This window comes from Pseudoalteromonas sp. SANK 73390 (assembly GCF_054966645.1).
Map to the genome: position 1 here is coordinate 1 of NZ_ARPN01000007.1, position 57,671 is coordinate 57,671.

The 57,671-nt window shown below is 41.1% G+C and carries 53 protein-coding genes (1 of these 53 running past the window's edge); 15 read left to right on the plus strand and 38 right to left on the minus strand.

Translation table 11 applies throughout. The annotated features are described in order from the left end of the window. Positions 1-183: 183 nt before the first annotated feature. Positions 184-660 (plus strand): RNA recognition motif domain-containing protein, encoded by a 477-nt coding sequence (locus tag SANK73390_RS00265; RefSeq protein WP_462762138.1) that lies wholly within the window; start codon positions 184-186, stop codon positions 658-660. On the opposite strand, the gene murI is transcribed toward SANK73390_RS00265, so the two are convergent. Next, positions 644-1,423 carry a glutamate racemase gene (murI, locus tag SANK73390_RS00270; protein ID WP_462762139.1) on the minus strand — a complete coding sequence of 260 codons (780 nt, stop codon included), beginning with the start codon at positions 1,421-1,423 and terminating at the stop codon, positions 644-646. The genes SANK73390_RS00265 and murI overlap by 17 nt on opposite strands. 62 nt (positions 1,424-1,485) lie before the next feature. Next, positions 1,486-2,619 (minus strand): DUF5610 domain-containing protein, encoded by a 1,134-nt coding sequence (locus SANK73390_RS00275; protein WP_462762141.1) that lies wholly within the window; start codon positions 2,617-2,619, stop codon positions 1,486-1,488. 152 nt (positions 2,620-2,771) lie between these two features. Between SANK73390_RS00275 and trmA the strand changes: the two genes are divergently transcribed. Continuing rightward, the gene (trmA, locus tag SANK73390_RS00280; protein WP_462762142.1) at positions 2,772-3,869 is read left to right on the plus strand and encodes a tRNA (uridine(54)-C5)-methyltransferase TrmA; all 1,098 of its coding nucleotides are present in this window, start codon (positions 2,772-2,774) and stop codon (positions 3,867-3,869) included. 74 nt (positions 3,870-3,943) lie between these two features. Here the strand turns inward: trmA and SANK73390_RS00285 are convergent, their stop codons facing one another. From SANK73390_RS00285 to ccoG, 4 genes are all read right to left on the minus strand, one after another. Then, a complete protein-coding gene (locus SANK73390_RS00285; RefSeq protein ID WP_261595143.1) occupies positions 3,944-4,573 on the minus strand; it encodes a thiol:disulfide interchange protein DsbA/DsbL in 630 nt (209 codons plus the stop codon). A gap of 15 nt (positions 4,574-4,588) precedes the next feature. Then, positions 4,589-5,221 carry a thiol:disulfide interchange protein DsbA/DsbL gene (locus SANK73390_RS00290; protein WP_462762145.1) on the minus strand — a complete coding sequence of 211 codons (633 nt, stop codon included), beginning with the start codon at positions 5,219-5,221 and terminating at the stop codon, positions 4,589-4,591. A 16-nt stretch (positions 5,222-5,237) separates the two neighbouring features. Then, the gene (locus tag SANK73390_RS00295; RefSeq protein ID WP_462762147.1) at positions 5,238-6,212 is read right to left on the minus strand and encodes a serine/threonine protein kinase; all 975 of its coding nucleotides are present in this window, start codon (positions 6,210-6,212) and stop codon (positions 5,238-5,240) included. A gap of 64 nt (positions 6,213-6,276) precedes the next feature. Beyond that, on the minus strand, positions 6,277-7,704 hold the full coding sequence (gene ccoG, locus SANK73390_RS00300; RefSeq protein WP_462762149.1) for a cytochrome c oxidase accessory protein CcoG: 1,428 nt from the start codon (positions 7,702-7,704) through the stop codon (positions 6,277-6,279). A 254-nt stretch (positions 7,705-7,958) separates the two neighbouring features. Between ccoG and SANK73390_RS00305 the strand changes: the two genes are divergently transcribed. Together SANK73390_RS00305 and SANK73390_RS00310 are read left to right on the plus strand one after the other, a co-directional pair. Then, positions 7,959-8,315 (plus strand): hypothetical protein, encoded by a 357-nt coding sequence (locus SANK73390_RS00305; protein WP_261627093.1) that lies wholly within the window; start codon positions 7,959-7,961, stop codon positions 8,313-8,315. Further along, positions 8,315-8,518 carry a hypothetical protein gene (locus SANK73390_RS00310; RefSeq protein WP_462762150.1) on the plus strand — a complete coding sequence of 68 codons (204 nt, stop codon included), beginning with the start codon at positions 8,315-8,317 and terminating at the stop codon, positions 8,516-8,518. The genes SANK73390_RS00305 and SANK73390_RS00310 overlap by 1 nt, the downstream gene beginning before the upstream one ends. On the opposite strand, the gene SANK73390_RS00315 is transcribed toward SANK73390_RS00310, so the two are convergent. From SANK73390_RS00315 to gspC, 13 genes are all read right to left on the minus strand, one after another. Continuing rightward, positions 8,515-9,105, minus strand: coding sequence for a UPF0149 family protein (locus SANK73390_RS00315; protein WP_462762151.1), 591 nt, complete (start codon positions 9,103-9,105; stop codon positions 8,515-8,517). The two genes, SANK73390_RS00310 and SANK73390_RS00315, sit on opposite strands and share 4 nt — an antisense overlap. Before the next feature lie 5 nt (positions 9,106-9,110). Beyond that, complete coding sequence (locus tag SANK73390_RS00320; RefSeq protein ID WP_462762152.1) at positions 9,111-9,869, minus strand: type II secretion system protein N; 759 nt, start codon at positions 9,867-9,869, stop codon at positions 9,111-9,113. 2 nt (positions 9,870-9,871) lie between these two features. Beyond that, positions 9,872-10,348, minus strand: coding sequence for a type II secretion system protein M (gspM, locus tag SANK73390_RS00325; RefSeq protein WP_261595151.1), 477 nt, complete (start codon positions 10,346-10,348; stop codon positions 9,872-9,874). Beyond that, on the minus strand, positions 10,345-11,553 hold the full coding sequence (gene gspL / locus SANK73390_RS00330) for a type II secretion system protein GspL (protein ID WP_462762153.1): 1,209 nt from the start codon (positions 11,551-11,553) through the stop codon (positions 10,345-10,347). The genes gspM and gspL overlap by 4 nt, the downstream gene beginning before the upstream one ends. Then, positions 11,550-12,530 (minus strand): type II secretion system minor pseudopilin GspK, encoded by a 981-nt coding sequence (gene gspK, locus SANK73390_RS00335; protein WP_462762154.1) that lies wholly within the window; start codon positions 12,528-12,530, stop codon positions 11,550-11,552. The genes gspL and gspK overlap by 4 nt, the downstream gene beginning before the upstream one ends. Beyond that, a complete protein-coding gene (gene gspJ, locus SANK73390_RS00340; RefSeq protein WP_462762155.1) occupies positions 12,527-13,231 on the minus strand; it encodes a type II secretion system minor pseudopilin GspJ in 705 nt (234 codons plus the stop codon). The genes gspK and gspJ overlap by 4 nt, the downstream gene beginning before the upstream one ends. After that, the gene (gene gspI / locus SANK73390_RS00345) at positions 13,231-13,608 is read right to left on the minus strand and encodes a type II secretion system minor pseudopilin GspI (protein WP_462762157.1); all 378 of its coding nucleotides are present in this window, start codon (positions 13,606-13,608) and stop codon (positions 13,231-13,233) included. The genes gspJ and gspI overlap by 1 nt, the downstream gene beginning before the upstream one ends. Then, on the minus strand, positions 13,605-14,201 hold the full coding sequence (locus tag SANK73390_RS00350; RefSeq protein ID WP_462762159.1) for a prepilin-type N-terminal cleavage/methylation domain-containing protein: 597 nt from the start codon (positions 14,199-14,201) through the stop codon (positions 13,605-13,607). The genes gspI and SANK73390_RS00350 overlap by 4 nt, the downstream gene beginning before the upstream one ends. Positions 14,202-14,213: 12 nt before the next feature. Continuing rightward, a complete protein-coding gene (gspG, locus tag SANK73390_RS00355) occupies positions 14,214-14,633 on the minus strand; it encodes a type II secretion system major pseudopilin GspG (protein ID WP_462762161.1) in 420 nt (139 codons plus the stop codon). A 68-nt stretch (positions 14,634-14,701) separates the two neighbouring features. Next, entirely contained in the window at positions 14,702-15,928 is a 1,227-nt protein-coding gene (gene gspF, locus SANK73390_RS00360) for a type II secretion system inner membrane protein GspF (RefSeq protein WP_462762162.1), read from the minus strand. Positions 15,929-15,930: 2 nt separating this feature from the next. Continuing rightward, positions 15,931-17,442 carry a type II secretion system ATPase GspE gene (gene gspE / locus SANK73390_RS00365; RefSeq protein WP_462762211.1) on the minus strand — a complete coding sequence of 504 codons (1,512 nt, stop codon included), beginning with the start codon at positions 17,440-17,442 and terminating at the stop codon, positions 15,931-15,933. A 55-nt stretch (positions 17,443-17,497) separates the two neighbouring features. Beyond that, positions 17,498-19,564, minus strand: a complete 2,067-nt coding sequence (gene gspD, locus SANK73390_RS00370) for a type II secretion system secretin GspD (RefSeq protein WP_261595159.1) — start codon at positions 19,562-19,564, stop codon at positions 17,498-17,500. Between the two features lie 27 nt (positions 19,565-19,591). Next, on the minus strand, positions 19,592-20,476 hold the full coding sequence (gene gspC, locus SANK73390_RS00375) for a type II secretion system protein GspC (RefSeq protein WP_462762165.1): 885 nt from the start codon (positions 20,474-20,476) through the stop codon (positions 19,592-19,594). 208 nt (positions 20,477-20,684) lie between these two features. Here gspC and hslR point away from each other — a divergent pair, with 208 nt between their 5' ends. The 5 genes from hslR to hemN all read left to right on the plus strand — a co-directional run bounded on the left by hslR (position 20,685) and on the right by hemN (position 27,530). After that, complete coding sequence (hslR, locus tag SANK73390_RS00380) at positions 20,685-21,095, plus strand: ribosome-associated heat shock protein Hsp15 (protein WP_261595161.1); 411 nt, start codon at positions 20,685-20,687, stop codon at positions 21,093-21,095. Between the two features lie 14 nt (positions 21,096-21,109). Then, on the plus strand, positions 21,110-21,955 hold the full coding sequence (hslO, locus tag SANK73390_RS00385; RefSeq protein WP_261595162.1) for an Hsp33 family molecular chaperone HslO: 846 nt from the start codon (positions 21,110-21,112) through the stop codon (positions 21,953-21,955). 262 nt (positions 21,956-22,217) lie between these two features. Then, the gene (locus tag SANK73390_RS00390) at positions 22,218-23,756 is read left to right on the plus strand and encodes a phosphoenolpyruvate carboxykinase (RefSeq protein ID WP_462762166.1); all 1,539 of its coding nucleotides are present in this window, start codon (positions 22,218-22,220) and stop codon (positions 23,754-23,756) included. A gap of 255 nt (positions 23,757-24,011) precedes the next feature. Beyond that, positions 24,012-26,042, plus strand: coding sequence for a methyl-accepting chemotaxis protein (locus SANK73390_RS00395; protein ID WP_462762168.1), 2,031 nt, complete (start codon positions 24,012-24,014; stop codon positions 26,040-26,042). A 117-nt stretch (positions 26,043-26,159) separates the two neighbouring features. Continuing rightward, complete coding sequence (hemN, locus tag SANK73390_RS00400; protein WP_462762169.1) at positions 26,160-27,530, plus strand: oxygen-independent coproporphyrinogen III oxidase; 1,371 nt, start codon at positions 26,160-26,162, stop codon at positions 27,528-27,530. 113 nt (positions 27,531-27,643) lie between these two features. Here hemN and SANK73390_RS00405 read toward each other — a convergent pair whose 3' ends face one another. Continuing rightward, on the minus strand, positions 27,644-28,099 hold the full coding sequence (locus SANK73390_RS00405; RefSeq protein WP_462762171.1) for a tellurite resistance TerB family protein: 456 nt from the start codon (positions 28,097-28,099) through the stop codon (positions 27,644-27,646). A 56-nt stretch (positions 28,100-28,155) separates the two neighbouring features. Here SANK73390_RS00405 and SANK73390_RS00410 point away from each other — a divergent pair, with 56 nt between their 5' ends. Further along, a complete protein-coding gene (locus SANK73390_RS00410) occupies positions 28,156-28,536 on the plus strand; it encodes a hypothetical protein (RefSeq protein WP_462762172.1) in 381 nt (126 codons plus the stop codon). Positions 28,537-28,593: 57 nt separating this feature from the next. Here SANK73390_RS00410 and SANK73390_RS00415 read toward each other — a convergent pair whose 3' ends face one another. From SANK73390_RS00415 to fabR, 13 genes are all read right to left on the minus strand, one after another. Beyond that, on the minus strand, positions 28,594-29,010 hold the full coding sequence (locus tag SANK73390_RS00415; protein ID WP_462762174.1) for a globin family protein: 417 nt from the start codon (positions 29,008-29,010) through the stop codon (positions 28,594-28,596). Positions 29,011-29,260: 250 nt separating this feature from the next. Further along, a complete protein-coding gene (locus SANK73390_RS00420) occupies positions 29,261-29,854 on the minus strand; it encodes a hypothetical protein (protein ID WP_462762175.1) in 594 nt (197 codons plus the stop codon). A 106-nt stretch (positions 29,855-29,960) separates the two neighbouring features. Then, positions 29,961-30,560: a 3-isopropylmalate dehydratase small subunit gene (gene leuD, locus SANK73390_RS00425; RefSeq protein WP_462762177.1), complete on the minus strand. Its 600-nt coding sequence runs from the start codon at positions 30,558-30,560 to the stop codon at positions 29,961-29,963. Beyond that, positions 30,560-31,960: a 3-isopropylmalate dehydratase large subunit gene (gene leuC, locus SANK73390_RS00430; RefSeq protein WP_261595172.1), complete on the minus strand. Its 1,401-nt coding sequence runs from the start codon at positions 31,958-31,960 to the stop codon at positions 30,560-30,562. Before leuC ends, leuD begins: the two co-directional genes overlap by 1 nt. 54 nt (positions 31,961-32,014) lie before the next feature. Beyond that, on the minus strand, positions 32,015-33,091 hold the full coding sequence (gene leuB, locus SANK73390_RS00435; protein WP_261627105.1) for a 3-isopropylmalate dehydrogenase: 1,077 nt from the start codon (positions 33,089-33,091) through the stop codon (positions 32,015-32,017). Further along, positions 33,088-34,635 carry a 2-isopropylmalate synthase gene (gene leuA / locus SANK73390_RS00440; RefSeq protein WP_462762180.1) on the minus strand — a complete coding sequence of 516 codons (1,548 nt, stop codon included), beginning with the start codon at positions 34,633-34,635 and terminating at the stop codon, positions 33,088-33,090. The genes leuB and leuA overlap by 4 nt, the downstream gene beginning before the upstream one ends. 584 nt (positions 34,636-35,219) lie before the next feature. Next, a complete protein-coding gene (locus SANK73390_RS00445) occupies positions 35,220-36,272 on the minus strand; it encodes a hypothetical protein (protein WP_462762182.1) in 1,053 nt (350 codons plus the stop codon). Between the two features lie 64 nt (positions 36,273-36,336). Then, a complete protein-coding gene (locus tag SANK73390_RS00450) occupies positions 36,337-37,818 on the minus strand; it encodes an internalin (protein ID WP_261595176.1) in 1,482 nt (493 codons plus the stop codon). 10 nt (positions 37,819-37,828) lie between these two features. Further along, entirely contained in the window at positions 37,829-38,674 is an 846-nt protein-coding gene (locus SANK73390_RS00455) for a GEVED domain-containing protein (RefSeq protein ID WP_261595177.1), read from the minus strand. Positions 38,675-38,684: 10 nt separating this feature from the next. Further along, the gene (locus tag SANK73390_RS00460; protein ID WP_462762184.1) at positions 38,685-39,914 is read right to left on the minus strand and encodes a hypothetical protein; all 1,230 of its coding nucleotides are present in this window, start codon (positions 39,912-39,914) and stop codon (positions 38,685-38,687) included. A gap of 38 nt (positions 39,915-39,952) precedes the next feature. Beyond that, positions 39,953-41,935: a Hint domain-containing protein gene (locus tag SANK73390_RS00465; RefSeq protein ID WP_462762185.1), complete on the minus strand. Its 1,983-nt coding sequence runs from the start codon at positions 41,933-41,935 to the stop codon at positions 39,953-39,955. A gap of 105 nt (positions 41,936-42,040) precedes the next feature. Continuing rightward, positions 42,041-45,316 (minus strand): M4 family metallopeptidase, encoded by a 3,276-nt coding sequence (locus tag SANK73390_RS00470; protein WP_462762187.1) that lies wholly within the window; start codon positions 45,314-45,316, stop codon positions 42,041-42,043. A gap of 356 nt (positions 45,317-45,672) precedes the next feature. After that, on the minus strand, positions 45,673-46,281 hold the full coding sequence (gene fabR, locus SANK73390_RS00475) for an HTH-type transcriptional repressor FabR (protein ID WP_261595181.1): 609 nt from the start codon (positions 46,279-46,281) through the stop codon (positions 45,673-45,675). 109 nt (positions 46,282-46,390) lie between these two features. Between fabR and SANK73390_RS00480 the strand changes: the two genes are divergently transcribed. Then, positions 46,391-47,536 carry an acyl-CoA desaturase gene (locus SANK73390_RS00480; protein WP_462762189.1) on the plus strand — a complete coding sequence of 382 codons (1,146 nt, stop codon included), beginning with the start codon at positions 46,391-46,393 and terminating at the stop codon, positions 47,534-47,536. Positions 47,537-47,573: 37 nt separating this feature from the next. Further along, positions 47,574-49,019: a Si-specific NAD(P)(+) transhydrogenase gene (gene sthA / locus SANK73390_RS00485; RefSeq protein WP_462762190.1), complete on the plus strand. Its 1,446-nt coding sequence runs from the start codon at positions 47,574-47,576 to the stop codon at positions 49,017-49,019. A 29-nt stretch (positions 49,020-49,048) separates the two neighbouring features. Here sthA and SANK73390_RS00490 read toward each other — a convergent pair whose 3' ends face one another. Then, positions 49,049-50,296 carry a hypothetical protein gene (locus SANK73390_RS00490; RefSeq protein ID WP_462762192.1) on the minus strand — a complete coding sequence of 416 codons (1,248 nt, stop codon included), beginning with the start codon at positions 50,294-50,296 and terminating at the stop codon, positions 49,049-49,051. Beyond that, the gene (locus SANK73390_RS00495) at positions 50,274-50,912 is read right to left on the minus strand and encodes a cupredoxin domain-containing protein (protein ID WP_462762194.1); all 639 of its coding nucleotides are present in this window, start codon (positions 50,910-50,912) and stop codon (positions 50,274-50,276) included. Before SANK73390_RS00495 ends, SANK73390_RS00490 begins: the two co-directional genes overlap by 23 nt. A 178-nt stretch (positions 50,913-51,090) precedes the next feature. On the opposite strand from SANK73390_RS00495, the gene SANK73390_RS00500 reads away from it, so the two are divergent. Next, positions 51,091-53,133 carry a glycoside hydrolase family 97 protein gene (locus SANK73390_RS00500; RefSeq protein ID WP_462762196.1) on the plus strand — a complete coding sequence of 681 codons (2,043 nt, stop codon included), beginning with the start codon at positions 51,091-51,093 and terminating at the stop codon, positions 53,131-53,133. Positions 53,134-53,411: 278 nt separating this feature from the next. After that, positions 53,412-54,083, plus strand: coding sequence for a LiaF domain-containing protein (locus SANK73390_RS00505; protein WP_462762198.1), 672 nt, complete (start codon positions 53,412-53,414; stop codon positions 54,081-54,083). 36 nt (positions 54,084-54,119) lie between these two features. On the opposite strand, the gene SANK73390_RS00510 is transcribed toward SANK73390_RS00505, so the two are convergent. Continuing rightward, the gene (locus SANK73390_RS00510) at positions 54,120-54,641 is read right to left on the minus strand and encodes a GNAT family N-acetyltransferase (RefSeq protein ID WP_462762200.1); all 522 of its coding nucleotides are present in this window, start codon (positions 54,639-54,641) and stop codon (positions 54,120-54,122) included. 199 nt (positions 54,642-54,840) lie between these two features. Next, positions 54,841-56,022 carry an MFS transporter gene (locus tag SANK73390_RS00515; protein WP_462762202.1) on the minus strand — a complete coding sequence of 394 codons (1,182 nt, stop codon included), beginning with the start codon at positions 56,020-56,022 and terminating at the stop codon, positions 54,841-54,843. A gap of 76 nt (positions 56,023-56,098) precedes the next feature. Here SANK73390_RS00515 and SANK73390_RS00520 point away from each other — a divergent pair, with 76 nt between their 5' ends. Beyond that, positions 56,099-56,905, plus strand: a complete 807-nt coding sequence (locus SANK73390_RS00520; protein WP_261595190.1) for an AraC family transcriptional regulator — start codon at positions 56,099-56,101, stop codon at positions 56,903-56,905. Between the two features lie 71 nt (positions 56,906-56,976). On the opposite strand, the gene SANK73390_RS00525 is transcribed toward SANK73390_RS00520, so the two are convergent. Further along, on the minus strand, positions 56,977-57,671 hold the 3' portion of the coding sequence (locus SANK73390_RS00525; RefSeq protein ID WP_261595191.1) for a bifunctional GNAT family N-acetyltransferase/hotdog fold thioesterase. The gene runs 199 nt beyond the window's last position; 695 of the gene's 894 nt are visible here — the last part of the coding sequence; its start codon lies beyond the right edge, outside the window; it ends in the stop codon at positions 56,977-56,979.

The window sequence follows — 57,671 nt, forward strand, 5'->3', positions numbered from 1 at the left end:
CAAAGCTTCGCTCGTTTGCACATTTAATAAGCTAAATAGACATAAAAACGTTTTTTCGCATATTTTTAATGCAATTTTCTGAGCTATATCTACTTTTATTATTGCGAAGTTTATTAATCTAGTTAAGATAGCTTCTTTATTTGTTAAATTAATGTATATCCCCTGTTTATTGGTAACTTTATTATGAAATCATCATCTCAGAAGTCTTTTTTAATTACATTTATACTGGCTATTATTGGATTTATCGTAATGCAGCTATTATTTTCTAGCATCCAGATCAGCGCCCCACTCGCATTAGCGGTTGGAATTCTAATTGGTGGCTTTACAGTGACTTTGGCTTCTTCAAGCCAACCGTCTAGTGACAAAACTGAAGTCGCCACTAAAACTCTCTATGTAGGTAACTTGCCGTATAAAGCAAATGAAGGTGTGGTTCGGGAATTATTTGCTCAACAAGGACAAGTATTCAGTGTTCGATTGTTAAAAGATAAGAATACGGGTAAACGCCGTGGTTTTGGCTTTGTTGAAATGGCTGAGAAAGACGCTGATAAAGCAATTTCCCAACTTAATGATTTAGAATTTCAACAACGCACATTAAAGGTACGCGCTGCAAAGCAAAAACAATTCAATGATGAAGAAGAAAGTACTAGCAATTTAGGTTAATTGCTCGCAGTACAATGTTCGTATTGCCTGTCAAATTGTTTGGGGCCGTTGCATAGAAATGTAACGGCCTTTTACTAATTGGCTTTTGGTAACCTAATTTATCATTCAACAAAAAACCTACACGCTTAGCGATAGCAACGCCCGAATCGATAAGCTCAATCCCCTCTCCATAGTAAAATTTTAATTGTGCTCTTAATATGGGAAAGTGAGTACAACCTAGCACAATGCAATCTACCTGCGGGCTTATATTAATCTGCTCTAACTCACTGTAGAGGAGCTCAATGTCAAACTTTTGATACCAATAAAGTTGCTCAGCAAATGAGACCAAGTGTGTAGAATGATGTAAATCTACTTGGCAACCTTTTGCATATTCACGTATGAGTGAATTTGTATAGGTGTTATTTGAGGTAGCTGGAGTTGCAAGTAATGCAATATGCTTTTTACGGCTACTTTCAGCTGCGGGTTTTATAGCTGGCACTACCCCGACAATAGGAATGTCCGTTATTTCTCTCGTAGCCGCTAAAGCGTGTGTTGATGCTGTATTGCATGCGATAACAATAAGATCAACAGAACAATGAAATAGATTAACTTGTTTTACTAAGCAAGCTAGACGCGCCTGAATGGTTTGCTCAGATTGCAAACCATAAGGTAGAAGTGCATTGTCCATCACATAACTATATTCAGCATAGGGCAGTTGTGCTTGAATATGCTCAAGTACACTTGTACCACCTACGCCTGAATCAAAAACCAAAATGTGCGGCAAAACACTGCAACTCCTCTACCCTATAGCTGCAGCAGTGTGCCATGGACAACGCTAAAAATAAATTAATTCTTGTCTTGTGCTTGCGTATTGAGCTGGTCAAAGAACCCTTGAGCATAATCAAGGAATTCATTTAACCTGCTTTGTCCATCATTTATCCAAGCAAGGATATCAGGTAATTGTTTCTCAATACCTAGCTTTCTCCCTTGATCATGAATGTTTTCTAATTGCTTATCTAAAGGCTGTAGCCCCTTTTCAATGTCTCTAACAGGATTAGTTTGCTGGTACTGACTAATTGCAGCCGTCGTTTTTGATTGACGAAGATCCATAGTGAAATTAGCAATTTGATCGCTGTCTATATTGAGTGTCTTCGCTTTATCAAAAGCATCTTCATAATCGCCTGAAAAAAATGAATCGCTAACATTACGCACATCTTCCATCATTTCATTAATAGCTTGCTGCTCTTGTTCATTAAGTTCACCATTTACACTTATGGAAAAGCTCACCTCATGTTGACTCTGCTGTCCCATTGCAAATCCGTGATCATTACCCTTTTGACTGTAGCTTGCAGCATTCGTTTGTGAGCGAACATCACTAAAGGTGATTTTTACTTCATCTCCCTCCGCTGTCTGAAAGCTGTATTGCGCTTGATTAGATAAGCTAGCGTATTGCGCCCCACTTACCTGCATAGATTGAGATTGAGGATTAAAAAGGGCCTCTTCGAACTCATCTAAACCATTAAAAATACCTTCTCTGGCTTTTTCTATACCTTGTTCAATTTCGCTATTAAAGGCGCTAGCTCCCTTTAATTCATCAGTTGCCTCATCGATACCCATCTGCACACCTTTGCGGGCAGCGCCAAGCATATCTTTGAGTACATCATCATCTTTACCATCAGCTTGAGCTCGCTTTACAGCTAACGTAACAAAGTCCAGCACATTTTTAGTGATAGCCTCAAAATCAAATACAGGTTTGTCTTTCTCAGCCTTTTTCTCTATTCCCAATGCCTGCGCAAGTTTGTCATCTAATACCATCGCGGCAAGTTTATTTTTATCACCAGAGTAACTGTCTAAATTAAAGTTAACACTAGGCATAAACACATTAGGCTTGTTTGCTTTGTTTGTCATTGCTGGGTTAAGCAATTGATGTAACTGTCCAATTTTCATAACATGGCTCCAAATATCGAGGTCATTTTTCATTTAATATAACCACACGTTCCTTGTTATCGACCGAAATGACCTAAGCTGTAGCTTCTTAGTATAAAAAAGAAACACTTTTTATGCGATAAACTGGACAAATCTTCCATGCCCCCTAAAATAGCGCGTCTCTAATTTGTAAGGTACTGGTAATTATGGCTGTCATTTTAATTGATACTTCCACCTATGAGCAGCAGCTCAACGAGAAACAACAACGCATTAGTAAGCAATTTGCAAAATTCAATGCACCTAAATTGGAAGTATATGACTCGCCCAAAGCTCAGTATCGGCAACGTGCTGAGTTTAGAGTTTGGCATGATGGTGATGATTTATTTCATATCATGTTTGATCAAGCTACCAAACAGAAAATACGCATAGAGCGCTTTGACCCTGCAGCGCCTCTCATTCAAGATATGATGCAAGTAATGATGAATAAGCTACGTTACAATGATATTTTGCGACGTAAACTTTTCCAAATTGATTATCTTTCAACACTCAGCGGGGAAATTTTAGTAAGCTTACTTTATCACAAGCCATTAGATGAGCAGTGGCAAGAAGCAATGCAACAATTGCGACTAGAATTACAGCAAACGTATCAAATCGATTTTATTGGCCGAGCTAGAAAACAAAAAGTAGTCTTTGGCAGTGATTATGTTACTGAGCAACTCAAAGTAAATGGCCGTGACTACGTGTATCAACAAGTAGAAAATAGTTTTACTCAACCAAACGCTAAAGTAAACGAAAAAATGTTGGCTTGGGCTCAATCGCTTTGCGCACCGCTAGATAACGATTTATTAGAGCTATATTGTGGAAATGGCAACTTCTCTATTGCACTTGCTGATAGCTTTGACAAAGTACTTGCTACTGAGATATCTAAATCCTCTGTTTACTCAGCACAATATAATATCGCAGCGAATAACATTAAAAATTTAGATATCATTCGGATGTCGAGCGAAGAGTTCACTCAGGCAATGAACGGCGAGCGCAGTTTTTCAAGACTCAATGGCATCAGCCTACAAGACTATCATTGTCAGACTATATTAGTTGACCCACCTCGGGCTGGGATGGATGAGCTCACTTGCCGATTAGTCGCCAATTACGACAATATTATTTATATCTCTTGTAACCCTGATACATTGGAGCGTGACCTTGAACTTTTGTGTCAAACACACTCCATATCACGCATCGCTATTTTCGATCAATTCCCTTACACCCACCATGTGGAGTCCGGTGTTTTTCTAAAGCGTAAATAGCACTTTACTTTTTAAGTATAAAAAAGGCCAGTTGCTTTGAGCTCTGGCCTTTAATTATGTTTAATGGTTTTAACTTACTTCACAGCCAAATAATTGATCAATGCGCTTATCTGATCAGGCGTTGTGGTTTTCGATTCACGCAATAACAACTTATATTTACCATTTACAATAAATGTTGGTACGCCTGTTAATGCGCCTTTATTTTGAAATTGCTCTTGCATGCGAGTCATACGCGACGCTTTAGTGCGAACTGAAAAACTTTTATATAATTTATCAAACTTATCGCCATCTACTCCTTGCGATACAAAGATATCTTTTATATCCGCAAGCTCATTAATTTTTGCACGCTTGGTATGAATATGAGAAAACAGCGCTGAAACAATGTTATCTTTTTGTGGTAACACAGTCGCTGTCGCCAGTGCATTGGCCATTATTTTTTGCAGTTCAGGATCACGAGGACCCACAAAGTTCACATGACTTTTCTTGAATTTAACATCATTATTTAATTTTGGTGTAAAATCTGCAATAAGAGGCTCAAACGCCTTGCAAGCTGGGCAATAAAATGAAAAGTACTCTGTCACTTCAGGTTTTTTGGTGCCACGCTCTGAAACAACTTCATAATGAACACCCTCTTCAAACTGTGCCGCATTTGCAAGCATTGGCAACATCATTGCCACTGCTGCAGCTTTAATTAACTTCAACATACCTTTCTCCAATTCTTATTTTGCTAGTAAGTACTTAACCAATGCTTCTAAATCAGCTTGGCTTTTTACCTCACGCATATTAATTTTGTACTTATCATTGACAATAAAAGTAGGCACACCTGAAAGCGCTCCAAGCTTACCAAACAGTTCTTGCTGCTCTTGCATTTTTTGTTCGGCAGCAATCACCAACATACTGCTCATACTTTGGTCAAAATCTTTTTCACTAATACCGTTAAGTTCTAGTAACTTCTTTACATCTTTAATATCTGACAATTCAGCTTTTTTTTGGTGAATACTATCAAATATTTGTGCGGTTACTTGCTGCTCTTTACCAGCCTGTTGCGCGATAATATAGGCATAACTCAAATTGCTTTGCACTTGCGCTGGTAGGCCTTGTAAAAAGTTTACATGACTTTTTTCAAATTCAGCCCCCTTGGGTAAGCTCTCTTCCAATGCCATAGCAATCGGTTCAAACTGATAGCAATGAGGACAGTAAAAAGAGAAAAACTCCGTCACCTTTGGTGTTTCACTTTTATCATTTTCTATCGTCTGATAGTGCTTACCATCAGTAAAATCAGCTGCGTTGACTGCAAATGCCAACAGCGCAATACACAACAGCAAGAAGGATTGTTTTATTGTTTTAAACATGGATATCTCTCAATTTTTATGGAATTAACCTAAGCGCAGGTTCATGTAATGTTGCAAACTGCTCTTTTAGAGCCAATATTTGCTGCTCCCAGTATTTGTCAGTTGCAAACCACGAAAAGTTCCGTGGAAAAGCAGGATCTTGCCAACGAGTGGCAAGCCAGCCCATGTAATGCACCATACGCATTGCTCGCAGCGGCTCAATTAAACTTAACTGACGCTGTTCGAATGAATTAAACTCTTCATAGCCTGACAACAAAGTATCAAGCTGTATTGCTTGTTCATGCCTATCACCATTTAACATCATCCATAAATCTTGGATCAAAGGCCCCTGTCGACAGTCATCTAAATCAACAAGCATTAAACTATCACCAGCCCACAGAATATTGCCAGCATGACAGTCTCCATGCAAACGGATTTGCTCAACTTGATGATATTCTTGCTCTGTTTTTGTGATTAAACGATCTAAAATGGTGATAAAGGGCGTCTCTAAATGCATCGGCAAAAGCTGACTGTTTAACACGGCAGACTTAGCTTTATACAGGTAATCTTGGCAATTTACCTTAGGGCGGTGGCTAAATTGTTGTGACCCAGCCACGCTATGCATTCGCCCTATGTAACGGCCCAATATTTCAAGGTGGTCTAAGTTATCCATTTCAAATTGGCGACCACCAACGCTAGGAAACAAGGTAAAGCGATATCCTTTGTAGTGGAATAGGCTCTCTCCATCACGAGTAATTGGCGCAACAACCGGCACTTCCGCTTCTTGTAAGCTAAATGCAAATTGATGTTCTTCCAAAATTTGCTCATCACTCCAACGCTGCGGACGATAGAACTTAACAACATAGCGACAGTTATCTTCTGCCTTAAATTGATACACCCTATTTTCATAACTATTTAATGCCAGTAAACCAGACTCTGGATATATCCCTATACTCTCAATGGCATCTAAAATGAAATCGGGTGTTAAATTAGCAAAGCTAAATTCGCTCATAATTCTCTCTATATATAAAAAAGCGGGTTACCCCGCTTTTGTATTTCAGTGCCAGTGTACTGAACTATTTACCCTTAAAAAAGTTTGTCTGCTGAGTTAAGCGACTGTTTGGCTCATCTATAGGATAAATGGCAAACTCAAACTCCGTCACAGGCTTTTTCAAGTCATAAGGGTCAATGATAATTGACAATGGAACATTCATTGAACGCCCAGCATCAACTGTTATTTGTTGCTTACCCAAAAACTCAAAATTACTTAAACCAACAACCTCAATATGAAACGTTTGAGCAACTTGGGCTTTGTTGATCACTTTAAGGGTATAAGTATTTTCAACTAGTCCTTCAAAGTTGACCCGATATAATTGGTTTCTATCACGAATAATGTCCAACTCCATTGGCTTTCGCATAGCAATATTTGCGATCAGAGCGCCAGAGAGTACCAATAAAATGCAAACATAACCGATTAATTTGCCTCTAATAGGTTTAGTTTTCTCTGCAGAGGCTTCTAGATTGCGCTCTGTTGTATATGAAATAAGACCGCGAGGGTAATTCATTTTATCCATTACCCCATCACAGGCGTCGATACAAGCGCCACAATTGATACACTCATACTGTAAACCATTACGGATATCAATCCCTGTTGGGCAAACCTGAACACACAAGTTACAGTCTATACAATCACCTAAGTCGAGTGATTTTGGATCTTGCTTGCGTGAACGCGGACCTCTTGATTCACCGCGCGCTTCATCATAGCTTACGGTAAATGTATCTTTATCAAACATGGCAGACTGAAAGCGTGAGTAAGGACAAATATGTAAACACATAATTTCACGCATCCACCCAGCATTACCGTAGGTGCATATCGCGAAAACAATAATACTCAAGGTGGCATAGCCACTGGCTGAAAAAGTCAGCAGGTTGGGTACTAATTCACGAATGGGTGTAAAGTAACCAACAAAAGTTAACGCGGTATAAAAAGAAAATAACATCCAACTGCTATGTTTAGCCGTTTTACGCCAAAGCTTGTCAAAGTTCATAGCTCGTTGATCTAATTTTTTTCGCTGATTTGCAGTGCCTTCAAGTTTTTCTTCGAACCAAATAAATATAAAGGTCCAGACCGTTTGTGGGCACGTATAACCACACCATACTCGGCCATAAAATGTGGTTACCAAAAATAACGCAAATGCGGCAATCATGAGAATAAATGCCAAGATAGTTAAGTCTTGCGGCAACAACGTTAACCCAAAAATATTAAATTTTTGTTCAAATAAATCAAATAACACCGCTTGCTGGCCATTAAAGTGTAGCCATGGCAAAAGCATAAAAGCTAACATACCCACAAAGCCGATTCTTTTCCTCAATAATTGATGAAGGCCCTGCACAGCTCGCACATAAATACGATTCCTCGGATTAAACCTGTCCGGTTGCAGGTCATCCGGCTTTTGGATTTTGACCTCTGAAGGTATATTTTTAACTTTTATTTGCTTGTCCATCGAAGCTCCTTAGACCGCTATGATCGACTGTTACTTGCTACGGTAACCTCAACTAGAATAGGGATATTATACGCAAGCTTGGTAGGTGATTGATACCAAACAAATCAATATTCCCCCATAAAACAATCTGCACGTAATGCTTTAAGTAGGGCACAGTATTGAGTATACACACCATATCTGAGCTTGCTTTTCACTGTGCTATTTTATTAAACTCAGGGCGGTATTATCCTATCGAGATCAAAATTGCCGTTATTATGAAAAAATTTTTAATTTTTGTGTTACTAGTCCTTGCACTTTTTACAACTGATATTGAGGTTATAAAACAGCCTAGAGAGCAATTTCTAGCGCAAAGTATCGACTTTTTGAGTGAATCAACAAAAGTGCAACGTCCATCAGCGGCAACGCGAGCACGTACACGCATAGATCAACAAATAGAGCTCACAGAAAAACAAGCGACTCATTTAGATGAACAACTGAGTAGTGAGATTGCGTTGAGGAAATTTTTTCAACAATACTGTGTAGAGCGTGAAATGAGCTTATTCTTTTTCACGGATAAATTAGAAAATATTTGCGACATAATAGAGCGTTCAATTCAAAGAACAGGAATATAATGGACTTTAGTCAACTCAATAAACGCCGTGCTGCATCATTCAACCAGCAAAAACAATTACTTAAAAAGCTTAGTGCTGGGAAAACAGTGTTGTGTGAAACATGTCAACAGCCTTTAAAGCTTAATTTAGCCGTTGATATTGCTCAAAAAGGGCTTGTGTATTGCCAAAAGGGATGCACACAAATAGAGTTAGAAATCACTTAAAACCCTTCCTCTTCATCATATAAGCCACTCTCTAAAGCGACGGTTTCAATAAGCTGAGCATAGCCTTGTGCAAACTCTTGTGCTAACTCCCCTTGCTGGTGCACAAAGAGAGCTTCATCGCAGTCATGACTTGCACAATATGCAGCAACTTGCTCATGTTCTAATGAAAAAAAAGCAAGCTGCTCGGTCGCCATTTGTAGTGCTTCTTTGAGTTCACTGCTCACCTTGCTGGACGTTAACAGTGATTCAAAGTAGCTTTTTGTCCCATGCACAAAACCAACGCTCCACAAATGACGCTCCCCATAATCAACCTCATCAGAGCAAGGAAGTTGATAGCCCCCAGAAAATACTTGCTCACTGATTTGGTGATGCAATGCCATATAGGAAAATACAATGGTTTCATCCATTGCCAAATCATTCCCTGAGACCTGTGCTAACCACTGTTCTACTTCACTCGCATCAGGCCCACAAATAAGCGCAAACAAGTAACCTTGGACGGCACTCAAAGGCATCGCACTATCTCTTAATGCGATGTACTCATTTAATTGCTGACGATGTTGGGGTGTAAAATTAAATTCAAGTATCATTTTCTTTATAAATTTACTGGATAGCGACCTTCAGAGTCTGGACGCCCTAAAAACTTAACTGCATCGTGTACCTCTTTAGGTAAAGAAGCATCGGGTTTGATATTGCCAGCAACACGGAACTGAAAATTATCAGCCAATACCGCATCAGCTTGTAGTCCTAAGCGGTTATCAGGGTCTACTAACACAGCAATGTCACCTGTTTTACAACTCAAATTACCACCAAGTTGGCCTATTTCAAACCAACCTGTTAGCCCCTCAACTGTAATGCCTGGACTACGGATCTCTCCTTGTAATGCCTCACAATAAGGCGCACCACTTTGATAGTTATCAATATCAAGTAATACACGCCCCTTTGCTTTAACAGGTAATGGTAAGGTCACTTGCGACATAGCTTGCTCGACACTAAAGCGTATAGAAGCATCAGATAACCATACGGATTGATCAAACAACCCAACAGTAAAGTCACCACGACCAGAAATATCTGACTTATCACGCGCATTACCAAAACGTACATTGCCTTGCATATCACCCAGTAATAGCGCGGGTGCTTCTATACTCCACCGTACGTTGTTTAACTGTACATTACTCACTCTCACTTCGCTTACTTGTCCTTGCCACAAGGTGCCACTCACAGCACCAATTTGCAGGGTCGGTGGCAGTTGCTTGCCAACAAGCTGCAGGGCAACTGACGCTGGCATGTTGTAAACAGTAAATAAACTAAAGGCCACAATAAAAATGAGTATTAAACTAACTGTCTTTTTCATATTTAATTCTCTAACAACAAACGGCTCACACGCACGTAACCTGGCAGGTTATCTTGCGCCAAATCTAAGCTCTCTATTTTCACGCCATGCTTATTAGTCAACTCATCTAACCAAGCGATCAATTTATTGAACTCAACTGAATCTATGGTGAGCCTCAGCGCACCTTCACTAGGCTGCATTTTACTGATATTAACTTGGTGCTGCCCGCGGGTGCGATTGACCAAAATCGATAAATTACTCGTTTTACCCGTTTTACTTATCACCGCGCTCTGTTTTAACTGAGCAACACTATTATTTACCCAAGCCACGAGCTCTTGCTGGCGGAGTTTATCCTTTTGTGCTTTTTCTACCGCTGCACTCAATGGTTTAAATACTCCCATCACGAGCACAAATATAACAAATACGATGCTTGCAACAATCAGTAGTTTTTGCTCTTGCTCTTTAAGCGATTGCCAATACTTTAAAGCTTGTTGTTTCATACATCACCTCGCAGTCGGATTTCTCCAATCACTACATCACCGTCATTATTTAAAGAGCCTTGCTGAACCGTTAAGCCACGCTGCTCTAAAATGGCTTTGACTTGCCCAAATACTTGGAAGCCATTTGCTCGAGCACGAATTCTCAATTCATTCCTGCGACGGTCATAACGTAATGTCTCAGGTGTAAAGTTGTTAACCTCACCATATACCGCGACCAAATGATTCGTCAGCTCTAAAAAACCACCATGTTCGGTATTGCTCAAACCAGCAAGTTCACCTTCAATTTGCTTCTTAAGTAAATGGGGACGTACCACTTTGCCCGGAAAAGCTTGCTGATAGGTTGCTACTGCTTGCGCTTTAAAATCATCAGCTTGCTTTTGCAGCATGACTAATTGAGTACCTTTAACAACCACAAAACAGCCAATAGCAATCCCAGCAGCAACTAATCCACTACGCCAATCTCGCCACCACTGTGGTTGCTTTTTCTTTGCGGCAAAAACACCTTGGCGTAAATTGAAAGTACTATTTCCTAACTGCTTAGCTAGCAGTGCTAAGGGAAGTTCATACTCTGATTCTTTAGCTTCTTTAGGTGCAACCTCAGGCACACCTTCAGCGGGGCTATAATGCACAATCTTACTCGGTTGCAAGGCGTGTAAATAATCTGCTCCCCAGCTCTTTTCAATCGCGCTAATATGCCAAAGCCCTAATCGGCATAGCCATTGCTCACCAAGTTCAATCATTGACAAAGTATTGTCTGGTTGCTCAGGTAAAAGTAACGCATCAGGCACAACTCGCGTTAACTCAATTTCATGTTCGTCAAAAAGTGCTAACCATTGCGAAAACCATTGCTTATCGCACACTGCCACTTCAACGCAGTGTTGTTCACCATCAAGTGCTGGTTGCCCAATGGCAATAAACAACTCATCGACATCACAAGCAAGATGCTCTTCGAGCATAAATGGTAGCGCTTGCTCTAATTTTCGATTCCACTTTGTTGGTAAAGGCACCCGCTTTAGCTGTACTTGAGATGCACTTAATAACAGAATGACCTCTCTGTTCACCGCCTTTTGTGATAACTGCTCAAGTTGTTCTGTGCTTTGTAATTGTCCACTGGCAATGATTTGTTCATCTACCGATGAAAATACCAACCAATGAATTGGGTTTTGGTGTGACTGATCCACACGGACCATTAATTTCTCTGTCACTGTACGCCTCCAAATTTTCGCGCCAGTATGGTTGCTTGACCTTGATTTATTTGAATAATTGAGGTCATTGCAAAGCGCCTATCGTCAAACAGCGCTTTTGCGCGTAACTTAAAATAATTACTATCGATGGTGAATAATTCATTACTTTTTTTATCTACTTTAGCACCTTGATTTCTTGCTTCCACAAAAAAATCTTCAACATTATCAAAGCCCTTTTCTGGCCGAGCTGATATCACCGCTTCTGCACCTGATGAGCTCAACCCCTCTAATAAACCACTTAACAACAATGCCTGCTCAGCTTTTATAGTATTTACATTCACTTTTAATTCGATGTTCCCCGGAATAACACAAACATAGGGTAGTAGCTTTTCCATCACTAAAGGGTTAAACCCTTTGATAACACGTAGTTCAGACTCAGATGCCAATAAGTTATTGGCACTTAAATAAGGTGTCGTTTTAGACATATATTCATCTTCTTCCGCGCCTGATCGGAAAGTAATACTGTCCTCATCTAGCCAATCGTAAACACTATCGGCTAACGCTTCTTCGCTTTCTTCCAGCGGTAAATCTTCAATATTTTTTAATAGCGCCAATAATGCTTTATGAGCCGGGTTCGTATCACTTGAAATACCATCTTGGCTTTTAGGTGCGCGCAAAGCATTTAGATTCAAGCAAGCTTGTAAATCACTTACCTCACCACTTAAAGTTCCATGGTCCACTGGATACGGGACATCGCTTAACGCCCATGGCTGGCCCAAATGCACTTTGTCTGGTTCCTCTTTTTTACTTTCCAAAAGTACTTTTTTTACTAACTCTTCAGCACCGTAGCTATACCACTTAGCCTGCTGGTGCGTTTGAATATTTTGTGCTCTTTGCACTTGCACCATTAAATTAGCTGCCATTTCTGCAGCAATTGTTGCTGCTAATGCCACAATGAACAAAACAATGATCAGGGCCGCTCCACGCTGCTGCTTCACTTTCGGCCTCCAGAATTAAAATCATCACCACGAGAGGGTTCTGAGCGACCTTGTCCATCATTAATGCGCCCTTGACCATTGTCACTAAGCGCTTGTTGCTCCTTGCCATCACCAGGTGTTAAGAACAAACGTCTAATGGGTGCTGCCCCCTCCACTTGCAAGGTAACAGCAACCGCTAAAGGTAAAGCTTTTTTCTTCCAGTCATCTTGCCACTTTTGTTTGTCATCTAAAAACTCAAACTTAAGCTCTTCGATATTTTCTATCACCACTTGCGAGCGTGGTTCAGCACCATCTAATTCATCTACATAAATACGGTATATACGTTCTAAATTATCATCTATGACACGATACCCTACCGCTTGTAATTCAGAGCGAGGTAATAAACTAATTGGATTTGTCCAACCATCACGAACAAAAGCAATACCATCAAATTGACTTTGTAATTCATAGCGCCCATGCAATACATAACTGGGATTACTATCACCCGCTTCGTTACGTACTTCTCGCTTAGTCATTTGGCTGAAATCTTGATCCATCAAACGAAAAGTCGTCTGCAAAGATTCTAATTCAGCAATGGTAGACTCTGATGCTTCTTTGGCTCTGAGGGTTGAGTCGAGGATTTGGTGTGTCGCTATTACGACAAATGCTAAGATCCCCAACGCAACCATCACTTCCAATAATGTGAAACCACGCTGGCGCATCACGATTTACCTTTTAGCATAAACGTGCTTAAGTCATAAACCGAATGCTTTAATGCTTCATCGCTAAATACTTCAACCGTTACTTTTACAAAACTAGGATCAGCTGTGGCAATCACCTTTTGTTGCCAGTACCATGTACGTTCCGCTAACTCTTCTTCGCCTTTTTGGCCATTTTTTCCAGGCCAATTTTCAGCATTGGCTCGTATTGCTACAAGGCGGTTTTCTGCCACCCAAGAAGCATAAGTTTGCTCCTCTAACGTGGAAATATGAGTAATGTGTTCTCCGGTCGCTTGCATCGCAGCAATCCCTGCCATAGCACAAATACTCATCGCAACCATCACTTCAAGTAGTGTAAAGCCACTTTGCTTGCGTGTCATGATTGCGGCTCCATTCTCAAGTTGACGGGTGCCATAAATTCACCTTCAATAAAATAAACAGGCTCACTTTGCTCAACCAACTCGATGGTAAATTGAAAAGCACTAACTTCACCTGAAGATAAAATGAGTACTTGTGGTACTTTGAGTTTTTTTAATTCCAGCAAACTTTCATCATCACTGGTACCCATCAGTTCTCGCCAATTTGCTTGTTCTAGTAAGTTATCTTGTGCCCATGCTAAGTCTTCGATGTTCAGCTCAACTTTGTATTGCTCACTAAATTCTATTGGCTTGTAGAGTTCTTCTGATTCTAATGCCGTCCATTTGTCACCATCAAATACCAACAGTTCTAGCGTGTTCTTATCTAAATGGAAGCCCAGCTCAAGCTGATTTAGCACAGCAAATTCAGAAGCCATATTAATGACGCTGTGAGTTCGTAGCGCTTTTTTTTCTAGTTCTTCTTCAATATCACCACCAAAGCTGTAAGTCACCATTTTGGTTGCAAAAGCTATGATGGTAATCACTACAAGGATCTCAATGAGGCTAAACCCGTTATGATGCTTTGTAGTAGCGCGTTGAAGTGACAAATTATTCATAAAGGCTTAGTGTTACTTGTCTTCATCCCAGTTACCAATATCATCCTCAGTACCTACTTCACCGTCTGGACCCATTGAAAAAATATCAATTTTACCCATTTCGCCAGGACTAACTAGTTGATACGGGTTACCCCATGGATCTTCCGGTAATTTAGAAATAAAGCCGCCGTCAGGAAAACGCTTTGGTGTAGGGTCTATTGAGGTTTGTGTAACAAGCGCTTCTAAACCCTGCTCAGTCGTTGGGTACGCCTTATTTTTTAATTTATACATATTCATAGCATCTTCGAGCTGCTGAATATCTAAACCTGCTTTATCAATAGCGGCTTCTTCTTGTTGACCCATAATATTTGGCGCGACGATAGACATGATCATACCAATGATCACCAGTACCACCATAATTTCTAATAATGAAAAGCCTGATTGTTTATTCACGATATTTTCCCTCACAATTGAAAACTTAATGCAGCATGTTAGACACATGCCTATATGTTACTTTTTGACTATAAGCCAACGGCTTTATTCATAGCCATAATAGGTTGTAAGATAGCCATAACAATAAATAGTACGATTACCGCCATACTCGCTATCATTGCTGGTTCTAAAAGCTTCAGTGATACACTCACCATACTTTCGAACTCTCGGTCTTGGTTATTAGCCGCACGCTCTAACATCTGCTCCAACTCACCCGATTTTTCACCACTGGCTATCATGTGCAACATCATCGGTGGAAATAGCTTAGTTTGATGTAGCGCAGCGCGTAAGCTAGCACCTTCGCTAACTCGGGTTGCAGCCTCTGCAACCGCAGCTTTAATTTTTTGGTTCTCTAAAACTTGTCCTGATATCTTCATGCCTTCAAGCAAAGGCACTGAGCTTGAAGATAAGATACTGAGAGTACGAGCAAAACGCGCTGTATTAATACCTCGACTAATTTTGCCCAAACCCGGTAGTACGAGCAGCTTGCTGTCAAACCAAAAGCGAACTTTCGGCTGCTTTATGGCGCGCTGAAATAATACTACGCCACCAGTTATCACCACCAAGCTAATTAGCCAATAATCTTGAACAAAATTACTAGCAGCCATCACCCACTCAGTAGTCCATGGCAAAACTTGGTTAGATTTTTCAAACGTTTTTAGAATTTTTGGCACCACCGTACCGAGTAAAACCGACACAATGGCAATTGCAAAAATCACCAAGATAATGGGGTAAACCATCGCTTGAGTGATCTGACTACGCATATGCTGGCGTTGCTCAGTGTAATCAGCCAAGCGATTTAATACTTGATCAAGGTGCCCTGATTTTTCGCCCGCGGCAACCATTGAGCGATATAAATTATCAAAGACATTTGGAAACTCCGACATACCATCTGCAAGCGTGTAACCCTCAACGACTTTAGAGCGCACTGACATCAGCATGCGCTTTAGCCGCGGCTTTTCACACTGCTCAGCAACCGCCATTACAGCCGCTTCCACTGGCAATGAAGATTGAATTAATGTCGCCAATTGGCGAGTGATTAAGGCAAGATCCGCAACCGAGGGTTTGTATCCCTGAAATAGCTTAAAGCCACCATCTGGTTGTTGCTTATCTTTTTCAGCGGCAGGTAAAACTTCAAGTGGCATCATCGCTTTTTCGCGTAGCATTTGCCTGACTTGCTTGGCCGTATCTGCTTCTAGAATCCCAGATTTTTCTTTGCCTTTTGTATCTAAGGCGCGGTACTCAAACGCCGCCATACCTATCCTTCCTCACGTGTTACACGTAATACTTCTTCCAGAGTAGTTTGACCTTTAAGCACACGAGCTAGACCATCTTGACGAATACTCGGGCTTGTCTTACGAATATACTTTTCAACAGCTTGTTCGCCCTTACCATTATGAATAAGTTCACGGATCGCTTCATCTACCACTAACAACTCATGAATACCGGTACGACCTTTATAACCGTTGAAGTTACACTCTTCGCAGCCAATGGCACGATAAATCATGGTTGGTTTATCTGATGACACACCAAGTAGTTCGCATTCACGCTCATCAGCTTGATGCGCTTCTTTACAGCTTGGGCAAAGCGTTCTAACCAATCGCTGTGATAATACACCTAGTAACGAAGATGAAAGCAAGAAAGGCTCAACACCCATGTCTTCCATACGTGTAATTGCACCTGCGGCCGTATTGGTATGCAGTGTAGACATGACCAAGTGACCCGTTAATGAGGCTTGAACTGCAATTTGTCCTGTTTCAAGATCACGAATTTCTCCCACCATCACCACATCAGGGTCTTGACGAAGAATGGCACGTAAACCTCGTGCAAACGTCATATCGACTTTGGTATTTACTTGAGTTTGACCAATTCCTGGAATTTCGTATTCAATCGGGTCTTCAACCGTCAAGATGTTGCGGTCTCTGGAGTTAATTTGACTCATACCCGCATATAATGTGGTACTTTTACCTGACCCTGTAGGACCTGTTACCAAAATGATACCATGCGGCTTACTAATAATATCAGCAAACAAATCACGGTTACGCTCTGTCATACCTAAATCTTCAAGATTCAGGCGCGCATTATTTTTATCCAGAAGGCGAAGTACCACACGCTCACCAAAGCTAGAAGGCATAGTTGATACCCGCACATCGACCGCACGGCCCGCGATGCGCAAGCTAATACGACCATCTTGTGGAATACGCTTTTCTGCGATATCGAGCTTGGCCATAACTTTTATACGCGATACAAGTAATGAGGCGAGTTTACGATTCGGTTTAAGCACTTCTTTGAGCACCCCATCAACACGAAAACGGATCACTAAATCTTGCTCAAAGGTCTCGATATGGATATCAGAAGCGCCTTCTTTAATGGCCTCACTGAGCATCGCATTGATCAGTTTAATAATGGGCGCATCGTCATCAGCAGCAAGTAAATCTTCAGTTTGTGGTAACTCCTCAGCTAATGAGAATAAGTCAACTTCGTTGCCGATATCTTCCATCATTTGCTGTGTTTCAGAGCTATCGCGTTGATACGATACTTCCAACAACAATTCAAACTTATCATCTGCTAATTGTTCTAGCTTAAACGCTTCACCAACAATGCGGCGCACCTCGAGTAGAGCCTCAACGGCAAGCTCCCCGCGATAATAAACCACCAAGCCATCGGGCTGTTTGCTCAGCAACATGCCTTCTCGGCGCGCATAACCAAACGGTAATCGCAATGGTGATTGTGCAATGTGTTCGGACTGTTCAAGCACTTCAGCAGGCATGTCTGTGGTGGATAACTCACTGACAGGCATATCAGTAACCGCCTCTAGCTTGCTCTCAGTCATCATTGTTAAGCTCTTTGTTGTTTTGCTTTTTCAAAAACTCTTCGTATGTAGGTGGCAATACCAGTGCATCATTCCACTCTGGTAATACTGGCGTTTCTTCAAACGGCATCAAATCAATTCCATCTTCTTGCTGAAGCTCTTGCTCGGTACGAATAAAGTTATATTTCGAGTGGCTTAAGTCATTCATACTGCGACTATCACGAATAATAGTGGCGCGAATAAATACCAACAAGTTAGTTTTACGCTTAGTTGTGCTGGTCGATTTAAATAGATGACCTAGTACTGGAATATCACCTAACAATGGAACTTTAGAGACACTTTCTTGTACGTTCTCATCTATCAGACCACCTAAAATAACCATACCGCCGTCATCAGCAATCACTGTGGTATTAATCGCCCGCTTATTCACCGATATATCCACGGCGGTTGCGCCACTTACGCTAGATACTTCTTGCTCAATTGTAAGCTGTACCGCGCTACCATCATTGATTTGTGGGGTAACTTTTAGCTTAATACCCACTTCTTGACGATCAACCGTTTGGAACGGGTTCGAGTTATTATCGCCAGAGGTAGAACCGGTAATGACTGGCACTTCTTGACCGACAATCATTGATGCTTCTTCGTTATCCATGGTCGTTACTGAAGGCGTGGCTAAAATATTTGACTTAGTATCGGTTGAGATTGCTTGCACAATCGCACCCCAGTCATTTTTAACAATCCCCATTGCTAAGCCATTTACACCGCCTAATAGCTGGCCTAATGGGCCTAAGTCACCTTCGATTGTTTCATCAAATTCTTTAAGTTCAGTATTTTGGCCTGTAATAGTTTTGGTTACTGTCTTATCTCTCGCTTGCTGTGCCGCAACAGCTAAAGAGCCAACAGGGACTGTGTTGCCATTATTAAACTGCAGCATACCGCCTTTTTCAGAGATCCATTGCAAACCAAAGTTAATGCCATCTCCTTCGTACACTTCAACGACTATTGCTTCAACTAATACCTGTGCACGACGAATGTCTAACTTCTCAATAACTTGAGATAGGGAGCGCATCGTATCGGGCTGCGCTGTAATAACAAGTGAGTTTGAATCTGGGTGTGCTTCAATGCTGGTCTCATTTTTATTGCTGCGACTACGTGATTTAGTATTACCACCTTGAGCATCCTCTTGTAGAGTTTTACTCACACCTTGCAGTACTTTTACTAAATCTTCCGCTTTAGCGTAATTGAGGTAAAATACCTTGGTATTACCTTGATTTTCTAGTTCGTTGTCTAGTCGTTTAATTAATTCTGTCGCACGGCTACGCGCCTGAGACTCGCCACTCACAATCACACTATTTGTACGGCTATCAGCCACAACTTTAGGTATTAAAAAGTCAGGAATGGCACCCTTGCCGCTATCTTTATAGATACTTTCAACCACAGATACCACGTCATCAGCAGTTGCATGGTTAAGTTTTACAATATCAACGCGTTTATCACCCGCTTGGTCTACCGATTTAATAATATCAACTAAACGGTTCACAGATGCCGCATGACCTGTCAACATCATAACATTGGCAGAATTGAGGTTAGTAACGTGGCCTCCATCTTTTTGGTCGCTAAATTGACGAATGAGTGGACCAAGTTCCTGTACGCTGACATTCCTAACTCGAACTACGCGGGTGATCATCACATCGCCATTACCCGCTTCTTCATCTTCAACTAAAGGTACATTACCTTTTTTGCCATCTGAACTGCGTACAACTTTTAAGACACCGCTGTCCATTTCTGTCACTGAGTAGCCGTATACTTCAAGTACGTTTAAAAAAAACTGATAATACAACGACTCATCCATTAACTCATAACTGCGTACGTTGATATTGCCACGCACGTTAGGATCAATGATGATGGTTTTATTTAGATTTTTGCCAACAATATTAATAAACTCATTAATATCAGTGCCTTTGAAGTTGGCAGCATACTCAACAGCAGACACAGAAAGCGACAAACCAGCTGCAAACATCAGAGCTGCATATCTAGCTAACCCTTTTTTGATTTTTGTGAGGTGTAGCTTATTACCCATTATTTTTAAACTCCAAATTTAGTATCATTACAGGCTAAATTGCACGCTCATGACTTGACCATCACGTTCTACCGTAATAGTGGCATCTGTGCTATTTCTTAGCTCATTCATGGCTGACATGGCCTGTTTCATATCCGTGAGTTGATAGCCATTAATAGCAACGGCTAAATCATTATTTTTCAATCCCATTTTATTAAACAGAGCTGGGTCTTTGCCCGGGCTCAAACGGTAACCCATTAGCTGCCCAGCACTTCGAAATGGCGTAATGCGAATATAATCGAGCAATTTGCCAGGGTCTTTGAGTAACGCTTCTTTTTGCTCGGTCAATTCTCTAGGAATTGTACGTACGAGACTCGATTGCTTAGCCGGTGCTTTAGTTGTAATTGGCATGGCAACATTCTTTGAAAACTCAAGGCCATCGAGCATTAACGTCTCAAAACGGCCACTAACATCCAAAATGACTCTATCTGGTAAAACTTGCGCAAGCTTAGCACGAGTACCCTCAATTGCTTGACGCACTTCATAGGTTGATTGTCGGCCTTGAGATTCAATAATAGCAAGTCCAGCACTATCATCTAAACTGACTGCTACAATACCCGTTAAACGCACATTAAGTGCTGTTTGTGGTGCATCAGAGATGATTGTTTTTGGCTTATCAACAGGCTTACTTTGCGCGTTACCAAATAAGTTTTGTTTGATGATGGCTTGGCTACCTGCTGCAGAGCTACTTGATGCATAAACTGAAGACATAGAAGGCAAAGATTGTGTTATTGGCTGTGGCCACACCAACCAAAACATGTGTGACAATAAATAAGCAATATAAACAACAGCCAAATAAACCACCATGCGACTAAGTTTTGCATGAGGCAGCGCGAGCAATGTTTTTTGTAACTGTTGTAATTGTAATTCCATATCCGTCTTTTCTTATTCTGTTGAGCGGCAAGTGTACCTTAATCAGTATAAATACAACAAGCACGCTAATATGACAGTTTGCTTTCGCCGCAATCTATCGGCTAACCCTTTGAACACAGCATAGAGCAAGAGTTCCACACGCTTTTTTTAAACGAGGAAATATGCTAAATTTATTGCATTATTACACGTTCTTTATGGTTAATAAATTGTGACTAAAAAAGCCCCCGAAAAACCCAATCAAAATGAGGCCATTAGGCTTGATAAATGGTTATGGGCAGCTCGTTTTTACAAGACTCGAGCACTCGCTCGAGAAATGATACAAGGGGGTAAAGTACACTATAACGGGCAACGCTGTAAACCCAGTAAATTAGTTGGGCTTGGAGCCAAGGTTAAGCTAGCACAGGGGGTTGACGAAAAAGAGGTGACTATTTTAGTGTTACTCGACAAACGACAAGCCGCACCAATTGCAGAGCAATCATACCTTGAATCGGAACAAAGTATACAAAAGCGCGAGCAAAATGCAATAGCGCGAAAAAATAACAGCTTCTTTGCACCACATCCTGTTAACAAGCCGGATAAGAAGCAAAGACGTGAATTACTTAAATTGAAGTCAAGCTAGCTAGGATTTTATAAATGCAACCTGATTTACTACACCGTTATATTTTCGAAAAACTCGATTTACGCGGCGAGTTGGTACAAATCGATCACACCTTTAACGAGATCATTACTGGTCATAACTATCCACAAGCAGTGCAAGCTTTACTTGGCGAGTTATTGGTCGCGACTAGTTTATTAACAGCAACATTAAAATTTGAAGGTGATATTGCTGTGCAATTGCAAGGTGATGGACCCGTTAAGTATGCTGTTATCAATGGCGACCACAAACAGAACATGCGAGGCGTGGCTAGATTACAAGGTGAAGTAACAGGGTCATCTATTCCTCAGCTGCTCGGTAAAGGGTATATGGTGATCACCATCACACCAATTAAGGGAGAGCGCTATCAGGGTATCGTTCCTTTGGCATCAGACTCGCTTGCGGCATGTTTAGAAGATTATTTTACCCAATCAGAACAGCTGAAAACGCGTTTGTGGTTTGCCACCCGTACACAAGAGAAGCGTGTAAAAGCATCAGGCTTGTTTTTACAAGTGCTACCTGTTGATAAAGAAAAGTCTGTAGAAGATTTCACTCATTTAGAAGCACTGAGCGACACCATCAAAGATGAAGAGTTATTAGACTTAGATGCACAAACAATACTGACGCGTTTATATCATGAAGATAACCCCCAGTTATTCGAACCGCAAGAAATAAACTTCGTGTGTGGTTGTAGCCGCGAAAAAACCATTAATGCTTTAGTTAATGTAGGCCAACCAGCGTTACTAGCTGATATAGAAAAGCAAGGTGAAATCAATATTAGCTGTCATTATTGTTTAAAAAACTACACCTTTAACGAAAGTGATGTTAAAGCAATTTTTAATTAAATTAGCCTTAGCGGATGTTTCTAATATCAAGCCGTCAAAATAACGGCTTTTTTGTTGTTAAAAAATGACACCGGTATCACTATTTTAATAATTTTCATGACACCGGTATCATTGAAATTATTTAAGTTTTTTGACATTTTTATGCCTTTTTAGCGCCTTCAAAAGCTCGAATATATCAAAGCCATCTGTTACTATAATTTCAGCTTAAAGTTAGTCAGAACTTCAGAGCTATCCCGTTCAATTCTCACATTTAGGTAATAACATGACTTCAAGCGCTACTCGTTTTGTCGATTTAACTGCAGCCGAACTTGTCGAACACGCCATTAGCCGTGGCGAAGGCACTTTAGCCGCAAATGGAGCTTTCGTTGCAAAAACTGGCCGTCGTACAGGTCGTTCACCAAATGACCGATTTATCGTAAAAGAGCCAAGCACTGAGAACGACATCCAATGGGGTAATGTAAATCGCCCATTTGATGCAGATAAATTTAGTGCTTTGTGGGCTCGTGTTGAAGCACACGTACAAGATAATGACCACTTCGTCTCTCACCTTGAAGTGGGTGCCGATCCAGAGCACTACTTGCCTGTAGTCGTCACAACCGAAACAGCATGGCACCATATCTTCGCCAAGAACATGTTTATTGAACCTAGCCGTTACAACGCCTCTGATTTACCGCAATGGCAAGTAATGAATGTACCATCATTTGTCTGTGACCCTGAGCGCGATGGCACAAACAGCGACGGCACTGTGATCATTAACTTTGCAGAGCGTAAAGTACTGCTTGCAGGTATGCATTACGCTGGCGAAATGAAAAAGTCGATGTTCTCAGTACAGAACTTTCTTTTACCAGCCAAAGGTGTGTTACCAATGCACTGTAGTGCGAACGTAGGCGAAGCGGGCGATACAGCATTGTTCTTTGGCCTTTCAGGTACTGGTAAAACAACACTATCGGCAGACCCTACTCGCTTCCTTATTGGTGATGATGAACATGGTTGGGCACCTGGCAGTGTATTCAACATTGAAGGCGGCTGTTACGCTAAGTGTATCGACCTATCACAAAAGAACGAGCCGGTGATTTGGAACGCTATTAAATTTGGCACTATCTTAGAAAACGTAGTGCTAGATGAAAACCGTTTACCTGATTTCAAAGATACCAGCCTAACGCAAAACACGCGTGCCGCTTACCCACTTGAGCATGTTGAAAAACGCAAAGTAGAGAACCGTGCTGGTGAGCCAAAAGCTGTTGTTTTCTTAACTTGTGACGTAAGTGGCGTGTTGCCTCCTGTTTCTGTGTTATCTGAAGAAGCCGCTGCTTATCATTTCTTAAGTGGTTACACCGCAAAAGTTGGCTCAACAGAAATCGGCTCAACGGCTGATATTGAATCAACCTTCTCAACCTGTTTTGGTGCACCGTTCTTCCCACGTCCAGCTGGCGTTTATGCTGAACTACTAATGAAGCGTGTACGTGAATTCGGCGCTAAAGTTTACCTCGTAAATACAGGTTGGACTGGCGGCCCATACGGTATTGGTAAACGTTTTGATATCCCAACGACACGTGCTGTTATTGATGCCATCGTATCGGGCAAATTAGCCGGTGTTGAAACCACCCATATCGAGTCACTTAACCTTAATGTGCCTGTCGAAGTGCCTGGTGTTGAAAGTGCGCTACTTAACCCAATTAATACTTGGGAAGACAAAACAAAGTATGCTGAATATGCGGCAAAACTTGCAGCAGACTTTAAAGAGAACTTTGCCAAGTATGATGTGTCAGACGCCATCAAGCAGGCTGGTCCTCGCGGCTAATTAATACCATTCGGTAAACCATTTCCTTTATCAAAAGCGCCCCTCGTTGGGCGTTTTTTTGTGCCTCTTTAATAGCTTTACGTATGCGACTTTTCAGCAAGAGAGCTGCTTTCATGATACTACTTGTGGGCCATAAAATGCAAAACATGCAGCATTAGCCATACTTGTTTTAATAACGCTCAGCGTAAATGGTAGCAAAGTAGGCACAGATATGGTTTGATTACCTTTTGCGCATGATAAAAAAAAGAACAGAATATGCTTGAAAATTTATCTTTAAGAAAAAAAATTCTTCTACTCATCGGTGGCACGATTTCTGTACTGCTGATCATCGCGGCTAGCTACTTTGTTAACCATATCGCAACGCTCTCAAGACAAGGTATTGAACGAGAAGCGCAAAGCTATATCTATGGTGAAAAGCTATCGATGGAATCATTCTTTGCTCAGTATGGTAAATTGGTAAAATCGTTTATTACCAGTCCACATATTATTGAATTTTTTGAGCAATACGATACTAGAGAAGCTAACTTATCCACTCTCGATGGTTATGAAAACATCAATAAAGACTTTATCCGCATCAGTAGCAACGATGAAAATGTGTTATCAGCCTTTTTTGGCTCAGCTAATACTGGGGAGTATTTCAAAGAAAATGAACGCACCTCTAAGTTCGCCGATGGCAACCCTTACTACGCCTATAAACGCAGTTGGTGGCAAGATGCTTTAAGCCACAACGGTTTATATGTTGGCTCTGCGACTGTTGATATTAATACCGGTGCAGTATCTGCAGTTGTTCAACAACCCGTGCGTAACCTTCGTGGCGAGCTTGTTGGCATAGGTGGCGTAGACTTACAGATTAACCGTATTAGTGCTTTAGTCGAGGAGATTCGCTTTCATGGTCAAGGTTTTGGCTTTTTACTCGACAACGACTTAAAAGTTGTTCACTTATCAAACCAAACAAATCATGACTTATCCATTACCGATGAAGGCCCCAATGGTAAAGAAGGGTTAGATGCGCTAGAGCAGCGCTTTGAAAATACACACGGTTTTTCTGAACTAAATCGACAAATTGAAAATAACAAAGCAGGCACTACTACAGTAACCTTAAAAGGTAAAGAGTACTATGTCGTATTTAACAATGTGCATTTAGATACGCCTGTTCTTGATTGGCATGTGGGTATTTTAATTCCGGTTAGTTTAATTGAAGAACCTGTACAGCAAGCAGTTATGACCACCATTTCTTCCGTTGTTGTTATTCTTGCTATTGTCATCGCGATGATCTGGTGGGCAACCCATATGATTGCAAAACCCATTACTACATTAACCCAAATTATGCGTGACATTGCATCTGGCGATGGTGACCTAACCCAACGTATTGATATTAAAAGCCATGATGAAGTAGGTCAACTGGCTCATCATATGAATACTTTTATCGATAAGTTGCGTGCCATGATGTTAGATACCGCCACGCAAGCATCTCAGTTAGGCAATGCATCAGCTCAATTAAGTGAAGTATCGGCAAATACCAATCATGAAATTCAACAAGAAAAACAACAAGTAGATAGCGTCAGTGCAGCAGTGACCGAAATGGCCGCTACAGTGACTGAAATTTCACGTAATGCGCAAGAAACAAACCAAGCTGCAGAAACCGTTCAACGTATGACACAAGATGGTGCTACACGTTCAAATCAGGCACAACAGGTGATGATAGAGCTATCCACACACATTGGTGAGGCTGCCAAAGTTGTATCAGGCCTTGAGCAAGAAACCAGTAACATTGGTGCAGTGATTGATGTGATCAATGGTATTGCCGAGCAAACTAACCTACTTGCCCTGAATGCGGCAATTGAAGCAGCACGCGCAGGTGAACAAGGTCGAGGCTTTGCAGTAGTTGCAGATGAAGTGCGCTCTTTGGCCAGTCGTACACAAGAGTCTACTGATGATATTCGTAATATGATCTCTCGCTTACAACAAATTGCGCAGCAAGCCTCCACTATGATGCGTCAAGGGCAAGACCAAGCACAAGGTACCGTTGAACAAACGCAAGGGGTACTAGACTCGCTCACAGAAATAGCAGACTCAGTGATAACTGTGCAAGATCAAAGCCACCAAATTGCTACCTCAACGGAAGAACAAACCGTCGTCGCTGAAGATATTAACAATAGTCTCAGTACCATAAATGACTTAGTTAATAGCACAGCGCACCATGCGCAAACACTGGCAAGCGAAGCACACGACTTAAATGATTTGGCCAAAGCCCTTAACGGTACAGTTAATCAATTCAAACTCTAAAAGAACATGAGTCGTAAGTAATGCGGCTCATTGCTTTTTGCGGCAGATCAATACTCGCTAGGGTAAAACCTTTTACACTCTCACTCTACTAATAAGTTAACTTAGCGAGTGCGTAGCGTGATTAATTTTCCGACATGGGATGACACCCTAATCAAAAAGTATAATGTTTCAGGCCCAAGATATACCTCATACCCTACAGCCCTTTCTTTAGAGCCAGGCTACAATGCATCTACCTTACGCTCAGCCATTAGTACATCAAATAGCCGTGCGCTCTCACTTTATGTTCATATTCCATTTTGTCATCAGCTTTGCTACTACTGTGGCTGCAACAAAATTGTGACCCGCCACCAACACAAAGCAGATACTTATTTAGATAATCTTGAACTAGAAATAAAAGCGCAATCGCCTTTGTTTAAAAACTACACTGTTGAGCAACTTCACTTAGGTGGCGGTACCCCAACATTTTTAACTGCTGTACAAATGACGCGCTTAATTACCTTGTTAGAGCGGCACTTTGTCTTTTCAACCACTGCGCAACGCAGCATTGAAATAGACCCAAGATCACTTGCCGATAACATGTTGGCTCATTTAAAAGTCATGGGGTTTAATCGCGTTTCATTTGGCGTACAAGACTTTAATGATAGAGTACAAGAAGCTGTTAATCGCCCTCAGCATATGGATGATGTGATTGCTTTATTGGAGCATGCTCGTGAACTGGGTTTTAAATCAATCAACGCTGATATGATTTACGGCCTCCCTCACCAAACACCAGAAAGTTTTGCACATAGCATTAAGAAGTTAATAGCACTTAGCCCCGATAGAGTCTCGGTATTTAACTATGCCCACTTACCCGATAAATTTGCAGCGCAACGTAAACTAAAAGAAGCGGATATGCCAAGCCCGTGGCAAAAGTTAACGATGTTTAAAAATACCCTTGAGCAAATGACGAATGCAGGTTATCAATTTATTGGTATGGACCATTTCGCTAAAAAACAAGATGAATTAGCTGTTGCTCAAAATCAAGGAAAATTGCATCGCAATTTTCAAGGCTACACCACTGGTGGTGATTGTGACTTACTTGGATTGGGCGTATCGTCAATCTCACAAATTGGCAGTGCCATTTTACAAAATGAAAAAGACTTAAAAGCCTATTATGATGCTGTTAATCAGCAAGGCTCTGCCATTAACAAAGGCATGCAGCTCACTGGTGAAGACAAATTAAGAGCGGAAGTGATCAAACAGCTTATTTGCCATTTTGAGCTAGATATTAATGCCTTTGAAGCACATTATAATATCAATTTTACTACACACTTTGCAGATGCGCTTACAGCATTAATCCCACTTGCTGAAGACGGATTAGTAAAAGTAAATACCAACAAGATTGAAGTGACTCATAAAGGTAACTTGTTCATTCGTATCATTTGTATGTGTTTTGATGCCTATTTACAACAACAACTAAAAACCTCACGTTTTTCACGAGTGATTTAGGGTTAATACCAATTTGATTAAAACATTGATAGTGCTAGCAAGTTAAATGATTTATTTAATGCAATTGCTTTAACAGCCCTCAATTGAGGGCTGTTAAAAATCAGTTAGGTTACTTATCTACTTGACGCACTTTCTTGTGCAGCTATTTTCGCACTAATAAAGTCAGCATGAGCAACGTAGAGTAAGCCCGAAATTTTACGAATAATATGATCCTCATAGCTATCTAACTCACCATCAGCAAAAGCAACATGCCATAGCAACTCGATGATATCTATTCGTTCTATATCTGACGTTTGTTGATTGATTTGTTTTACAAATGCATACATGTCGATAGCCTGTTCGACTTGTTTTTGTGCTTTATCGATTAAGGGTGTGACTTGCTCTACAGTTAGTTGGCATCGGTCAATCATGATTTCGCGAATTTTATCAAATTCACTCTCTAAAAGCTTACCATCGGCACGCATGACTTCGACTAACAAGGCTGCCAACGCTGTATTAAAATCTAATACTTCGTGCTCAGCTGTTTTTGAGGTTTTGTTTTGTAATAACTTTTTAAGGTGGTTTAACAAGTAAATACCTCCACTATGTTACACTTAAATAAACTTAGAAAAAGAATTGTTCTGCTATGATTTATCTCACACACTTTAGCTCAAACATATCACGCTGTAGTCAATTAATCATCGTAGTCATATCATCAATGTTAATAGCTTGCCAACAAACGCCTATCATAATAGGCCAGTCAGAAAAGCTGTATGACTTTGACCATAAAGTACATTATGAACAAACTAAGTATAATAATGACCATTATTTATTAAAAATAAAATCAGATAACTACGAGCATTTTTTGCAACAAAGTGTGTTTTTATTACGCCATAGTATCAAGTTATGTCAAGGACAGGCTCCACAGTTAACGCTATTAAAAGGGGTCCAGCGCTTTGAAAAATTACCTACTACACCACGACCTTTTCAAAGCGATCTAGGTGTCGACGTGAAATGTGTTGATTAAAAATAAAATCGTATCAAATTACACAGGTTAAATACGTATCAACAGCCAAAAAGTGCATTATTTAGCAAACGCATGCGCTTTCATTACATCAGCAACAATATGAATTGTATCAATCCATGCTTGGCGTAATTCGGTATTCCACTGCTCACCCAAGCCGACCTCTAAAGTATGCAATAAAGCATTCCCTACTGGTGTAAAATCTTTTGCTTGAACTCCATAACCCACATGACGTTCCGCTAAAGCTTGTAATACAGGTACCAATTTATCTAAATCATCTAGCCCCGCTACAGCTAACTTAAGTGTGCCCATTAATTTTTGCCCTTGGCTTTTAATACTGTTTTTAAATAATGGTTTTAAGGACGGATCATATTCAAATAATGTGGTGTAAAAAATATCCCCAGCCTGCTCAGCAATTGGCTCTACTTGTGCAAAACTACGCTGTACTAATAACTTTTGTCGCTCTGTTATCGCCATAACTTGTCCTTATTTAAGACGCCAACGTGATTGGCGTTTTATACCAATTGCATTAAATAAATGATCAGATACTGCGATAGATAAATGACTTAGTAACAAGGAAAAAATGATTCATACAGTTATTCTACATGAGTCATTTTTAATGCAGTTAATGCGTCATTTAGCTCGCTAGAGTGATCAATGTTTTAATAAAACGGGTATTAGTAGCCTATTAAAAGTAGCCACTAAAACAAATTAATGCGAGTCTAAATTAGTCTTTATAACCCCAAGGTGCAGTGGGTGGTTTAATTGGCTGCGTTAAATCAAAGTCGACCCTAAACTCTCTCCCTTCACGTACCATACGGTAGCTAAACACCTCTTCATAAATAAACATTTGCCAAGTATTACCCATCGACTGCGGGATCCCTTGACGAACAAAAAGCTCTTTTGAATATTGATCTGCTGGGAACGACTGAACATTCGCATAACCGGCATCTAATGTATGACCGCCATACATAGTCGAAACATCATCGGCTCCATCTTTGTGACGATGATCATGTTTTAAACTTAAGCCACTGCCAGTCTTAGTTATGATCCAAGTACGTGAAGCATCATCTCCAACATGAAATGGTACTTGTAACTGGTGCTCGTCACAGCGGCGAACGTGCATAATCAACTTTTTATCGGCAAATGAACTAGGTCCTGATGCATTATCAACAGTTACCTCACCTTCATAAGCATTCCCACAGTGCGCTGCTATTTGATTAAAAAATGCATCATGTGTTGGAATAGAAACCAATGGTGCAGGGCGAGAAAATGCCATAGCACTGGTAACAGCCAAAACACTAAGCGCAAATAACTTCATAATGATATCCCTAAAAAGACAATACCTAAAAATAAAAAACCAAAGGGTAATCCTCCCTTTGGCTCGATGCAATCAAATGCGTTAAAGCTATTTATTCGACAAACATTTACTGCCAAGGCCTTTGCAATTTTAGCTGCTGCTCATACGCATTAATATGGTCATTTAACTGCTCAGTTTCACCGATAAAGTCCAAACCACTTAACAACCTTGCTTTAATATCTGAACGTATATCAAAACTGATGGCATCAAAGTATTGACTACGCAATTGCTGATTGGCCAAATCAACTTCCAGTTGAATATCTTGATGTTGTTCGGTGAGTTTAAACAGCTGCGCTAGAATATCTGCTGGTAAAGCAATACACAGCATTTGATTATTGCCGCAGTTATTAAAAAAGATATCCGCGAAGCTTTGCGCCAAAATAACACTAAATCCATATTGCTTTAATGCCCAAGGAGCATGTTCGCGCGATGAACCACAGCCAAAATTATCTCGTGTAAGTAAAATTGATGCCCCTTGGTAGCATTCACGATTAAGCACAAAATCAGGACTTGGTTTTCCATCATCTAAGTAGCGCCAATCATAAAACAGCGCTTTATCAAATCCATCACGGCTAGTAGAAGTTAAAAACTGCTTGGGGATTATCTGGTCGGTATCTACGTTATTTTTATCTAACGGTGCCAATAAGCCTTGATGATAACAACTCATTACACTTCTCCTCGAATATCAGTAAAGTGACCCGTAATTGCAGCCGCTGCCGCCATAGCAGGGCTCACCAAATGAGTGCGACCACCACGACCTTGACGCCCTTCAAAGTTACGATTTGAAGTAGATGCACATCGCTTACCTGCCTCTAGACGGTCATCATTCATGGCCAAGCACATTGAACAACCAGGTTCACGCCATTCAAACCCCGCCGTTTTAAATATCTCAGCTAAGCCCTCTTGCTCTGCTTGGCGCTTTACCAGTCCTGAACCAGGCACAATTAAAGCTTCTACCCCTTTGGCCACCTGCTTACCTTTAACGATATCTGCAGCAGCACGTAAGTCTTCAATTCGGCTATTAGTGCAAGAACCTATGAATACAGTATCAACTTTAGCGTCAGAAAGTTTTTGCCCTGCCTCTAACCCCATGTACTGCAGTGCACTGCGAATTGCATCTGCTTTAATTAGGTTTGGCTCTTGTTCAGGGTTTGGTACACGCTCATCAATGCCAATTACTTGCTCAGGACTTGTGCCCCAAGTCACTTGTGGTTGAATGTCTTTGGCATTGAGCTCAACCACATAATCGAACTCAGCCCCTTCATCTGTACGTAATGTCTGCCAATAAGCAACCGCGGCATCAAAATCACTCCCTTTTGGTGCAAATGGGCGACCCTTTAGATAAGTATAAGTCGTTTCATCCGGCGCAATTAAACCCGCTTTGGCACCCATTTCAATGCTCATGTTACATAAAGTCATACGTGCTTCCATTGAAAGTGCTTCTATGGCAGCACCACAAAATTCAGCCACATAACCAGTGCCACCTGCCGTTCCCAACTTGCCAATTACTGCCATGATCAAATCTTTGGCAGTGACTGTGGGGCGTAATACACCATTGATCTGAATTTTTAACGATTTGGCTTTTTTCTGCTGTAAGGTTTGCGTTGCTAAAACATGCTCTACTTCTGAGGTGCCAATACCATGCGCCAAAGCACCAAATGCACCATGAGTTGAAGTATGGCTGTCACCACAGACAATAGTCGTGCCTGGTAAAGTGATCCCCTGCTCAGGGCCCATTACATGCACAATGCCCTGATTAATAGAGTTCAAGTCATACAGTACAATACCAAACTCTTCACAGTTGTTAGCCAATGCCATCAATTGGTTTTTTGATACTTCACTGGCAGCATCTAAAGAACGACTTTTCGTCGAGACATTATGATCCATGGTAGCAAAGGTTTTTTCTCGGCAGCGCACGGTGCGATTTTTTTCTCTTAACCCTGAAAATGCCTGCGGTGAGGTTACTTCGTGTACTAGGTGTCTGTCGATATAAAGTAAATCAGTTTGTTCATTAATCTTGGTAACCACATGAGATTGCCAAATTTTGTCATATAAGGTTTGTGCCACTTGCTACGTCCTCAATTTTGTTGACAGCCTGACGAAGACTGCCAAATAAATAGGTTAAACTCTTGCCACTATCGCTTGGGCAACATCTTGTGTGGTATAGCCTGCCTGTGGAAAAATATCAGGGGTACCAACGCCTGCGGCCACCGCTTCTGCCACCGCTTTTTCTATACTGCGCGCAGCTTCATCTTGACCGAGTGAATAACGTAGCATCAGCGCCGCACTTAAAATTTGCGCTATAGGGTTGGCAATACCTTTGCCTGCAATATCCGGCGCCGAGCCACCAGCTGGCTCATATAAACCAAAACCTGATTGGTTTAAACTGGCTGATGGTAGCAATCCCATGGAGCCTGTGATCATCGCACATTCATCAGATAATATATCGCCAAACAAGTTATCACATAGCAGCACATCAAATTGCTTTGGTTGCTTAACCAATTGCATTGCCGCGTTATCAACATAAATATAATCCAGTGTCACTTCTGGGTAGTCTTTGCTTATTTCTGTTACCACTTCTCGCCACAACACACTCGATGCGAGTACATTTGCTTTATCTACTGATGTAACATGATTACGGCGTAATTTAGCCGCTTCAAAAGCAAATCGCGCAATGCGCTCAATCTCATGCCGTGAATAACGCTGAGTATCAAACGCCGACTCTTCTGACCCATTGCCTTCACGGCCCTTTTCACCAAAATAAATACCACCGGTGAGCTCGCGAACACATAAGATATCAAAGCCTTGCTCACTAATATCTGCGCGAAGTGGTGAGGCTGCGCTTAATGCAGGTAACAGTTGCGCCGGGCGCAAATTACAAAATAACCCAAAATGCTTACGCAGTGGCAATAATGAGGCACGCTCAGGCTGTTCATTGGGTGGTAAATTCTCCCATTTCGGGCCGCCTACAGAGCCAAATAAAATAGCATCCGCTGCCTCACATGCAACAAGAGTTGCAGCAGGGAGCGCTTGACCAAATTCATCAATGGCTGCACCACCAATCGCATGACTTGTAAGCGATAAGGTAAAATTAAACTTCTCGCTAACGGCACCTAAAACACTTAATGCTGCTGCCATTACTTCAGGCCCAATGCCATCTCCTGGGAGTACGGCAACTTGGTAACTTGCTTGGCTCATCCTGCTTTCCTTTGTTGTTTTAAACTAGAGACTTTTTGCGCTCTATCAATAAGATTGTAAACACGGATCATCGCCCGCACAGAGGCTTCAACAACGTCGGCCGCCAGACCTGCGCCGTGATATTGTCGGCCATTATATTTCGCTATAATATCTACCTGACCCAATGAGCTTGCACCTTGACCGGTTGCGTCTAAGTTATACTCAAGCACTTCGACCGCCATACCAGTAATGCGCTCGATAGCTAAAAACGACGCTTCTACAGGGCCATTGCCTGTCGCCGCTTCTTGTTTTGAGTGCTCCCCCACTGTCATACCAATAGTGGAACTGGCGACCGATTGCGAGTTAGAGGTAGAATTTACAAACTCCAATTTATAGTGTTCGTCGCCATCACTAATTTGATTAAAATAAATCATGGCCTCAAGGTCATAGTCATAAACTGTGCCTTTTTGATCTGCTAAGGCTAAGAAGCTCTCATATAGCGAGTCCATATCATAGTCTGACTTTTGATATCCTAATTCAGTTAAACGGTGCTCTATCACATGACGACCTGAGCGTGACGTCATATTCAATTGGTTATTTGGCACCCCAACACTTCCTGGAGACATAATTTCGTAGGTGTTTTGCGCTTTTAATACTCCATCTTGGTGAATACCAGAGCTATGGGCAAACGCATTCTCACCAACAATCGCTTTGTTTGGCTGTACCGCCATATTGCATATTTTTGCCACCTGACGAGAAGCACGATAAATCTCTTCGCTGTGAATATCAGTGCGCACATTTAAATGGTCTTGGCGCATTTTCATGATCATCGCGACTTCTTCTAACGAGCAATTTCCTGCACGTTCACCAATCCCATTCACAGTACACTCAATTTGTCTTGCCCCTGCTTGTACCGCCGCAATTGAATTGGCGACCGCTAAACCCAAATCGTTATGGCAATGTACACTCAAACGCGCTTTATCAATGTTAGGCACGTTATTCATCAAATGATGGATCATCGCTGCATATTCATCTGGTGTTACATAACCAACAGTGTCGGGCAAATTAATGGTTGATGCCCCGGCGTTAATAGCTGACTCAACAATGCGACACAAGTCACTGTGTGGCGTGCGCCCTGCATCTTCACAAGAAAATTCAACATCATCAGTATAATTACGCGCTAGTTTAATCGACTTAACAGCCATTGCAGTGGCATCATCTAAGCTCATACGCAATTTATGTTCTAAGTGCAGCGGGCTAGTTGCGATAAAGGTATGAATACGACTTCGCTGTGCACCTTTAAGCGCCTCCCCACATGCTTCAATATCTTTACTAACGGAGCGTGCTAAACCACAAATAACCGGGTTGCGTACCTCGTTAGCAATTCGCTGCACAGCTCTAAAATCTGCAGGACTGGATACTGGAAAACCAACCTCCATCACATCAACATTCAAACGGCTAATGGCATGTGCTAACTGTACTTTATCGTCTTCCGTTAGGCTGGCTTTTAACGCTTGCTCACCATCACGTAATGTTGTATCAAAAATCCATACTTTATCCTGCATAACTTATTCCTCATCCCCAAAAAATAAAAAACCCCGCAATGTGCGGGGTTGAAAGTAGTTGCTCTGTTTACGCGCACTACACCCCACTGACACAATTAATCAGTAAGAGGTTAAGCAGTAGTGACAAACGCGTAATATTTTTCATGGAGCAATTTTGTCCTGTTGATGGATTAGTTATGTTTTAACATGGGAAACAAAACAAAATCAAGCATAACATCTCTAAAAAACAATTTAAAAAAACAAAAAATCAACAAATCAATCCACAAAAAACAAAAATAAAGGCATAAAAATGCAAAAATATAGCTCCACAAGAATGACCATACAGATATACATAAAATATACGATTAGAATTACTTTTTAAACTCGCCTACCCATTTGGTTAATGGTTAACCACCACTTTATTTTCAATTCAAGTCATCTGCACTAAATAACTAGGACATGTTGATCTTTGCTGTGTGTTTTGGCAAGGCAGAACCTGCGACGCATAGTTATTCTATGTAAGTAAGTTGATAACGTAGAAAAAATACCCGAATGTAACTTACTCAAATAAAAGTGTCGTCTCTTATTAAGATAAGGACATGCTATTAATGGCATTGCCCTAGCCAAGGTTGTACAAAACAGGTTGCTCTTAGGTCTTCTAACTGGGACAGTTTCACATGGGCCACGTCAAGTTCAGCTTGTGCATTTGCTTGCTCCTGCTCAGTTGCAACTTGTAAGAATGCATCTGCTCGTTGATAACGCCGTAAGGCCTGCCCGAAACGTTGATCTATATCTCGCCATACCAGCTCATACTGCTCAACATTCATTATATTTTCATCTACATTTACATCAAAATGCCCTGATTCTTCATACGATTTGGTAACTATACTGCGCGGCAACTTCGGTAACGTACTCAGCTCATTGCTTAACTCTCCTCCAAACGTATAATCAGCCAACGCTTGTAAGGTATTTAAACAAGGAGAAATATTATTACCACGACAGTGTTGTGGATTGCTATCTAGCAGTTGCTGCAGCTTTGGTGGTAAAGTGCCATTGGAATTTGCATCAATGGTTAGCACCGCATTTTGGGCAAGCTTTTCAATTTCTTTGATTTTGGTTTTAGTTTTGGTGAAAAACAACAAGCGAATTTTAATTTTTGTGATAAATTTTTTGTAATCTGCCTCTGATCGAAAGTGCAAACGCGTGTTGATAAATAAGTCTCGTCCAAAGTTCACTTGATAAATGAAACTATCTCCACATTGCGTCCCCTTATGAATTATTTGACGGTTTTCTAACGTACTGTAGCCTTGCGACAATTTTAGGTGCAGTTGTGAGGTTAAACTTAAGTTATCTGTCGCGTTTTTATGTGTAATAGACGTTGAAACACTGCCAGCAACAATAAACAAGTTGATACCACCGTGTATTTCCCCGAATGTTCGCCGCCTTATTTGCGTTTCGTTTAAATGTTGCAAATAGTCTAATTGCCCGGCACTTTCTTTATGATATTTAACATCACCAGCTAAACATTGTGTCTGAGCTTGATAAAGCTGAGTGTTAAATGCTTTTCCTAAATCTTGTTCACTGAACTGTTCACTATAATAACGCTTTGCACACACATTAAACGCTAATAAAAGCATTAACCCTGCTACTAATCTCATGATTGCTCCTTTAGCTAAATAACTAAGCCACATTATGACTTGTGACTTAGTTATGCTCAGTCAGTTAGCCTGCGTTAAATGCATTATCATAGGTGCTTAATGCCCCTTCACATAAACGCCAATTTAAAACACCGATTGCAGGTGCATTGATATTTATAAAAGTAGGTGCCCAACGCATATTACGATACTTAACACTATCTTGTTCACTCACCACACCAGCACGCACCGCTTCTTGACGAGCGAGCTCGCATTGCTTCCAGTCTAGGCGATCGGATTGTGGTAGCTGTAATTGCGTTATATCGTAACTAGCAGGGCAAATCTTGCCACGACGTGCACAATCATCTTTCATTTTCTGTACTTCGTCCTCACACGCAGTGCCAAATGGATTATCACGACAGAACTGCGCCGCATTAAATAAAAACCAAGCATTGTCGTAGGCTAGGCTTTGTATTGATTCAACCGCGCTACGTTGTACTTGTGGCAAATACGCATAGTAACTAGTCAATAATTTAGAAGCTCGCTGCTCATCCAATACAGCTTGTTTAAAGTCATCTTCCAACTCACTGATCAACCACTTTGTGGCATTGCGAATAGTTTGATAATCAGCAACCAGCGGGCGTAACGCCAATGATGCACTGTCATAACGTGTAGTGTAATAACGCACTACGTTATAGTCACTCAACGAATTTAACTGCGAGCCAAACCCTGTTTTAGCGTATTGCACTGCTTCATAAAACATATCAAAACAAGGCTTTGGATTATCCAGCGAACAAGAGATAATATTATTTGGAATAATACTTAATAGTTGCTTTGGGTCACCGCCATTTTGAATAGCACGCACAGTTATTTTAACTGAGGATTTAGTATCGTCTTGTAGGTACTTAAGCTGTCCACCCACATTAAATACCCCTCCGTAGAGATCCACATCAAGATAGCCACCAATTTCAGACTTATCTTTATTGCTACCGTAATCTATTTTCAGGTTCACCATAATATTGGCACCATATTCGATAGCCGATACAAATTCATCTCCGGCTAACTGTTGCAATCTAGCTTGATGTTTATTGGCTATCTCCTCACCGGCTTGTGATAAGGTATAACCAACATTGCTATCTTGAGGTAGATACAAACGCTTTTTAGGCGTACTTCGAGCACTGAAAGTATAAGAGCTTGAGTAAGTACTTGACGCCATTTCTTTTGCTAATGACGCACCCGCAGAAACACGTACCACAGGAAAGTTGACATCTAAATCAACACTGCCGTTTAACGTGCTAAGTAAATCGTCATAATTCATGTCAATGCCGGTTTTGAAAGTGACCTCGCTGTTGCCATAAGTCTCATCAATACGACCCAAGACAGGCTGTACGTTTAGAAAACGCTTTGTTTGACTGTCATACGCTGTGCCAATGGCAATATGATCATTGATTAAGCCCGAAATAGACGATCCCGAATTGATAGTTTCTTGTGCTATTATTTCGCCTTGCTTAGCCATTGCTGTACCTGTGCAAAGTCCCATCAATAGCATCGTTGAGTAAATTGGTTTCATTGCTTTATCCTTAACGAATTGTCACCAGGTAGTCTTCCACCTCACCATACTGAATACGCTTACATACGTTGTCAGACCCACCACCAGCATCACTGGCTATACGCATTAATGTGACGCCATCGGGTACTTCAGTAGGCACTTCAAAAGTAAACTGAAAAATGCCATCAGAAGCAGACTTATACACCATTTCAGACTCGCTCATTGCGCCATCTTGATCCCAATCAATCCATACTCGCATTGCGACATATGAAGGGTATTGTGGTTCTTTATTGCCTGGCGTCACCGACATTTTCACCATCCTTCCTGCAGGCAACGTCACAACCTTACCTGTTATGGCGCTATAGCCATGGCTTAGCGATTCATGGCTAAACGCTTCAACGGTCACTTTTTCAATCCACTCCCATTCATTGTCATAGCTTTGATTATCGCAATATTGGTTTTTCAGTAATGTCGTTTGCAACGCAACTGGCACATACTCTGGTGGCATCGTATTACACGCATCACTAGCGCTATTACCTGCCCGCCATTCATATGGGTTGCTAAAATCACTGTTAGCAAATGTCAGGTAGTTAACGTGCCCTTGCGCCACTTTTTCTGGTGACAACCAAAGTGCTCTTAGTTGATTAAGCTTCTCTTCTTTACTCACTATCTGCGTGGTATCGTGTGATTGCTCCCAAATCTCTACTAACAGCCCGTCATAGCACTTTTCTAACCATGCAAAGCGACCTTGGGCCTGCTCAACAGTTAAAAATTCACCCACTTCGTTATAGCTAGCTTCTTGTTCAAGTGCGGTATTGGCATACACTTGCGTTGTTGCACACATCACTGATGTGGCGATTAATAAACGTTTCATCATGTTCGTTTCCTTACTTCAATACATCGCTATAACCGCTGTAATCTGCGTAATACACTAAATTTGCGGCTTCATAATCAATACAGTAATTGCCTTCTGGATTTTGCTCACAATAATCCACCATATCGGCAAATAAATTGGCGTTATTACGACTTGCCGATTCAATATTACTTAGCTGTGTCAACTGCTCATTAGTAAATTGCGATGCGTAATAGCGCTGTAGGTTTTTCGCACGACGATAAGTCAAACGCTCATCAATCCAGCGCCTTGTTAACTCTTTGACGACTAGCTTTGTTAGGTAGTTTGCACCTTCGTAGCCTTGTGCTGGAACAAGTGCTTGTAACGCAGGCCCTGAGTCTTGGTAATTAGCAATGTAAGCATCGGTTACGTTATAATCATCTAGTGAATCAAACTGATTAATATAATCATTTTTCAAATAATTAATGGCTGATTCAAATAGCTCAAAACAAGGCTCTGGATTAAGCAAAGTACAGCGCATAATACCGTTAGGTATTATGTTTAATAAACGATTTGGATCGCCACCACTTTGATAGCCACTAATAGTAATTTTAACCGATTGTTGCTTCGTATCATCGAGCTTTTGCAGCTGCCCATCGACTTTAACTTTGCCTATCCAATCGACACTTAAGTAACCACCAATTGCGCGCTTGTCTTCTTCATTGCGATAATCAATTTTCATATTGATCACCACATTAGAACCATAGGCAAAACCATGTACAAAACCATCCCCCAAGTTATTCTCTCGATTACCCGGCTGTGCTTGGGCTAAATCAAGCGCGGCTTGTGTTGGCATATAGCCCATTTTGCTACTTGGCATCAACATCCGAGATTTCGGCTTCATTGATGAATAGACGGTGTAAGTACCTGTGTACTTGTCTGCACTAATGTCTTTGGCATAGTTAGCACCCGCGTCAACACGAACTGCAGGGAACTTAAAGCCGGCATCAACTTTGCCGTCAATGAGTTTCAATGCTTGCTCATACCCCAAGTCAACACCCACTCGAAAGTCTATTTTACTATTGCCCAAATGCTCAGCTTGTACACCCTTAACTGATTGCAGACCTAAGTAATTTTTACCCTTGCTGTGATAAGCCGTTCCCAATGGCACGGCATCTATATTATTGGGCTGCGCTTGAGCTTGCTCTTCAATCTCATTCAATGCCAATACTGCAGTTGAACACAATGCTGCCGCTAACAAGTTTATATGTATCAGTTTATTCATAATTCACTCCGTGAGATGGCCCTTGCGGGCCATTCCTGTTACTTAATACTGTTGAGGTAGTCTTTGTGCCAAGGCTCTGGCAAACGAATCAGTACATCCTGCTCAGTCTCTACGTCATCTTTAAATTCATTGTTGCTTTGCATGGTAAGATCGCCAACTTGAAGGCCATTAGCAAACATACTAAATGTTTCTCCCTCTAAATATTTAGGGTCACTTTTGCTGCGCGCCAGACGTAAGTTATACACTTTGTCTTTGAATTTCACTTGTGTGATTTTGCTAACAAACTCAACACCATCTTGGGTATGAATACGGTCTCCTAACTGAACTTCATTCGCCCAAATAGAGTGACCAGATTGCATGATCACAGGATGAGATTCGGTCAGTAATAATTTTTTACCTGATTTGGTTTTCAGCTCCACCATTGGAATTGCTTCTACACCAACGGAAATATCTGTAATTTCCAGTGCTAAATGGTTAGCAGGCGTGTATTGACTTGCACCCAACACTTGATCACCCACTGATAGTTTCTCAATGGGCATTTGAGTACCATTAGGTAGAGTAATTAAGCTTCCTTCAGCCAAACAGCTATACACAATTTGCATTTGTGGATAATCAATATCTTCCCATGAGCCCAAGCCTGCAGAGCCAATCACAACCGTTTCTGCACGGGGGGTTTGACCTGGTCGAGGCTCATTATCTACTGCAATATTCATAATCCAATTGGCATCTTGATAACGTCCATAAAGTGATGCATCTCCAAATACGCCTTGGTTACGTGGAATGTTCCAAGACAATTTGGTCTTAGTACGACGGCCAAATGGGATATATTCGACGTTAATGCTATCTGCAAAAAAGTTTTGAATGTCACTGTACTGATCGCCTGAAATAGAAGTAGCTCCACCTCCTTCTTTGGTTTGGATAAAGATGTTAGAACCAAAATCAATCACGTCTGGCTTTTGTACTTGTGGGCCAGCGGTGAGCGTCGTACTGCCATCACCATTATCAACGACATCTACAACACTCCAATCTGGACGATAAATGCGAGTCACTTTACCCATCAAAATGTATTCACCCACAAATGGAATTTTTAATTTCAACTGATCATTAGGCGTGCCATGAGGGTAAATATTTTCATAATCGCAATCGCCGTAATTTCGGTTTAAACAAATAATAATTTTATTATCCAATTGGGCTTCGGTTTTAGAACGTAAATCTTTTGGATGAGACAATGTAGAACCAAAGTCAGTCCTCATTATACCTACATCTTGCTCAATGACTGACACGCCAACTTCTTGCGTCTCAACAGGGAGTAATCCTAACTCACCAAGTAAGGTTTCTTTTGAATATTCAACTTTCGAATTTCTATCTTCAACAACTTCGTTACCAGCTGCGTCTGTATAAACGATGGTTACCCAAGCATCTGCGTATATACGCTCGGCGCTTTGTAATTTTGCCACCGCATCACTCAAACGTGCGGATGAATAAATTGACTTTCGCTTCTTCTCATCACCATCACCAAAAAACTCCGCATAACGGGGCAGCGTAATCGACTCACCTTTTTCATTCACTAAGGTGATATCAATAAACGTATAGTTGGTAGGGGGTTTTTCACTATTGAGCGCCGATACCACTAAATAATCGTCATTGGTACCCGGCAAAGTTGCCACTTCAACACCCATATGTTTAAAGAAAGAGCACAAACTTGCATTATGCGCACCACACTCATTACTACTGTTCATGCTTGCAATGGTTGCTTTTGGTGTAGCAAGCGCTCGTTCATATTGCTTGTCGATCACGTTAAATAAATGGGGTCTATTTTGCTTGTTAAGCCCATATTGATTTAAGCGCTGCTTAAGTGCGTGAACGTTTTGCTTGTGGGTTAAATCTGATTGCGTAAAGCCTTGTTTGATATCGAGCACCGAGCTCTTTGCTGCTAAATTTACATCATCTCCTTGTGAGGCTTGCGCAAATGAAGCAGCCGCGCCCAATGCCAGAGCGACTGATAAACTGAGTAATTTCATCATGATTCCCTTTGTTATAATTGACCTTAAATGGCTTTTTTGAGCACAGGCTCAGGAGCCTTGCATCAAATAATGCAAGGACCCTTACTGCTAAAAAATTAATTATTACCAGGTGGTTACGTTGAACTTCAGGTCAGATACTTCGCCATAGTGGAAATTATTACAGCCATCTTGACCTTTGCCAGCTTGAGGTTGCTCTTCTAAACGAGCACGTATGACGTAGTCATTGTCTTCCCACCATCTAACATATGGCAGAAATAACGACTGACTAGCTTTGATACGGCAGCGACCATTACCATAACAATCTTTGGTATAGTTACTATTCATATCACTGAAGTTTTCTTCGCCCGACTCAAACTTCTTATCTTGGTCTTTATCTAACCAAATCGTAAAACGCAATTCATTTTGACGGTTGTTAAGTAACCGTTCTGCGGTTGATTCATTGATTTCGTTACTGACAATATCTACCGTTAGTTCTTGTGAGCGAATAAAGCTAAAACCTGTATCGAATGAAGCATAACCACTGCTACTAGTACCTTGTGCCCCAGTTACAGCGCGCCGGTTATTGATAGATGTCCACATTTTGACTTGGTCTATGTAAAACGTATCTGCATTATTTGGGTTACTGATCCCTACCACACACTGCTTAGGCTCTGATAGAGTAATATTACGACTTATCGTATCTATATCATCACTGCCATCTTGATAACTGACAGTGAGGGTAATCGTGTAATTGCCTGCTGTTTGCGGATAATCAATAATACCAGGGTGACGTTGCGCACTTGTACGTCCATCAAAACCAAATTGCCATTGAAAGCTTGGCTGACGTAATGCATTAACTTCAGAGGTATTGATAAATTCTACGCGATTATCAGCAAGGATTTGATAGCCAAAGCCAGCTTTAATAGGAAGCTCTGGCACTTCAACATCCGCTTTTAAGTCAACCACCTGAGCCTGCTTTGTGTGCCCACACGTGTCATAGAAGTTATATTCACTACCAATCGCAACACGCAACATAGTTATTCCCGCAGAGACCGTGTCGGGTAATGTAAATTTGAGTGTGCCACTGCCAATTAGTTGATTGTTTAAGACCATTTCATCTGCCGAGAACAAACCATTACGGTTGCTGTCAACCAGCACCGTTGCTTTTTTATCACTCAAAGATGCTGGTAGTATTAAACTATGTTCATTATGCCTATTCAGTACGAGTGCATTTGACACTAAGCTTTGATAACGCGCGTTAGTCAAAGCCAATGCCTCTGCGTTGATTGACACATCGCTGGTATGCACTTGCCCTTGGTTAAAGTAAGGCTCGCATGCGGCATCAACTGCGCGACTATAAAAGTGACGATAGCCCACTTTCTGCTGACCATTTTTCAGCGTGACAATAAGTTTAAAGCGAATTAAATCATCAACTTCAACTTGTCGTGAGCGTTCTAAGTAATCAAAAACACTGGCGCTGTCACCTTGTTGCCAGCGCTCGATAGTGCCATCTCCCCAGTCAATATCCAGCTTTGCAATATCATCAGCGGGCACTGTGACAAGTCGATAGTGAAGTGTGTCGTAGTTGATTCCCCCCTCAAAATCGAGCGTGGATAACTCTGAACTTCGCGCACTAATACCGACCGAGTGTAACGTTTCGTCAATGTTAGATTTTAGCTGTTCACTCCCTAACTCGGTAAAGTTTTGCGCTTGAGATAGCAAACACTGTCCTGCATCTTCAATACTGGCCCCTGGGAAAAAGCACTCTACATTAGCACGCAAAAATAGCTTGAAAGCATTTTCAATTGACCAGTTATGGGTTTTGACTAATTCATAAAAGGCTTTTCTTAGTACGCCTCCAATGTGGTAGGTAGATAATCCAGTTTGATAATCTTTGAAGTGATCGATACTACGGCCATCCCAAGAGGGCATCTCAAAAAAGCGAGCGCCTTTATCTTCATACATCACATCCCAGCCATACCACCATTTGCGGTTTTTCTGATGATTGTGCACACTGTCACTAATTTGATCTAAATAGGCGGCTGATTGGCTATAGTCCCCACCAATATGTGATTGCAGGTAATCCAGCACTGCCACACTGGCGATATCAGAAAACGCCTCGTTAATCGCACCATCTTGATCTGCTGAGCCTAGTTGACTGTTCCAATGTGTTATAGCATGGCTTGCTTCATGAGCTACAACATCTAGGGTGGTATGAAAGTAATGTGTTCCACCGTAATTACCAGTACCGTAATTAACGTAAGTATCATCCCAATTTGCTTGTGTATTACCGAAGGTATTATTACCCACATTTTGTTGCAACTGCTTTAAACAAAACCCATTCGGGTCACAATTTGTAGACTGATTAGGATACATTTGTTTGAGTAGAGTATGATAAAATTGCATCACAAGGCCTGCATTAAAATGCGCCTCGTTTACCGCTAAATAGCTATAGTAGTCATAGTATTGATCGTCAATACGCTGCTTATCAAAATGTTCATTATTAGCGCCGCATTGATAGCTTGCCGCTACCGTCTTATCACCCATGTAATCAATGGTTTTTACATAAGGGTTTTCTAAAGTACAGGTATCGTTGTTTCGACTAACTACAAACGGGTAGCCTGAAAATGCTTGAAATATCGCACCATCTTGCACTTGCAATAATAGTTCTTGGCCTTTAGGACTGCTTGCGTCAAATTGATAATTTAAGCAATTACTCATACTTTGCGGCTGTGGTGAATAACAAATCGCACCTAATTTTTCATTTCCACCAATACCACCACCAGCAACTAAGCCTTGATTTAATCTGTCCAAGTCTTGGGCTCTGCTCAGTACTTGTAGCGTTTTCGCATCTAGTACGTATCGATACATGTGAGCATTTATCATGCCCCTGAGCACAATAACAGGGGTTAGCTGATTATTGATAACTTCAAAGGCACGTTGTAGTTGCACATTTTTTGGCGCGATTTGTAACTTTGCTTCAATATCTGCTAATAGCTTATCATCTGCATATGAGAATCTTTTTGGTGTTACATATCGTACAGCTTGATCTACAGTGACCGCTTTACCTAAGCCTTGTTGTACATGACCATACTCACTCTTTATCAATACAAAGCGTGCACCGAGTACCGGCCATTGACCTACAAATGTTTGATAGTGTTGATACTCTTGATTCTTACCTGATGATTTTATAAGTCGATACTTTAACTGCCCCTCATGCAAATCAACTGTAGAGCTTATCTGTGACTGCATCGTGGATTCATATCTTTTTGAGGCTATAGACTGCTCAATGGTTGACCAAACATGTGTTTGATTAATTAGAGAGTGCATCTCAATGGCTTGACCTCCTCCAGTCATACCAAGTAACCCACAGGCAATGAAAAGTGAATACTTGTTCATTTCAACTCCTTGTTGAATTCGCTTCAGAACACCTTGTTGATCTAAAGGTGGCTAATGATTAACTAGAGTAATGCATCAAAATTAACAATTAAATAACAAAAAAGAGTGAATATAACTTTCAATAACTATAAGGTCTTGATTTAAAATAACTATGGTTAGAAGTATTTTTATTTACAAAGGAGGGTTCTTTGTGAGAATAAAATATTCATTAACATTTAAAAGTAAAATAAGGTACAAAGGCAGTAAAAATGGTTGATTATATATCTGGGAAAGAAGGAGTTATTGACCACCTTTACAGCAATTTAGTTGCTAAAATGCAATATTACTGAGGTGGTTCAATGAAACAAATTAAGTATTTAGGACTGTGTGCCGTAATGATTGGCACCACGGGCAATGTAGCGTAACTGCCAAATTAACCGCTCAGTTAACTCCGCCCTTTGCTCAGCATCTTGGTCAAGTGCTTCGGCACCCGCATTAAATACTAAGATCACCATTGCCTCAGATTGCATGTAAGCATGATTTTGATTACACGGCGTTTCACTTTCAAGGTAATGGGCCAATTCAAGAATAAAGTGCTTTATTTCTCTGGCAACTGCAGCACGAAATGCTTTTGATGTACCTGAACGCTCTCTAAGTAACAATCTAAATTGGTTGCTTGAGGTCTCAATAAACTCCATAAAAGTTTCTACAGAAGTGATAATTACGCTCCCTCCACTGGCAATTCGCCTGCGAGCTTGGCGCATTAATTGACGTAAGGTTAAGCCAGCCTCATCAACCATCGTCAAGCCTAGTTCATTCATATCTTTAAAGTGACGATAAAAAGATGTCGGTGCAATACCCGCTTCACGGGCAACTTCACGTAAGCTAAGATTAGAAAAACTGTGTTCTGCACTGAGTTGATTGAAAGCGGCTTCTATCAATGCTTGCCTTGTTTTTTGCTTTTGTTGTGCGCGAACACCTGACATTTTTCAACTCCAATCGCGATTTTTTTGAAACGATCTTAAGTCTAATACTTGACGGCAGCAGAATGAAATATTATTTTAGCTTACAAGTGTACGCTGAAATTAAACAATCATGAAAAAACCACCCATTATTTGGACCAACGTCTTGTTCTTTAGTCTGTCATTTTTGGCAGCAATTACCTTAGTGCCTTGGTATGGCATTACCTATGGATTCACCGCCACCCACTGGGTCGTCTTTGTATGCTGCATGTTCTATGCAGGATTATCGATTACGGCAGGCTACCACAGACTCTGGGCACATAAAGCCTATGACGCACACCCTGCTATTCAGTGGGTTTTCGCCATAGGTGGTGCATTCGCCCTGCAAAACAGTGCACTGCACTGGAGTAGCGATCACAGAGTTCATCATGGCCAGGTAGATGACCCCGTTAAAGACCCCTATGCAGCAACTAATGGTTTTTGGTACAGTCATATTGGCTGGATGCTCAGAGACTATCAAGGAGATAGCTACAATAATTACGCCAATGCACGTGATTTGCAACGCAACAAAATCGTGATGTTTCAGCACCGCCACTACTTAACGTTGGTTTTACTGACTAATATTGGCATTCCTTTAGCCCTCGGCTTGCTGTTTTCTAACGGTTGGTTAGAAGTGCTAGGAATGTTGTTACTGGCAGGAGTGCTCAGATTAGTACTCAGCCAGCACTTTACGTTTTTTATTAACTCATTGGCTCATATTTGGGGCTCTCGCCCTTACACTGAAAAAAATACCGCACGGGATAATGGCTTCTTAGCCTTATTTACCTATGGTGAGGGTTACCATAATTTCCATCATATTTTTGCCAGTGACTACCGCAATGGTATTCGGTGGTATCACTATGACCCCACTAAGTGGATGATAAGAGTACTGGCAGCGTTAGGGCTTGCATCAAAACTAAAACGCACTCCAATAGAGCGAATAGAAAAAGCAAAAGCAGAAACTTTGTTATTAAAAACAAAAGTACGCCTTGCAAAATTGCCTTTAGCGCAAGATAAGCTTACATTGTTACATCAAGAGTATGAATTGCTTCTAAAAAAGCTTCAGACGTTTTGCTGTGTGCAAAAGCAGTTAATTGAAGCAAAAAAAGATTCCATGCTTGAGCACTATGATAAGTCTGCATTGATGAGTCAATATCAAGAATTAGAAGCAGCTTGGCACAGTCAAAAACAGGCGTGGTTAGCATTAAATGCGAGGCTGCTAAAACCGTCTTTTAGCTAATATTTGGCGGCCTCCAAAATAGAATGAGGAAGAGGCCGTGACTAAGCCAAAAAATAAACCTGCCCCCGTAGCACAGACAGGTTCAGATACATTTCAATATGATGCAATAATTATAGGTACAGGCCCTGGTGGTGAAGGGGCCGCCATGAACTTATCTAAAAGCAACAAAAAAGTGGCGGTGATTGAACGCCAAGAATCGGTAGGTGGGGGCTGCGTACATTGGGGAACAATTCCCTCTAAAGCGCTTCGTCACTCTGTCAGTCGCTTAATTGAATATAAAGCCAACCCTTTATATCGCTTTGCTGAAAAGCCACAACGTCATACCTTTCAGGATATTCTAAATCACGCTAGTACCGTAATATCCAAGCAGTCTAATTTACGTAGTAGCTTTTATGAACGTAATCGTATTCATTTGTATCAAGGTAATGCAAGTTTTGTTGATCAGCACACCATTAAAGTTGAACACATTGATGGATCACAAGATTTAATTACGGCACGCACCATTGTAATAGCCACTGGTTCACGCCCATATCGTCCACCTGAAGTAGACTTTGCTCACCCAAGAGTTTATGACAGCGATACCATTTTAAGTTTAAAACATAATCCACAGCGCGTACTCATTTATGGTGCTGGTGTAATTGGCTGCGAGTATGCATCTATTTTCAAAGGATTAGGTGCAAAAGTCGATTTAATTAACACCCGTGATCGACTACTTGCTTTTATGGATGCAGAAATTTCAGATGCGCTAAGCTATCACTTTTGGAATAGTGGTATTGTGATCCGCCATAATGAAGACTTTGACCGAGTTGAAACGCGCGATGATGGTGTGATCTTACATTTAAAGTCGGGTAAACGTGTCAAAGCAGATTGCATTTTATTTGCTAATGGTAGAACGGGTAACACCAATGGCCTTAATTTACCAGCCATCAATTTAAAAGCAGATGGACGTGGACAGTTAAAAGTAAACGAAAACTACCAAACTGAGATAGATAATGTGTATGCGGTTGGTGATGTGATTGGCTACCCGAGTTTAGCAAGTGCCGCGTTTGATCAAGGCCGTATTGCTGCTGATGCCATTGCCCACGGCGAATGTGCTGATAAATTAATTATCGATATACCGGCTGGCATTTATACGATTCCTGAGATGAGTTCTGTAGGGAAAACAGAACAGCAACTCACTGCAGCGAAAATTCCCTATGAAGTGGGTCGTGCACAGTTTAAACACCTTGCTAGGGCACAGATCACAGGTACTGAGGTCGGTAGCTTAAAGCTGCTATTTCACGTTGAAACTAAAGAGCTTTTGGGCGTACATTGCTTTGGCGAACGCGCTTCAGAAATTGTACATATCGGCCAAGCTATCATGGAGCAAAAAGGCCCAGGAAATAACGTTGAATATTTCGTCAACACCACCTTTAACTACCCTACCATGGCCGAAGCATATCGAGTAGCCGCACTCAATGGCTTAAATCGTTTGTTTGATTAAAAAATAAAGCGCCAATTGGCGCTTTATTTTTAAAACTGATATTGTGCGGTTATTCGCCATATCTGCTCATCTAACCCAAGCGTTCGACCTACGGCTAATCGAGCATCGGCTTCATAGTCGATAAACTGCAACTCTGCACCGAGTTGCCACTTTTCAGATAACGACTTTTGCACGTTGATAGTTGCTCCTTGAGTAAAGCTGGCATTTTCATCAAATTGCCAGAAATCTTTATCAATCACTTTAGATTGCTCTGTTTTGACACTCACTCGGTAATCATCAAATGTGTGACTAAACATCACAAACCAACTATAAAAGTCATTATCAACCCCCCGATTTGCTCCCATCGCTGTGTTGCCTGACATTGCTTGTATAATGACCTGTGATTGCGCACTCAGTTTTGTACGCCAAGCCAAACTCCAAAACTTAGTATCCCATGCATATTGCTTAGTTACGTAATTAATTGCGCTAGGGTCGCCATTATTATCGTACCAATAAAGTCGCACGTTATGACGCTTTAAATAACTCCAATGCAGCCCTGTATAATAGCCAAAACGCCCGTCAATTTCAGTAAATGGTTCAACATACTGCCCTTGAAGACGTAACTGCGGCGCGCTAAGCGATTTGAGCGGAGCAAACCCGATGCGCTCATTAAAAACACTTTGTCTATCATGAGGTACAAACCCGCGCCACGCGATGAGCGTGCCCGCAGGGTCATTACCTTTGAATATTGCACCAATCATGCTGATATCATGCTTTGAGCGAAACCGCCTTGCTGCACGCTTAAGTTCAAATTCAGCGCCAAAAGTACGCACTTCCTCACCCAGCCATGCATTCAAAGCTGAGTAATGATAAGTATAAGGAGAAGCCCAACCAAGTGCCGGATTTTCTAACGACATCCTTGGATAAAATCCGCCTATTCGAGCACTAAATTGATATCCTTGTGCCAATGGTTGATACTGAGCATAGGCCTCTGTTAGTCCAAATTTATCCTTGGGGTCCGCAACATACTGCGCAACACCATGTGCCGACCAAGCAGAACTTAAATCGACTCTCGTACTTAACACAGCACGACTCACACCTAATTGATTACTTCCTTTATCAAACCTTGCGATACCCCACCCTTGCTGATGCCAAGCTTTCATATTACTGGGGTTGGTTAAAGAGACATCAATCGCACCTTTAAAGTGCGTCGAAATACCTTGTGCTGCTACATAGGGACTTAGCAGTAACACACTTAGCATGGCGCCTAATTGTTTACTCGTAATCATCTGTTTCATCGGTGAGGAACTCCAGTTTTTCGAGTAACGGCTGTTTAATTTGATATTTTACAGATTGAGATACTTGGGTAATAGTCAATGGCATACTTTCTGGGTCGTTTAGATTCTCAAAACGTTCGTGCCATACATTTAATTGTGCATTACCCAGCTGAGTACTGTTAATATCAAGGTTGACCTTACCTTGAGTATTACTGACACCATAAACCCCTGAATTGACAATCAAGATATACCCCAGCATCCAATCATGAATATTACAACCTAGCTCTACCACACCTGTTTCTTTAAAATGTACAGGTGCCAAAGGTTTATCACGATAAAGCTTTAATTCAAATGACTTAGCTTTAGAAAATGAATACACATGGTGAAGTATCGAATCAAAATTAGGGAAGTCTACTTTGCTCTTCGTTGGGATGATCAACGTATGTGGCACAAATGCTCTATTTTTTTGGCCCATACTATACACTTTGTCTTTTTGAGATTGACTAGCTTGCCATTGTTCACCAGCCAACCACACAGCAGCTCCTGAAATTGCCTTACCTTGAGAATCGCTTATGGTTACTTCAAGTGCAGGGCTTGAACAACTTACAAATCCAAACAAAAACAGTATTTTTCTCATGTGTATTCCGTACGTGTCATGTGGTATTGAATATTGTGCACACCAAGCTATTAGGAGAGTAGACCTAAGATACGCCTTTTAGCATTCAAAATGAATACGTATGCAGAAATTTCAGAGTTTCCCTATGTGCGCCGTATGCTAATACAACACCATAAATGACAACAAATAAGGGAACCCTATGCGCTTAATCAGCACTTTGGTAATGTGCAGTAGCTTGTTTTGTTCAACAACCCAAGCGGCAAACTACTCTGTTAGCTCTCCCGATGGCACTATCGAGTTCACTATTGACGATAGCCAATCTCAACCTAAATACCAAGTTAAGTTTAACGATAAGCAACTATTAAGTAACTCAAAGTTAGGCTTTGAGTTTAAACATGCTCCTGCAATGAGAAACAACTTAGAAATTGCCAAAGCAACAACCAGCAATTACCAAGATACTTGGCAACAACCTTGGGGTGAAGCGCGCTTAATTGAAGACCATCATAATGAATTGGCAGTTAGCTTTGGTGATATAGATAATAAAAAATCAGCATATCTATTGAGAGTACGTGTATTCAATGATGGCTTGGGCTTTCGTTATGAAGTCAACCAAAGTAATGCGCTATATATCACTAAAGAGTTAACTGAATTTAATTTTGTCGATAGTCAACACAGCACAGCATGGTGGATCCCTGCCAGAGGTTGGAATCGCTATGAGTACACCTATAACACCACAGCCTTGCAAAAAGCCGCTCATGTACATACACCTTTTACATTAAAAAATGCAGATGGTGTACATATTAGCGTGCATGAAGCTGCCTTAGTCGACTACGCTGCGATGACACTAAACCAACGTCGACCAGGCACATTTGTAGCAGATTTAACTCCTTGGTCTGACGGGATAAGAGTAAAAACAAATGGTCAATTTAAAACTCCATGGCGCACCTTACAAATTGGTGATGCTGCAATAGATTTATTGAACTCTCACTTAATCTTAAATCTTAACGAGCCAAATAAACTCGGCGATGTTTCTTGGGTTGAACCGGGTAAATATTTAGGTATTTGGTGGGGCATGCACATTGGTAAAAATACGTGGGGCAGTGGTGAAAAACATGGTGCAACTACCGCCCACACTAAAGAATACTTAAGCTTTGCCGCCAAACATGGTTTCGATGGTGTATTAGTTGAAGGCTGGAATACCGGTTGGGACGGAGATTGGTTTTTTAACGGAGATGTATTTAGTTTCACTCAAAACTACCCAGACTTTGATATTAAAGCGATTGGTGAATACGCAAAGCAGGTGGGGGCACGGCTGATTGGCCATCATGAAACCTCTGGGAACGTAAGTAACTATCGCCTGCAAATGAAAGATGCCTTTGAATTGTATCAACAGATAGGCGTTCGCCAAGTAAAAACAGGTTATGTCGCAGATGGCGGCAATATAAAGCGCATTGATGAACGTGGCCATGCGCGTTTTGAATGGCACGACGGTCAGTTTATGGTGAATGAATATTTACATAACGTAAAACAGGCCGCCAATTATCACATTAGCATTAACACCCATGAGCCAATTAAAGATACCGGCCTGCGTCGTACCTACCCTAATTGGCTTAGTCGTGAAGGCGCGCGAGGACAAGAGTTTAACGCTTGGGGTACACCACCCAACCCACCAGAACATACTCCAATGCTCGCATTTACACGCATGTTAGCTGGCCCGATGGATTTTACCCCTGGTATTTTCGATATGAGCTTTAATGGCTTAGGCGATAAAACCAATCGACCACAAACCACACTGGCAAAACAACTAGCTCTTTACGTTGTGCTATATAGCCCCATTCAAATGGCCGCTGATTTACCAAAAAACTACCTTGCCAAAGCTGATGCCTTCAAATTTATCAAAGATGTCCCGACTGATTGGGAAAGCAGTATCGCGCTATCCGGTGAGGTAGGGGATTATGTGGTATTTGCCCGTAAAGAAAGGCAACGCGGTAAATACACCGGCAAAGATTGGTATTTGGGCGCGATTACTGATGAACACGCACGTACTATCACAGTCAAATTAGACTTTTTAGAACCGAATCAAAAGTTTGAAGCGCAAATTTACCAAGATGGTAAAAATGCACAATGGAAAACTAACCCATATGACATAAACATCAGTAAACGTCTCGTTACGAACAAAGATAAACTCACTTTAACACTTGCCACCAGCGGCGGTACGGCAATCCGTTTCAAGGCACTTTAATTGACATATAAACATCGGTATCTTAACGATGTCGATGCTTTCTGCCATACAATAGCCCCCTTTACCTCTGTTATAATTAACCTAAGATTTGGATAAGGCTTTGCAAGAAAAAATACTTTGTTGGTAACATTACTTAGTGAAATTGCTTAATTATTCGTATTTATAACCACACACTATTTTTGTTAAATCGTAACCACCTGATAAAAAAGAAATAATAAAATGGCCTGCTCATTGCTTTATAATTTTAAATAATGAAAATGCGACATAGGGAGAATAACGTGCCAGTACCAATTAACGACAGGCCTGTAGAATCGGTAAGAGAAGAAGTAATAGACCAACTTATCTTAAACTACAGTCATGGTGAAATATCAGCTGATGCATTTGAAAGACGACTAGACAAAGCATACAGCTTATGCGAGCCTGAGCAGCTCCAAGCTTTAGCAGCTGACCTACCTCTGCAGTCAGACCCTCGCTATCACAGTGAAAAGCAAGCCAGAATGCAACCTAAGTTCACGGCATCTGAGCAGCACCCTGACACTCTCAATATTACTTCTATTTTAAGTTCTGACCAACGCACAGGAGAGTGGATTGTTCCTAAACATATCCAATTAAACAACTACTTTAGCGGCATAGAACTGGACTTTAGAAATGCAATTTTCACTCACCCAGAGGTGACGATCGAAGTAAATTGCATTTTTGGCAGTGATGAAATCATTGTACCTGAAAATATCGACGTGATTACCAATACCACCAATATATTAGGTCAAGTGAGTAATAACCGAGCGGGGCTTTCATCCAATACCTACAATACTCAGCGCCCTAAGCTTTATATTCAAGGTAAGGTGATTTTAGGCAGCGTTGATATTAGTGTTAAAAAAACCATGCAAGAAAAAGTCAGACAATTTGCCGACAGCTTAAAATCACTGTTTGATGAAAAAAGAAGCTCTTAAGCCGCCGCTTATACATCCGCAGAGCCTTAGTCGCAGTTAGGCTCTGCATAAACCATAATAATATGCATCTGCGCGCTCATTACCTAGTTTAAAGTGACTACGTAAATGCCCTTCTCGTTGCATACCTAGCTTTTCCATTAACTTCCATGATGCAACATTGTCAGTTGCACACAATGCCGTAATTTTCATCACCGGCTGTTGCACAAATAGCTGAGTTATAAATGCATCTACTGCCTCAAAAGCATAACCTTGACCCATAAAGTCTTTATGTAGTCGATAGCCAATTTCGCCTATTAAGCTTTCTGTGTTTACATATTTAAACATCAATTCACCAATTAACCGACCACTATAATTTAGTGTAATTCCCAAAGCCAAACGTTGCTGCTCTTCGCCATGCCAAGGCTTACACCCTTCTAGTAAACGCACTTTAGCTTGCGTAAAAGTCAAAGGTTCACCAATATAACGAGACGTTGAAGCACAGCTGCGGTGTTCAAAACTTGCTTGCAAGTCCTCAGGCGTCACACATCTTATGACTAACCGCTGCGTATTAAATTGCATTAACTAATCCTTACTAGTGTGTGTTTAAAACACTGATACCCGCTATTTGTCGGTCCTTTATCAATAAAGAACCGCCTCATCTAATAACCTAAAAAAATATATAATTTCAAAAACTTAGCATCTAACGCAATATAAAACTGGCACCGTAATATATTAAAAGAAGTATCGAAATACCACTTTTAATACGCCAACTCTCTCTTTATAGTGAACTCGATAATTGTGCCTGACGACGTTGTAGGTGCCACCCGATAAACTGGCTTAAAATTAAAGAGCAGACAGCTAAACCGGCTCCAAAGTAAAATACCAATGAGTTATCATATAACCAAACAACTCCAAAACTAGCCGGAATGACAACGGCAGCGATGTGATTAATAGTAAAACTTACCCCTGCAGTTGAAGCAATATCTTCTGGCCTCGCTATTTTTTGAAAATATGTTTTAAGCGCAATTGCCATCGCAAAAAATAAGTGATCAACAACATATAACACCGCGGCAAAGTCTGCAGATTCAACCAATGCATAACCAGTAAATACCAGTATTAAACCCGTATATTCTATCGTTAGTGCCTTTTGTTCACCCATCTTGGCTATCATTTTACCAATCATGGGGGCCGCAAAGATATTTATCACATGATTTAGCATATACAATGCGGTGATCTGAGCGACATCAAAACCAAACTTCTCAACCATCAAAAAACCAGCAAACACCATAAATATTTGTCGGCGCGCACCAGAGAAAAACACTAATAGGTAATACAGGCTATATTCCTTACGCAAAATGAGTTTTTTATTCTGGATACTATGTGCCTGAAAATGTGGAAATGCATTTATCATAAATAATGTAAGAATTAGTCCTATACCACCGAGTAATAAATACAGCCATACGTACCCAACCTGTAAAAAACTCACGAATAACCAAATCATTGCAAATGTAACTAATGACGCCATAGACTTTATCGACATCAATTGCCCTAACTTCTGCGCAGCTTCGTCTTTGCTGAACCACTGAAGACTGAGTGATTGATTTAGTGTCTCAAAATAGTGAAAACCAACAGACATTAATACCGTGGTCGCATAAAGGCCATAAATAGTCGGGAATAAACCGGTCACAGCAACCCCTATCGATAATAAACATAAGCTGATTAGCGCAAAGGTCTGTTCTTTCAAAACCAAGAGCACAAACACGGCAGTAAACGCTAAAAAGCCAGGAATTTCTCGCAAAGATTGCAGCATACCCATGTTCGCACCATTAAAGTTCGCTGCCTCTATCGCAAAGTTGTTTAACAAGGCTGTCCATGCAGCAAACGTCACCGCCATCACAATTGTTGCCAGCGCTAAAAAGCCAAATGGTGTTTTCCATTTTTGAGCAGGTACATGTTCCATTGCCTCTCCTAAAAGCACGTTGATTAAATTTCATGCTCATTGTATGCTCAATTTTAAATGACCAAAATACAACACCATGACAGAAAGTTTATCAAACCAGACAAGTTTAGGCTGGGTGAGCAGTCAAACACGATTTAACCTAACCCACTTAGGTAAGCCAGTTTACCCAAGAGCAACCACTATGCCGCCTTGGCAACATGTACAAACACATCAACATACTTGGGGGCAACTTGCTTACACCAGCAATGGTGTAATGACAATTAACACCCCTGCTGGGAATTTTGTTATTCCACCCGATCAAGCTCTTTGGCTCCCCCCTAATTTACCTCATGAAACATTTTGCCGTTATGGCGGACATTTTCGTAGTGTTTATATTGATGGTGACTATATTGACGTTTTAGGCCGTGATGCCAAGCTATTGCACGTAGATGAGTTACTAAAATCTATCATTTTAGAAATATGTCAATGGGATCCTAACTATACTCTCGATGAAAAAAAGCTGCGTTTTATTGATGTCTTTATAGACAGGCTCGAATCAGCTCCAACTAGCGCCTTTTTTATGCCAACAGCTCAAGACCCTAGATTATTGCCCATAATCAGTGAGCTTCATGCTAACCCCGGATGTAATAAAACACTACAGCAATGGGGTGAAGAGGTTGGCGCGTCAACCAGAACCCTTAACAGGCTGTTTCACAAAAGCTTTACAATGAACTTCAGCCAATGGAAACAAAAACTGCGAGGATTAAGAGCGGTAGAGATGATAGAAGCGGGTTACAGTCAACAACTTATCGCGGAGCAACTGGGGTTTGAATCAAGCTCAGCTTTTAATACTGCCTTTAAGAAGGTGTTTGATTGTACTCCAGGGCAATACTTACGTAAATAAACGTTATAAGTAGGCTTTCGTAAATAAAAACCTACTAGTGCAACATAAAAAACCAATGCAACTTAACGTATTTATTTTATAACTACAAACGTGCCTTCAAATTTTGCAACCAATACATCACCATCATATACGTTAACTGGCACAACATATTTTACCTTAGACTCATCTGCTAACGTATCAAGGTTACCTTCACACTCGGATAATGATACTGTCGCATTCGGCGCTGCCGTCAAAGGTTTAAGGTACTTAATATTGGCATCTGCTAATACAATATCTCCTTCTATATTTAGCTCTTTCATCGCCAAATAAGTTGCCCCCCAACCTGTGAGAGTGGCCATACTATAAATTGAGCCAGCAAACATTGAGCTATGAAGGTTGAGGTTCGCTTTCAAATCAGCACGCGTTGAAAATTGCCAGTCGGTGTAGCTATCTACTTTAATACCCATCGCATCACTAATGGGGATTGATTCACGCCAAGTATCTTGTAAAACTTGCGTCCAATCAGGATGGCGAAACCAACCAGGCTCTGTGGGTTTTTGCTTAACCATTTTCCAATGCTGAATGTCATTGTAGGCAAGGTGTGCTTTCTCTACCATTTGATATCCATGGCGTTCATAAAAAGCGAGTGCCCGCTCTCTAGCAAATAACACCAACTCATCAGCACTTTGCCGCCAAGCACTTTTCTCAAGCTCATGTAATAAACGACTACCCAAATGGTGTCCTCTATGTTCCTCTGATACAGCCATATAACGGACTTGTGCTTGTT

Coding starts and splice junctions, on each gene's coding strand:
- SANK73390_RS00265 (WP_462762138.1), top strand. CDS start 184: ATGAAATCATCATCTCAGAAGTCTTTTTTAATTACATTTATACTGGCT.
- SANK73390_RS00275 (WP_462762141.1), bottom strand. CDS start 2,619: ATGAAAAATGACCTCGATATTTGGAGCCATGTTATGAAAATTGGACAG.
- trmA (WP_462762142.1), top strand. CDS start 2,772: ATGGCTGTCATTTTAATTGATACTTCCACCTATGAGCAGCAGCTCAAC.
- SANK73390_RS00285 (WP_261595143.1), bottom strand. CDS start 4,573: ATGTTGAAGTTAATTAAAGCTGCAGCAGTGGCAATGATGTTGCCAATG.
- SANK73390_RS00290 (WP_462762145.1), bottom strand. CDS start 5,221: ATGTTTAAAACAATAAAACAATCCTTCTTGCTGTTGTGTATTGCGCTG.
- SANK73390_RS00295 (WP_462762147.1), bottom strand. CDS start 6,212: ATGAGCGAATTTAGCTTTGCTAATTTAACACCCGATTTCATTTTAGAT.
- ccoG (WP_462762149.1), bottom strand. CDS start 7,704: ATGGACAAGCAAATAAAAGTTAAAAATATACCTTCAGAGGTCAAAATC.
- SANK73390_RS00305 (WP_261627093.1), top strand. CDS start 7,959: ATGAAAAAATTTTTAATTTTTGTGTTACTAGTCCTTGCACTTTTTACA.
- SANK73390_RS00310 (WP_462762150.1), top strand. CDS start 8,315: ATGGACTTTAGTCAACTCAATAAACGCCGTGCTGCATCATTCAACCAG.
- SANK73390_RS00315 (WP_462762151.1), bottom strand. CDS start 9,105: ATGATACTTGAATTTAATTTTACACCCCAACATCGTCAGCAATTAAAT.
- SANK73390_RS00320 (WP_462762152.1), bottom strand. CDS start 9,869: ATGAAAAAGACAGTTAGTTTAATACTCATTTTTATTGTGGCCTTTAGT.
- gspM (WP_261595151.1), bottom strand. CDS start 10,348: ATGAAACAACAAGCTTTAAAGTATTGGCAATCGCTTAAAGAGCAAGAG.
- gspJ (WP_462762155.1), bottom strand. CDS start 13,231: ATGCGCCAGCGTGGTTTCACATTATTGGAAGTGATGGTTGCGTTGGGG.
- gspI (WP_462762157.1), bottom strand. CDS start 13,608: ATGACACGCAAGCAAAGTGGCTTTACACTACTTGAAGTGATGGTTGCG.
- SANK73390_RS00350 (WP_462762159.1), bottom strand. CDS start 14,201: ATGAATAATTTGTCACTTCAACGCGCTACTACAAAGCATCATAACGGG.
- gspF (WP_462762162.1), bottom strand. CDS start 15,928: ATGGCGGCGTTTGAGTACCGCGCCTTAGATACAAAAGGCAAAGAAAAA.
- gspE (WP_462762211.1), bottom strand. CDS start 17,442: ATGCCTGCTGAAGTGCTTGAACAGTCCGAACACATTGCACAATCACCA.
- gspD (WP_261595159.1), bottom strand. CDS start 19,564: ATGGGTAATAAGCTACACCTCACAAAAATCAAAAAAGGGTTAGCTAGA.
- gspC (WP_462762165.1), bottom strand. CDS start 20,476: ATGGAATTACAATTACAACAGTTACAAAAAACATTGCTCGCGCTGCCT.
- hslO (WP_261595162.1), top strand. CDS start 21,110: ATGCAACCTGATTTACTACACCGTTATATTTTCGAAAAACTCGATTTA.
- SANK73390_RS00390 (WP_462762166.1), top strand. CDS start 22,218: ATGACTTCAAGCGCTACTCGTTTTGTCGATTTAACTGCAGCCGAACTT.
- SANK73390_RS00395 (WP_462762168.1), top strand. CDS start 24,012: ATGCTTGAAAATTTATCTTTAAGAAAAAAAATTCTTCTACTCATCGGT.
- SANK73390_RS00410 (WP_462762172.1), top strand. CDS start 28,156: ATGATTTATCTCACACACTTTAGCTCAAACATATCACGCTGTAGTCAA.
- SANK73390_RS00415 (WP_462762174.1), bottom strand. CDS start 29,010: ATGGCGATAACAGAGCGACAAAAGTTATTAGTACAGCGTAGTTTTGCA.
- SANK73390_RS00420 (WP_462762175.1), bottom strand. CDS start 29,854: ATGAAGTTATTTGCGCTTAGTGTTTTGGCTGTTACCAGTGCTATGGCA.
- leuD (WP_462762177.1), bottom strand. CDS start 30,560: ATGAGTTGTTATCATCAAGGCTTATTGGCACCGTTAGATAAAAATAAC.
- leuB (WP_261627105.1), bottom strand. CDS start 33,091: ATGAGCCAAGCAAGTTACCAAGTTGCCGTACTCCCAGGAGATGGCATT.
- leuA (WP_462762180.1), bottom strand. CDS start 34,635: ATGCAGGATAAAGTATGGATTTTTGATACAACATTACGTGATGGTGAG.
- SANK73390_RS00445 (WP_462762182.1), bottom strand. CDS start 36,272: ATGAGATTAGTAGCAGGGTTAATGCTTTTATTAGCGTTTAATGTGTGT.
- SANK73390_RS00450 (WP_261595176.1), bottom strand. CDS start 37,818: ATGAAACCAATTTACTCAACGATGCTATTGATGGGACTTTGCACAGGT.
- SANK73390_RS00455 (WP_261595177.1), bottom strand. CDS start 38,674: ATGATGAAACGTTTATTAATCGCCACATCAGTGATGTGTGCAACAACG.
- SANK73390_RS00460 (WP_462762184.1), bottom strand. CDS start 39,914: ATGAATAAACTGATACATATAAACTTGTTAGCGGCAGCATTGTGTTCA.
- SANK73390_RS00465 (WP_462762185.1), bottom strand. CDS start 41,935: ATGAAATTACTCAGTTTATCAGTCGCTCTGGCATTGGGCGCGGCTGCT.
- SANK73390_RS00470 (WP_462762187.1), bottom strand. CDS start 45,316: ATGAACAAGTATTCACTTTTCATTGCCTGTGGGTTACTTGGTATGACT.
- fabR (WP_261595181.1), bottom strand. CDS start 46,281: ATGTCAGGTGTTCGCGCACAACAAAAGCAAAAAACAAGGCAAGCATTG.
- SANK73390_RS00480 (WP_462762189.1), top strand. CDS start 46,391: ATGAAAAAACCACCCATTATTTGGACCAACGTCTTGTTCTTTAGTCTG.
- SANK73390_RS00490 (WP_462762192.1), bottom strand. CDS start 50,296: ATGAAACAGATGATTACGAGTAAACAATTAGGCGCCATGCTAAGTGTG.
- SANK73390_RS00495 (WP_462762194.1), bottom strand. CDS start 50,912: ATGAGAAAAATACTGTTTTTGTTTGGATTTGTAAGTTGTTCAAGCCCT.
- SANK73390_RS00500 (WP_462762196.1), top strand. CDS start 51,091: ATGCGCTTAATCAGCACTTTGGTAATGTGCAGTAGCTTGTTTTGTTCA.
- SANK73390_RS00510 (WP_462762200.1), bottom strand. CDS start 54,641: ATGCAATTTAATACGCAGCGGTTAGTCATAAGATGTGTGACGCCTGAG.
- SANK73390_RS00515 (WP_462762202.1), bottom strand. CDS start 56,022: ATGGAACATGTACCTGCTCAAAAATGGAAAACACCATTTGGCTTTTTA.
- SANK73390_RS00520 (WP_261595190.1), top strand. CDS start 56,099: ATGACAGAAAGTTTATCAAACCAGACAAGTTTAGGCTGGGTGAGCAGT.